Raw genomic sequence first — 57,671 nt, forward strand, 5'->3', positions numbered from 1 at the left:
ACGCGGACCTTGAGCTCGTGCCGTACGGCGGCGCGAAGCTGCGCATCGCGGAGTTCCCGACGATCGGCCATCCGCTCGAAGCGAGACGGCATATGTAGAACCAATCCCTCTGGCAGTCGCTGCCGCGCGTGCCAGAGGGATTTCCACGTTTATGTCGCTGTCAGGCCGAGTCGCTTGTACGGTTCCCGCGATCGTTAGCGAATTCCGATGCTATTTGCGAGAATCGATACGGAGCGGGACAGCTTCGTGCTGAAAATATGGAACAAAGACTCCAATCCGGATATTGGGTTTCTATATCGGTTGCTTACGGCTTTGAGCCAGCGGGGAGTCGCAGTGCCGGAGACGCTCGGCTGGGGAATCGACGCCAGCGGACATCAGGCGCTGCTTGCTCGTTATGGCGGAGAGCCCGTCACGAAAGCAAACGCCAAGACGATGTCCGCGCTGGCGACTATTTTGTCGGCGATCCATCGGATTCCCGTTGAGGCGGCGGCCGTTCACTCCATCGTTAATCCGCCGGTGACGGGCGTATACGTACCGGTCAGAAACCGGGCGTCGTCGCTCGCCAGGAAAGCGATGACCGAGGCCACGTCGTCGGGTTCGGCTATGCGACCAAGAGGCGTGAACCGGCCGACGACTTCCCTTTCGTGCTCGGACAGCTCGCCGCCGTCCGCTTCCGCATTCACGTGGCCCGGCGCAACGACGTTGGCGGTAATGCCTTGCACTCCGAGCTCTTGCGCGAGGTGAGCGGCGAAGGAATTGAGGCCGCCCTTGGCCGTGCCTTGCGAGATCATGCAGGGCGAAGGGTCTTTGCCCAACGTGTCGGATACGTAAACGAGCCTGCCGTATCGCCGTTCCATCATATAGGGCATGACGGCTTGGGTCGGCACGAACGCGGCTTTTAACTCGTGCAGCACTTTCGCCGCGAACGAGCTCCAGGTCAGGTCCGCGAATGGTGCGGCTTCGAAGTCGATGGAGGCGTTGCACACCAGAATATCGATGCGGCCGTACGAGGCAAGAACCTCGCCGACCAGGCGCGAAAACTGCTCTTCTCGAAGAACGTCCGCTTGAAGCGCCATTGCTTCCCCGCCGCCGGCCGTTATCTCCTCTACGAGCTGTTCAGCGGCCGAGGAATTCGCCGCCGAATCATTGACGACTACCCGCGCACCCCGCTCGGCCAGCAGTAGGGAGGAGGCGCGGCCGATTCCCCGCGAGCCTCCCGTAACAATCGCCACTTTGCCTTGAAGATCCATAGCCAACTCTTCCTTCCTTCTATTCGTTGATTTGGGAAGCCGAATACATCTGCGCGATTTCCAGCGCCGTTTTCCTTACTTCCTCGGCAATGCGAGGGGGCTCCAGCACAAGGACATCGGTCCCCGAATGAAGCAGAAGTCCGATCAGCCGTTTTCCTTCGGGAAGAGAGGTTCGCACGAGAAGCGAGCCGTCCGGCTGCTTCTCGATCTCGCTCTCGTCGAACCAGTCGATGGCCGCTACCTTTCCTTCGCCCGAAATCCGCAGCACCAGATCGACGCAGGGCGCCGCTCGCTCCACGGGCGCCTCCATCCGTCTGTTTAGCTCGGCCAGATCCGCTCCCCTGCGCCGATAGCTTTCGGCCAGCATCTGCAAATCCCGAATCCGCGAGAGCTTGAAGATCCGATAATCCTCGCGAGTCAGACAATATCCGTGAAGGTACCAGGAGTACCCCTTGAGGGCCAGCCCCATCGGCTCGACGCAGCGTTCCGATTCGCCTCCCTGGCTGTCGGTGTAGGCGAAGCGGACGAGCTTCGTCTCGGCGGTCGCCGTCTGCAGCGTCTCGTATTTGCGGCGCTCGGCCTCGCTGTTGCGCCAAGGGGTAAAGTCGACCACAACCTGCTGGCGCTCCGATAGCCGATCACGTTCCGCCTGCGAGAGCAGCGCGCCGACTTTGCCGAGCAGGGCTTCCATGCCGGAGTCGTTCAACGCACGGGTCGATTGAAGCCCCTTCAGGGCAGTGAACAGCGAAGCAAGCTCGGCGAAGGACAGCAGCTGCCGGTCCAGCCGGAAGCTGTCCATGATCTCGAAGCCGCCTTCGGCTCCGGTGTAGGAGACGATCGGGATTCCCGCCAGGCTTAACGACTCCAGGTCGCGGTAGATCGTGCGCAGAGACACTTCCATCCGCTCGGCCAGCTCATTCGCCTGCACTCGCTTTCTGTTCAAGAGAAGAATCGTAATCGCCATCATTCGTTCGAGCTTCATATCCGTTCCTCCCGATCGTAACTTCCGGCGCCGTCAATGCGCCGTCGCGTAACTGTCGATCTCTGCCGCCGGGTCGAGCTTCTCGTTGCTCATGAACAGGGCGGTCACCAAGGCAAGAATGGCGGGAAGGAGCGCCCATGCGAACGTCGCGCCGATCGATGAAGCGAGCCCCGACCGGACGACGTCCAGCACGCCGGCGTCGAAGGTTTGGCTGAGCTCGGGATTCAACAGGACGTACGGATCGCCGTAGTCTAGGTTCGCTGGCACGGAAGAGGATCCGCCGCTCGCGAATGCCGATGTCAATTTGCCTGTGAGCAAGTGGCTTTGAATGATGCCGAAGATCGTAATTCCGAGCGTCATGCCGAGCGAACGGTTGAAGTTAAGCGTAGAGTTGGCGGCTCCGCGCTGCGTCGCCGGAAAAGATTGAATGGCCGACGTGCTGAGAACGGAGAAGGTCGCGCCTACGCCGAGACCGATCAGAATCATATAGACGGTGACGAGAACGCGCGGCGATTCCGCCGTAATCCCCGTCAGCAGAATGAGCCCGGCGACGAGCAGGAAGAGGGGGGGCGCCAGAATCGTCCGGTAGGACAGCTTCGTCATCAGGAAACCTCCCAGCGTAGCCGTCACTACGGAGCCCATCATCATCGGCAGCAGAACGAGTCCGGCATTGGACGCGGTGCCTCCCAGCACGCCCTGGATGTAGATCGGAATGAACACCGACGCGGACATGAAGGCGGCTCCGCTGAACATGGCGATGACGTTGCTCGTCGTATAGAGCCGGTTCTGGAACATCCGGAAGGAGATGATCGGTTCGGCCGCTCTTTTTTCCACGAAGATCAGGAGCAGCGCCAACACGAGGAAACCCGCAAACAGTCCGAGAATCTGGGGCGAGCCCCAAGCATACTGTTTTCCGCCGAGCTCCAAAGCCATCATGAGACATACGATCGCTCCGACGAGCAGCGTCGCGCCCAAGTAATCGATGCTTTGTCTGGAATGGGCGGCCGACTTCTTGTAGAACAATGCGATCAGTACGAACGCGATCAAGCCGAGCGGCAAGTTGATGTAGAAGATCCATTCCCAACGCAGATGGTCCGTGATGTACCCGCCGACCATCGGCGCGGCTATGCTCGACAGGCCGAACAAAGCTCCGAACATCCCCATCATTTTCCCTCTGTTCTCTGGGGACACGACGTCGAACAGGATCGTGAACGCGATCGATACCATGGCGCCTGCGCCGATCCCTTGCACCGCTCTGTAGATGCTGAGCATCACGATGGAGTCGGCCGTGCCGCACAGGGCCGATCCGATCATGAACACGACGATGCCGAAGATGAAAAACCGCTTGCGCCCGTACATGTCGGACAGCTTGCCGAAGATCGGCATCCCCGCCATCTCCGTGACCATATAAGCGGACGTCACCCAGACGAATTTGTCCAGCCCGCCCATCTCCCCGACGATCGTTCCCATGGCCGTAGCCACGATCGTGTTGTCCATCGACGCCATGAGGATGGAGAGCAGAAGCCCCGCCATAATGAACCCGACTTTATTTTTCTCTTTACTCATGAGATGTTCCATTCCCTTCGCGATTAAGTGAACCGGCGAACCCGCCGTCTGAAATCATCATAACCGCCCTTTGTTGACACCTGTTTGTCAGGATTAAAAAAATTGTTGACGAGTCCGGGCCCGCCGGCGCGCTTAAAGCCCAAGTCCTATGAGGATTGGGCTATTTTTGTCGTTGACAACCCTAGTAAAATGGTTTAGTATTCCATTATATCAACTCGGAATAGTGTGTTTTCTAAAAATTCCGAAAACTTCGCATTACGACCAGGGGGAGAACGACAGAATGAAATTCAACAAGATCAGCTTGCTGGCATTGGTATTATTGTTAACAACGGTGCTGGCCGCATGCAGTAAAGACAATTCGAACAGCGGCGGCCAGAATGCTTCGCAGAGTCCGGCCGGCAGCGCCAGCCCGTCTCAGGAGCAGAACGCCAAGGAATATAAGAACGAACTGAACATCGCCCTCACGGCCCAGCCTCCGACTTTGGATACCGCGATCACGGTATCGGCCGTAGCGTTGGATACGGCGGGCAACATTTTCGAACAGTTGTACACATTGAACGCTAACTACGAGCCGAAGCCGCAGCTGGCGGAATCGGTGGAAATAAGCGAGGACGGCTTGACGTATACGTTTAAGCTGCGCCAAGGCGTGAAGTTCCACAACGGCAAAGAGATGACTTCCGAAGACGTCGTCGCCTCGATGAACCGTTGGCTCACGACGTCGTCCCGCGCCAAGGTGCTGCTGACGAACGCGAAGTTCGAAGCGGTCGACGCTTATTCGGTAAAATTAACGGTCGAGAAGGCGGCTTCGGACGTGCTCATTCTGATCGCTTCCCAAGCGCAATTCCCTTCGATCCTGCCGAAGGAGATCGTGGAATCCGCGCCTCCGGAAGGCATTACGGAGTACATCGGCACAGGTCCTTACAAGTTCAAGGAATGGAAGCAGGATCAGTATATTCATCTGGTTAGAAACGAAGATTACCAAGGCATCGAGGCGGAGCCGAGCGGCTACTACGGACGCAAGGACGCGCCTACGGAAAACCTGTATTTCCACTTCGTCACCGACCATGCGACGCGGATCGCGGGCGTCAAGACCGGCAAATACGACGTGGCCGACAGCATTCCGATCGAGAGCTACGACGAGCTTGCCGCCGATAAGAACGTAGACGTGCAGACGTTCCCGGGCGGGGCGCTGACCGCGTTCCTGAACACCTCCGAAGGCTTGTTCGCGAATCAGACGATCCGCCAAGCGGTTATCGCGGCGCTCAACAACGACGAAATCCTGCTGGCGAGCTTCGCCAAGCCGGAGCTGTACTCGCTCGCTCCGGGTTACCTGAGCAGCAGCCAAGTGCAATGGGCGAACGACGCCGGCAAGGAGTACTACAACCAAGCCGACCAAGAGAAGGCTAAGAAGCTTCTCGCGGAAGCCGGCTATAACGGAGAAGAAGTCACGCTGCTGACGACGAAAGATTACGCCGAGATGTACACGGCTACGCTGGTCATTCAAGAGCAGCTTCGCCAGATCGGCATGAACGTCAAAGTCGACAACTTCGACTTCCCGACGTTCCTGGAGACGAAGAACGACCGCAGCAAATGGGATCTGTTCGTAGCGAGCACGGGCTATCAGCCGACTCCTCCGCAATTGCTCGCCGTCAACCCGGACTGGGCCGGTCTGAACAACGACACCGTGAAGCAGGCGCTGATCGACATTCGCGGCGCGGCCACTCCGGAAGCGGCCAAGGCGGAATGGGAGAAGCTGCAGCAGTTCCTGTACGAATTCGGTTCGTCCACGGTTATCGGGCATTACAACATCCTCGTGGCGACGTCGAAGAACTTGGAAGGCTTCGAGCTGTTCAAAACTCCGCTGGTGTGGAACGCGAAAATCGCGAAATAAGCGCGAAATAAGATAGTCGTCTCCATTAGAGGAGGGTGTGACAAGTTACTTCGTAACTTAGCCGACACCCTCCTTGTATTGATGAATCGGCAATAATGGAATACAATCGTAGACGCCAACTTATTCGACAACGAACGAGGAGATTTCATGCTGGTTTACATTGCGAAAAGGCTTCTGTCTCTGATTCCCGTATTGTTCGTCGTCACCGTCGCAATCTTCCTGATCATTCACCTGACGCCGGGCGACCCCGCGGCCGCGATGCTGGGCATCGAAGCTTCGGAGGCGGATATTCAGGCGCTGAACGAGCAGCTCGGGTTGAATCGCCCTGTGCACGAGCAGTATATCCACTGGGTTTCGGGCGTACTCAGAGGAGATCTGGGCGATTCCATCTTCATGCGCCAGTCCGTCGGACAAGCGATCGCCGAGCATATCGGCCCTACGCTTTCCTTGGCGATTCTCGGACAAGCGATCGCGCTTGTGCTGGCGATTCCGTTCGGCATGATCGCCGCGTACAAGAGGGGCACGGCCGTCGATTATTCGCTGATGGGAGTGTCGCTGCTCGGACTCGCGATTCCGAGCTTCCTGCTCGGCTTGTTCCTGATGCTGATCGTCGGCGTACAGCTTCAATGGCTGCCTGTCGCGGGGTACGAGCCGCTGAGCAAGGGGCTGTGGGAGCATCTGCAATATTTGATTCTTCCGGGTCTTTCCCTGGGCGCCATTCAGGCGGCTCTCATTACGCGAATGACCCGCTCGTCCATGCTGGACATTTTGAACCTGAATTACATTAAGACGGCCCGTTCCAAAGGGCTGCGGGAGCTGACCGTGCTGACGAAGCACGCCTTCCGCAATGCGTTCCTGCCGATTCTGACCGTCATCGGCCAGACGTTCGGCACGCTCGTGACGGGTGCGGTCGTCGTGGAGTCGATTTTTAATATTCCCGGACTGGGCCAGCTCATCCTGAATTCGGTCGTGCGCAGGGATTTCGCCGTCATCCAGGGCGTCGTATTGATCGTCACGCTGATCTACGTGGGCATCAATCTGATCGTCGACCTGCTGTACGGCGCGGTGGATCCGCGCGTACGCCTGGACCGCAAATAGGGAGGAGAGGGCAACATGGCGAAAGAAAACATCATCGCGATGAGCAGGCGGCTGAAAAAAGAGCAGCGAGCCTTGCGCTTCCGCCGGTTCAGAAGCAATTACGGCTTGGTTATCGGCGCCGTCCTGTTCGCGCTGTTCATCTTGATCGCGGCGATCGGGCCTTATCTGATGCCGTTCGACCCGTACGCGATGAAAGTCACCGAGCGTCTTCAGCCGCCCAGCGGCGCCCATCTGCTCGGAACCGACGAATTCGGCCGGGATCTGATGACGAGAATCGTCTACGGCGCGAGAGTATCCGTCAGCGTCGGCTTGATCGTGTCGCTGCTGTCCTCGCTGCTCGGTCTCGTGATCGGAATTTACGCCAGCTACTACAAGACGCTGGATCATATTTTAATGCGCATCTGCGACGGCTTGATCGCCATTCCCGGCGTGCTGCTCGCCATCGCCCTGATGGCCGCGCTGGGCGCGTCCGCGATGAACGTCATTATCGCGCTGACGATCGTATTCACGCCGAACATTGCCAGGGTCGTCCGCTCGTCGGCGCTCGTCGTCCGGGAGCAGACTTATATTGAAGCGATGCATGCCCAAGGGGCGAGCGACTCTCGCATTCTCTGGAAGCATATCGCCGTCAACACGCTGTCCCCTCTGCTTGTTCAAGCGACGTTCGTTTTCGCGGAGGCGATCATTTCCGAAGCGGCGCTGAGCTTCCTCGGGGCGGGCATTCCGGCTCCGGAAGCGAGCTGGGGCAACATTCTCCATGCCGGCAAGCTGGTTATCTACAAGGCTTGGTGGATGGTCGTGTTCCCAGGCGTATTCATCATATTGTCCGTTCTCGGCTTGAATCTGCTGGGGGACGGCTTGCGGGACTTTCTCGACCCTCGCGTGAAGCTGAAGCAGAAGAAATCATGACATCGAACGGGACGGAGGGTGCGATATGAGCCAGGCGCCTCTATTGGAAATCAAAAACTTGAAGACGCATTTTCATACGGAGCGGGGAAAAGTGACGGCCGTCGGCGGGGTCAGCTTCTCTATGGACCGCGGGGAAATTATCGGCATCGTAGGCGAGTCGGGCTGCGGCAAAAGCGTTATGTCCCAGTCCATCTTAAGGCTGCTCGAGCATACCGATTCGGTCGAGTACGAGGGAGAAGTTCGGTTCGAGGGCGAGAATCTGCTGGACATGCCGCTGTCCAAGCTGCGGGCCGTTCGCGGCAACGATATCTCGATGATTTTCCAGGACCCGCTCACTTCGCTTAATCCGGTATATACGATCGGCAATCAGATCGAGGAGGCGCTTCGCCTTCACCGCAAGCTATCGAAGAGAGAGGCCCGCAAGAAGGCGATCGAGATTTTGGGTCTGACGGGCATTCCTTCGCCGGAGACGCGGGTGGACGATTATCCGCACCAATTGTCCGGTGGCATGCAGCAGCGCGCGATGATTGCGATGGCGCTCGCCTGCGAGCCGAAGCTGCTCATCGCCGACGAGCCGACGACCGCGCTCGACGTGACGATCCAGGCGCAAATTCTGGAGCTGATCACGGAGCTCAACCGGACGCTCGGCATGGGCGTGCTGTTCATTACGCACGATCTCGGAGTCGTATCGGAAATTTGCACCGGCGTCAAAGTGATGTACTTGGGACGGATCGTCGAGGAGGCGACGACGGAGCAGTTGTTCCGATCTCCGCTGCATCCGTACACGCGGGGGCTGCTGAAGTCGATTCCGAAGCTGGAGGGCGACCGCCGCGAGAAGCTGCACGTCATCGAAGGGACCGTTCCTTCGCTGTTCGACATTCCGCGCGGCTGCGGATTTTCGACCCGCTGCCCATATGCCGACGAGAAGTGCCGCAACGAAGACCCGGAGATGGTTCTGGCGGACGAGCGGCATCGGGTGAAGTGCTGGCATTACGAGAAGATCAACCGTCTGGAAGAGAGGAGGAGCGGCGATGGCGAAACGGTCGGCGGCTGAACCGATATTGGCAGTAAACGGACTCGTGAAGAAGTTTCCGGTATACGGTTCGTTCGGGAAGCTGTTCGGGGCCAAAGCTTACGTGAATGCGGTCAGGGAAGCGTCCTTTCGCCTGTACGAAGGGGAGACGTACGGCCTCGTCGGCGAATCGGGCTCGGGCAAGAGCACTACGGGGCGCGCCATTCTCGGCCTGACGCCCGCCAGCTCGGGAGAGGTGCTCTACCGGGGGCAGGATCTCGTCAAGCTGTCGAAGCAGGAGCTGCGCAAGTTCCGCAACGAGATCCAGTTCGTGTTCCAGGACCCGCTCTCTTCCTTGAATCCGCGCAAGCGGATCGGCGACATTCTCGAAGAGCCGCTCATTATTCATAAGATAGGCGACCGGCAGCAGCGTCAGGAGCAAGTGTTTCGCATCCTCGAAGTCGTCGGCTTGCAGCCGGAGCACTATTTCCGCTATCCGCACGAATTTTCCGGAGGGCAGCGGCAGCGGATCGGACTGGCCCGCGCTCTGATCGTCAATCCGAAAATCATGATCTGCGACGAGCCGGTGTCGGCGTTGGACGTGTCCATTCAGTCGCAAATTCTGAACATGCTGCGCGAACTGCAGACGGAGCTGGGCTTGACGATGCTGTTCATCACGCACGACATCAGCGTCGTCCGCTACATTTCCGACCGCATCGGCATCATGTACCTGGGGACGATCGTCGAGGAGGCGCTGACGGACGATCTGTTCCAGGCCCCCCAGCATCCGTATACGAAAGCGCTGCTGTCGGCCGTGCCCGACTATACCCGCAGCCGGCTGAAGGAGCGGATCATCTTGAAGGGCGAGATTCCGTCTCCGCTGTCCCCGCCGCATGGCTGCGTGTTCCACACGCGCTGCCCGCTGGCGACGGACAAGTGCAAGGTCGAGCCGCCTGTCGTCAGGGAAGTACGGGCGGACCATCGGGTCGCCTGCCACTACGTTTAATATGACATCCAAGGAGAGATACAGCGATGACAACGGTGAAAATCACGCAAGGCCAGAACGTCATTTACAACGGAGCGGGATTGCAGGTCATCGGAAGCACCGGACCGAACCTGAGCGGGCTTAACCCGAAGGAGCTGCTGGAAGCGGCGCTCGGTCTGTGCGTCTCGATCTCGATGCAGAAAAAGCTGGCCCACGACGAAATCGACTACGACGCCTCGGAGATCCAGATCGATGTGACGGTGCGCAAGGGGAAAGGCGTGACGGACCGGTTCACGGATTTTAAGGTGACGCTTAAGCTGCCCTCCTCGCTGGACGAGGCCTACAAGCGGGAGCTGATCGAAGCCGCCGAAGAAGTATGCACGATCGGCAATACGCTCAGAAACGGGGCGACGATCGAGACGGTGGAGGTTTAATCCCGAGCGCGCTCCATTGCCGCAGGCTGGGACCGAAAGCCCGTGCCTGCGGCGATTAGTCCCGACAAGCTCGCTTTCCTTCCGCACCAACCTCCTCCCCGCCCCCTTTTAACCGAAACCGCCGCCAAGCTCATCTCGCAAAAGCACATCCTTTCGAGTCGTTCCGCGATTCCGCGTCTCTTGTTGTGACGATCGGCCGAGTTATAGTAAGATTAAATCCCAAATAAACGATCGAGGATACCGCCATGCAGTTGCCGCAACTTTTTCTGGATAAAATGAAAGAACTTCTGCGCGAACAATACGAGGCTTTCATCGCCAGCTACGAGGAAGATAAAGCCCAGGGGCTGAGGGTGAATCCGTTAAAGGTTTCCGCGGAGGAACTGGCCCGGATCGCTCCATTCGCTTTGAGCGGAGTGCCTTGGGCGGCTGAGGGATTCTACTACGGCAAGGAGGATCGGCCGGGCAAGCACCCTTACCATGAGGCCGGGCTGATCTATATTCAGGAGCCCAGCGCGATGGCGGTCGGTGCGCTTGTCGATCCTCGGCCGGGAGAAACGGTGCTCGACTTGTGCGCCGCGCCGGGAGGGAAGACGACGCATTTGGCCGGCCGGATGAACGGGGAGGGGCTGCTCGTCGCCAATGAGCCTCATCCGGCCCGGGCCAAGATCTTGTCCCAGAACGTAGAGCGGCTGGGCGTCCGCAACGCGGTCGTGACGAACGAGATGCCGGACAAGCTCGCCGACAGGTTTCCGGTGTTCTTCGACCGGATTCTGGTCGATGCCCCGTGCTCGGGAGAGGGCATGTTCCGCAAAGATCCCGACGCCTGCGCGCAGTGGAGTATCGATCACGTTGCGATGTGCGCGACTCGGCAGCTCGACATTCTGGCGAGCGCCGCGAAGATGCTGAAGCCCGGCGGCCGGCTCGTCTATTCGACCTGTACGTTCTCGCCGGAGGAGAACGAAGGAGCGATCAGCCGATTCGTGGAGCTTCACCCGGAATTTACGATCGAGGACGCGCATGCTTACGAAGGGTTCGACCATGGCCGGGCGGATTGGACGGCGGACGCCGCTCCCGGCATCGGCGAGACGCTGCGGCTGTGGCCGCACCGCATTCGCGGCGAGGGTCACTATGCTGCCGTGCTGAGGAAGGCGGACGGGGAAGAGGAGACTGTGAGACGCAAATATGCGAAGGGCTTGACCGACCGCAAAGCGTTAAAAGACTACTTCACATTCGCCGAAGAGACGCTGACGGTGACGCCCGCGGGAGAATTCACCCTGTTCGGGGATCAGCTGTACATTATGCCGGCGGGGATGCTCTCGCTTGATCAATTGAAGGTCGTCCGTCCGGGCTGGCATCTGGGCACGCTCAAGAAAAACCGCTTCGAGCCCTCGCATGCGCTCGCATTGTCGCTTAGAGGAGACGAGGTCCGCAACCGCTTGAGCTTGTCATCCGATTCCACGCGGATGCTCGCTTACTTGAAGGGAGAAGCGCTGGAGGCCGAAGGGTCGAAGGGCTGGCATCTCGTCGAGGTCGACGGCTATTCGATCGGCTGGGGCAAGCTGGCGGACGGCACGCTCAAAAACCATTTTCCGAAGGGGCTTCGCTGGACCGGGGGGTAAGCGGATGCCCTTTCCTTTTAGGAGTCAGTCAGGCCGTCGTTCCCTGACTTCTCGATCGGAAACAGATTTTAAGATCCGATTTTCCGGTTAGTTTTCTTATAGCCTCGGCAATGCTGGAGGAATAGCGTATGCTCAACCATTCGTTGGCAAACGCCGTCGCTCAGGATCAGAAAACTTTCGATTCCTGGAAGCGCTTGCCCTCGTTCCCACTTGGATACGGCTTGATGGGATACGTTCAACAGTTTGGCCAACTCCATTTGAGTTTTGCCCGATTTATTGCGCAGCTCCCCCAAATTCCGTCCGATTGCAGAGTAATCCAGCATTCGTTATTCTCCTCTCCGAAAGATGAGACCGATAAATACACTATAGCATGTACGAGAACGAAGGTAATCCGATTAGAAGTTGCATGTAAAACGGGCGATTGCAACCAGCGGTTGAGTAAACCTGCCAGATCGTGAGGAATTCGGCAATTCGTGTCGAATTTACTGGGCTTTGGAATACTGATATAAGTTGATAGCAGGGGGGGAGGAGCGAAATGAGACGCTGGTTCGCGAATTCGTTGAAACGCAAATTAACGCTGCTGCTCGTGTTCGCGATCCTGCTTCCGATGCTGATTACCGGCATCGTGTCCTACCGGATCGCCGCTTCCGTGACGGAGGAGAAGGCGAAGCAGTCGGGGATGAACACGCTGAAGCAGATCAAGGACAAGCTCGAATTCGTCATTCAGGACGTGGAGAACATGTCCATTTTCCTGATTGGGGAGAAGGACATACAGCTTTACCTGGACAACAAGACGGAGGACGTTACGCGCTATTCCTTGATTATCGGGACGCTCACCAACCTGGCATTTTCCAAAAAATACATCTCGAACATTACGATCAAGCCGCTCGACGGCAAGCCGGAGCTGTCCAACTCGACCATTCTCGAATCCGGGCTCGCTCCGCTGCTGGAGCAGTTCAAGATGGATTATCGGAAAACATCGAAATGGTGGACGTCCCTCTATACGAACCAGACGAACGAGGGCGTGAAGCAGGTCATCTCGATCGTGCGGCCGATTCGCAATTTCTACAACTTCCGGGAGATCGGATGGATCGCGGTCAGCCTCGACCAGAAGGAGATCGAACGGTTCATTAACGAGGCTGCTTGGGAGAAGAGCGGTTACGTGCTGCTGCTGGACAAGGAAGACAGAATCATCTCCGTCTCCGGAGGCGATCCGTCGTGGCTGTCCAAGCCGATGGCCGAGGTTATGCCGGATATGGAGCCGTTGAACGAAGCCGGCGGGGTGCTGAAGTACGGCACGGGAAAAGAACAAAAGACGATTCTGTACAATACGATTCCGAATCTGGGCTGGAAGCTGGTCGGCTTCATTCCGACGCAGGTGTACGGGGCGCAGAATGCTTACGTGCTTAACGTCACCGCTTTCGCGACCGGAATCGCGCTCGTGCTCGCCGTCGGGCTTATGCTGCTGTTCGTCCAATGGGTGACCAAGCCGTTGACCGGCCTGACGAAGTATTTGAAGGACGTGAATCCCGACGATCCGATTCCGCTCTATCCGATCCGCAGCACCGACGAGATCGGGCTGCTCGTTCGCAGCTACAACAAGCTCGGCGACAAGATCGACCTGCTTAAAACCCAGGTTCAGAAAAACGAGGCCAAGAAGAAAGAAGCGGACATGCAGGCGCTGCAGGCGCAGATCAATCCGCATTTTCTGTACAATACGCTCTCGTCGATTCAGTGGATCGCGCTCATGAACAAGGACAAGCAGATCGCCGAGATGGTCGGGGCGCTCAGCGATTTTATGAGATTCAGCCTGAACAAGGGCGAGGAATATTGCCACGTTCGCCAGGAGATCGCGCATGCGCAAAATTACGCGTACATTCAGTCGATTCGTTTTCCCGACCAATTCGAGATCGAATTTTTCGTCGACCCGGAGATGATGGACTTGCCGATCCTCAAGCTGCTGTTCCAGCCGCTCATCGAGAACAGTCTGATCCATGGCATTCAGAAAAAGAAAGAGAAGGGGCAAGTATTCGTGCACGGCGAATGGAACGGAGACGTCATGAAGTTCGTCGTGGAGGATACGGGAATCGGTATCGACGAAGCGACGCTGCGCGGCATCCGGGCCCGGATGATGGCGGACTCGGACACGAGTTCTCCTGCAGGAGAGCCGGCTAGGCCGAATACCGGCAGCTACGGCCTGCTGAACGTTCATCGGCGCCTCAGGCTGCATTACGGAAGCGGTTCCGGGCTGACGATCGACAGCCAGCCGAACCGCGGCACGCGAATCTCGTTTCTGATTCCGTTTAAGGAGGGGCAACCGTGAAAATCATGATCGTGGACGACGAAGTGATTATCCGCAACGGCCTGTGTACGGTAATCGACTGGAAGGAGCTCGGTCTGGAGCTTATCCCTCCCGCGGCTTCCGCCGAAGAGGCGCTGGAACGGATTCCGACCGAGGAGCCGAACATTCTGCTGACCGACATTCGCATGACGGGCATGGACGGTATCGAGCTCGCGAAGGAAGTCAAGGCGATGCTGCCGGACACCGAGGTGATCATTCTCACCGGATTCGACGACTTCTCGTACGCCCAGCAGGCGCTTCGCGGAGGTGTGACCGATTATTTGCTGAAGACGAGCCGTCCGGAGGAAATCATCAAGGCGGCGATGAAGGCCAAGCAGAACATCGTGGAGAAAAGAGAGCTGTTGAAGCAGGAGAGACGGCAGCGCAACGAGCTGAACAAGCAGACGTTGATGAAGCTGCTGAGCGGAGGCATGCCGGGCGCCGGAGCGGCCGAGTTCGAACGCATCCGGGACTGGCTGCGCAAGGAGGAGGGCGGCCGGACCGAGGAAGCGGAAGCGGCGCGCGTCGTTATCGTGTCCGCTTCCGGCTGGGGAGACAAGCGGTTCGAAGGTTTGCTGATCGGCGCCGTGGACAACATGATGAATGAATTGCTGACCTGCATCACGCTGCCGGACAGGGAGCGCCTCGTTGTCGTGCTGCGCGAAGAAGCGGAGGCGGGCGGCGAAGCCGCTGTGACGAGGGCGATGAGGCATGTGGAGAGAATTCTGAAGTGCGAGACGTTCGCTGCGGTCGGCCGCTCGACGGATCGGTACGAACAGTTGCCGGAATCATATGCGGAGGCGGAGCGGATCTATTCGTTCAAAGGACTGATCGGCAGCAGCGGACGGTTTACCTGCGAGGATCTTAAAGGGAGAGCGGGAGGGAGAACGCTCTGCTCCGAGCAGGAAGAGGCCGAGCTGTCGGCGCTGCTGATGAGCAACGACGCGACCGGGCTAAGGCATTGGACGAACCAGACGGTAAGGGCGCAGGTGGAGGACTCCGCCGCAACCCCGACGACGCTGCAAGCTTATCTCCATTCCGTTGTCCTCGCGGGCTACCGCTGGCTGGAGAGAACGCGTACCGGAGAGGCGGCTGCCGGCCAGGGGCAGGCGCTGTTCGTGCCCGAGCCCCCCGTCTACGACTGGGGAGGGCGTCCGGAGGACGAAGTGTTCAAAAGCTTGTCCGGGGTCATGGCGGCCTACCATCAATCGATGGACCGGACCCGGTTTTCGTATATCCGCAAGGCGATCGACTACATTCGCGAGCATCTCGATCAACCGCTGTCGCTGCAGCAGGTGGCGGGATTCGTGCATTCGAATCCGAACCACTTCAGCGAAGTATTCAAGCGGGAGACAGGGATGACCTATCTGGAATTCGTCACCCAGGAGCGAATGCGCAAAGCCGCCGAAATGCTGCACGGAACGCCGATCAAGGTGGCCGATATCGCCAATCGGGTAGGCTATATGGATATCAAGTATTTTACGCAGCAGTTCAAGAAGCACACGGGCAAAACTCCGTCCGAATACCGGCAATCTCCGAGAGAACCTGAATAATGACCCCCATCGCCCCGAAGTTTATCCCGTTATCCCGACTGCCTTCGCCCTTTATACTGAACGTGTAGCGAGAGACAAACAAGGAGGGCATAACACATGAGAAAAATAGGGTTAACGGCGTTGCTGACCGCAAGCTTGGCAGTATCCCTGGTCGGATGCGGAGCAGGCGAGAAGAGCAATTCTCCGAAAGAGAGCGGGGCTTCGGCGACGAATGCTTCCGGCGAGAAGGTCAAGCTGTCCATCTGGCATAACTACACGGGCGACGACTTGCGCGCGCAGACGATGCGCGCCACTCTGGAGCAGTTCCAGAAGGACAACCCTAACATTCAATTGGAAATTCAGGGCATCCCGCCTGACGGTTACCGCGCTCGTCTTAAGACGGTAGCGGCAGCGAACGAAATGCCGGACCTGTTCGTCATGTGGCCGGGCGTCATGACCAAAGAATTCCACGGCGGAGATCTGCTCCAGCCGATCAACGAATTGATCGACAGCAAGCCGGAATGGAAGGAAGGCTTCCTGCCGAACTCCTTTAACGACTTCACGATCGACGGCAACACGTACGCTGTTCCGATGGCGCTGTCACCGACGTCGATTCTGTATTACAACAAGAAGCTGTTCGCCGATCAGAGCGTGCAGCCTCCGAAAACTTGGGACGACTTGATGAACGTCGTCGATACGTTCAACAAAGCGAAGATCACCCCGATCGCGCTTGGCAACAAAGCGGCATGGCTGGCGCAATCCAGCATTCTCAGCTCCCTGGGCGACCGGGTGACGGGCACGGAATGGTTCCTAAAAGCGGTAGCGGGCGACGGAGCGAAGTTCACCGATCCGGAATTCGTTCAAGCGCTGGCCTATTTGAAGCAGCTGGCCGAAGCCAAAGCGTTCCAAGACGGCTTCAACAGCATAGACAATACACAGATGGAGCAGATGTTCGCGCAAGGCAAAGCGGCGATGATGATCGACGGAGGCTGGGCGCTGACCAACCTGGCGGCCAACGCCTCCCCGGAAGCACTGGCGGACATGGGCGCGACGGTGCTTCCTTCGGTACCGGACGGCAAGGGCAGCCCGAACTCTCTATCCGGCGTCGTCGGAACGGGACTCGGTCTGAGCAAAAACGTGGAAGGCGCCCGCAAGGAAGCCGCGTTTAAGCTGATCTATACGATGGCGAGCCCGGAAGTTCAGAAGAAGACGCTGGAAGGCAACCAACTGGTCAGCTACAAGGTCGATCTGGATAAGTCCAAAGTTTCCCCGATTTTCGCGGAAGTCTACAGCTTGCTGGGTACGGTAACGACGACGCCGGTATACGACGGACGTCTGAGCTCCGCGGTGGCTGACGTCATGAATAACGGCTTGCAAGAGCTGCTCATGGGCGGTTCTCCGGAAGCGATCGCGAAGAAGATTCAGGACGCGCACGACAAAGAACTGGCCATGACTAAGTAAAGAAACGGAACCGCGATTCCAGCTGCCGGGACTTCCCGGCTCTGGAATCGGTTTGTTTAACCGCTCGCGAGCCCGCTGTCCCAAGGCAAGGATGGCGAAGCCGTGCGACTTGCAAGGAGGGAACCATGACAACTTCGGCGCGAATCAAAGGATTTATCCTCATCGGAATTTTACCGGCTCTGCTGATCTATCTGTTTTTCGTCGTCGTTCCGATTTTCTGGTCCGCTTATTACGGATTTTTCGATTGGAAGGGAATCGGGGCTGCCAAATTCATCGGATTCGACAACTATGCGGAAGTCGTTCGGGATCCGATCTTCTGGAAAGGCTTCAAGAACAATATGTTGATCGTCGCTGCGTCCGTGTTCGGCCAAGTGCCGATCGCGATGATTTTGGCGCTGCTGCTGACGCGGTCGAATCTTTTCCAGAAGATGATACGGGCTTCGGTGTTTATGCCGATGGTGCTGTCATCCGTCGTAGTCGGCATTATCTGGAGTTACATTTACCACCCTCAGATCGGGATTCTGAATTTCTTGCTCGATTCGGTCGGACTGGAGAATCTCAAGAAAGCCTGGCTGTCGGAGCCGAGCGTCTCCATGTACATGATCATGATTCCGATTATCTGGAACTATATCGGCCCGTATATGATCATCTTCATCGCGGCTTTGCAGAACATTCCTTCCGAGATCAACGACGCCGCGCAGATCGACGGCGTAGGCTCGACCCGCAAGCTGTTTCAGATCACGCTTCCGATGATCTGGGATACGATCAAGGTCGTCGTCGTTCTCTGTATCTCGGGAAGCTTGAAGGCGTTCGACCTGATCTACGTCATGACCGGCGGCGGGCCGGCGCATACGACGGAGGTACTCGCTTCTTACATGTACAACAGTACCTTTAACGTGTACCGCTTCGGGTACGGCAGCGCGATATCGACGTCGATCATCATTTTGAGCCTGATCTTGATCCTCGGCAGCCAATATCTCATGAAACGGGATTATCGATAGGAGGCGTTACACATGCAGATGGAGCAGAAGCTTCCCTTTAGTCCGGGACGGGGCTGGGCGAAAATAAACCGCGGGTTGATTAATATCGGATTGTCGCTGTACGCGATCGTGACGTTGTATCCGTTGTTCTGGCTGTTCACCAGCGCTTTCAAGACGAACGAGGAATTCGACTCGCGGCCGTTTTACCTGCCCGAGGTATGGCATTGGGACAACTTGTCGCGAGCATGGAAAGTATCCGCGATGGGCACTTCGCTGATCAACTCGACGATCGTGACGATCGCCTCGCTCGTGCTGACGCTGCTGCTCGGCGCTCTGGCGGCGTACGTGCTGGCGCGTTTTCAGTTCCGGTTGAAGGCTTTCCTTATGGGCTTGTTCTTGCTCGGCATGCTCATTCCGATTCATAGCACGCTCGTTCCGCTGTTTATCATGCTGAAGAAGGTATCGCTGCTCGATACGTACTGGGCGCTGATCTTGCCGTACACGGCGTTCGAGCTGCCGCTCGCGATCTTCGTAACGGCGGCGTTCCTGACGGTCATTCCGAAGGAGATCGAAGAGGCCGCGCTCATCGACGGCACCGGCTACTGGGGCATCTTCTTCCGGATGATGCTGCCGCTTAGCCTTCCCGCGCTGTCGACGGTAGCGATTCTCGGCTTCCTGCGGTTCTGGAACGACTTCGCGTTCGCGCTGATCTTCATCAGCAAACCGGCGCTCAAGACGGTTCCGCTCAGCTTGTCGGTGTTCGCCACCGGCTATTCCACCGATTACAAACTGACGATGGCCGCGATGACGATCGCCGTCATTCCGACGATCGTCGCGTTCCTGATGTTCCAGGAGCAGATCATGAAGGGCATGACCGCCGGAGCGGTCAAAGGGTAAACGAAAAAGGCATGCACGTCCGAAGCGATTGCTCCGGGGATGCATGCCTTTTATATGGTTCCAACGGCTACAAGCCGACGTCGCGGCTGCGTCTTCGCAGCAGCTTCCATCCGGTCCATGCCCAGAGAAAGCCGACGAGCAGCAAGGCGACAGAGGAAGCCAGGAACACGTATTTGCGCGCGGCCGGGGACAGGAACGGGGAGTAATTGGCTTTAAGCCGCTGCTCCGCTTTTTTCATCAGCTCGATCTGCAGGACCGGATCGTTATCCATTCCTCCCGCGTTCAGGCGGTACCCGTTCGTCTGGCCCGCGGCGTTAAGCCCCAACCTTACGGTGAAGGTGATGTCGATGCCGAGCCGCTTGCAGATGTCGAGCACTGCTTGGGAATGCGCGCCGTACGGGAACGCGAGCGCGTAATTCGGCGTGCCCAGCTCCCGCTGCAAAATCTCGTTGGCCTGCCGCAAATCCTCGGTCACTCGTTCCTCGTACTCTGCCTCGGTTTCCATCCGCTTTTCTTTTTTCAAGTACATATTCCATGCGAGCTTCGGCTTTAGCGCATTGCTGCCCGGCGCGGTCGGCACGTAGCTGTGGGAGTCGAACGTATGGCTGAAAAATTCGATTCCGCCCTGCCGCATTTCCTTGACCTGCTCCCAAGTCGCTTTCGGAAAAGCGCCTTTCCTCTCTCCGACCTTGCCGACGATCAGGAAGGCGGAGGCCGGAGCTCCGTATTTCTTCAGTAGCGGATAGGCTTGGCTGTACAGCGATTCGTAGCCGTCGTCGAAGGTCAGAAGCACGGCGTTGTCCGGCACCGGAGCGGAATGCAAAATGAAATCCCGGTATTGGCTCATCGTAATCCACTTAAAGTTGTTGGCTTTCATCCATTCGAGCTGCTTCTCGAAATTCGCGGCGCTTAGCGACGTAATATCCGTCGGCTCCTGGCTGACGTCGTGATACATGAGCACCAGTACGCGGTCCCGATAATAGATTCCGGACGGATCGGCCGCGGCGGGCTTTAGTCCGTAGTAGAGGGAAGGTGACTTGTCCAGCGCGATCGCCTGCACGAGGGCGGGCGCCGCCCGATGCAGAGACGGGAAATAGCCGTTGTACCAGCGGATCGTCAGCAGGCCGAGCGCCGCCGTTCCGAGCGCCAGCACAAGCGTTAAAATCAGAAATTTGGTTTTGAGCGTCATCGTTGTACCTCTCATTTGCTAGTAGGGTGTCTCTAAAACATAGGTCTCCTAATGATACCAGATTCTGTACGGAGATTCGACAACTCTCTTGCTCGCTTCGTGCCGCATTCCATTTGTTTATTATTTGTTGATAGGCGATATGTAGAATAAAGTCGAGAGCTATCCGCCTTAAGGCATAGGAAAATAGTTGGTTCAGTCGAACGAATGGAGGAAGCGCATTGATAAGAAAACAATGGAGTTCGGGATTGGCCAAGCTGTTGGTTATCGCTTTGCTTCTGCAGAGCATCCCTGCGATGCAATGGGGGGGAAGCGCGGCTTATGCGGAGGAACCGGGCGACGGGCCGGTTTATTCCATTGAGCCGGTCAGCGTTACGCAAAGCACATACGGACCTAGCGTGACGGACGTCACTTACGGAACCGATCATTTGATCGATTATACCTGGGAGAGGATGACCGAGGGCACGTTCAAGCCGCCTGCTCGAGAAGCGGCGATGATGACTTACGACGAATCTGAAGGAAATGTCATACTGTTCGGGGGCGAGGGGAACAGCGGCTTGCTGAACGATACTTGGGTATGGACCGGGGGCAGCGACAACACCTGGCAGGAAAAGCTGAGTGTCGGAACTCCGCCGTCCAAACGCAAGCACGCGGCAATGGCGTACGATCCGGTGAGCGATAGCGTGATCCTATTCGGAGGAGAGGGGCAATCCGGCGCTCTGCTGGGGGATACGTGGCGATGGGACGGCGCCTCTTGGACGCAAGCGGGCGGTTCAGCGCCTTCGCCGCGTTCCGGAGCGCAGATGGCTTCAGACGGCCAGAATCTAATTCTGTTCGGAGGGAAAGGAGCCGGGGGGATTCTCGCAGACACCTGGCTGTGGAACGGATCGACCTGGGAAAATGTGACGCCTGCCGATCCAAGCGATTCTCCGCCCGGCGCTTATCACGGCCAGATGAGCTTCGACGGCCAGACGGCGGTTCTGTATGGCGGGATTACGGGGGTGGTGACGAGAGATTATACGGCGTCTTCGAACCAGCAAGTGACCTCCGTCACCCACCGGGAGGGCTCGACCGAGCTGTGGCAATGGAATCGCGCTGAAAGGAAATGGAGTTCGACCGAAGGACCCGAAGGCTACGAACGCTGGGCGCAAGCGATGGCATATGATGGTCGGCGCGTCGTCTTCTTCGGGGGCAAGCGGGATTACGTTCATTCGTACAATTCGGTATTGGTTTCCGATCTGATTCTGCCTTCGAGTACATATTCTCTCATGAGAGGCAGCTCCGCCTACGGTTGGAGAAACGGCGCATGGGAGAAATACCCTCTCACGTTTTCCACGGGCGTCGTCTATAACGACATAACCGGATTCGAAGGTTTCGTGCAGGAAAATCCAAACAAGCTCCCGTTCCCGCTGAGCAACGCGAGCATGGCGTTTGACGGCTCCAAGTTCATCGTGTTCGGCGGTTATCGGGACCAAATCGACATCATGGACAAGCCGCTGCAAAATGTGGTCGGCAGTTGGCCGGCGGGCCGAATGAACGAAACGTGGGCGTTCGGCTACACGCCGCCGTCCGCTCCGGTCATCGAGATGGCCGAGGATCCGATTCCTAATTTCGATCCGGCGCATCTCGACGACACCGTCAGCATTATTACGGAGATCCACTCTCTCGGCGGCAGAAAGATTACGTCGCGCGGAGTGGAGTACCGGCCGTACACGGAGGACGGAACCGAGGATTGGATATCCGTCCCCTACACGGCCACGAATCCGCAAGGGGTCGGTTCGTTCACCGTGACGCTTACCGGTCTCGATTGGCACCGCCAATACGAGGTCCGGGGCTTTGCCGTTAATGAAATAGGCAAGAGCTACACCGAAGTCAAGCCGTTCGAGCTGAAGGACGATCCGAACATGAAGCCGCCGGAAGTTCGTTTTGACCGCGTCGGCGCGACTTACGTCCATGTGAAGGATAGGAAACGGATCGTTGCCGTCGGCGAAGGCATGACCAATCTGCTGCGCAAGCCGCTGAATGAAATTCATTTTCATCTGAAGAACGGCGCTTCCGAGCATCCGCTAAAATATAATATTTTGAACGGCCGTCAACTGGAGTTGACCTGGGACGAGGATTTGCCCCCGGGAAAATATGACGTCGTGCTTGAACATGATTTCTATAATAAAGAAATTAATAAAGATACGTCCGAAAAATATACGTTCCCGGAAGGACTGCAGTTGATTGCGCTGGATTTCTACAAGCCGCGCGATTTCGCGTGGGTGGAGGTGCCGAGCACCTCTTCGGCCAACGAGCTCAGCTCTCTGAGACTGCAGGGGCCGTTCACGGAAACTCCGGAGGCGCCGAACGTATACGCGCTCAACGACGTTTCCGAGGTCGTTGCGATTAACAATACCGTTATGTTCAAAGGCAGCAGCCTTGTTGTGGACAAGAGCAATTCGGCGCAATCCGTTATTACCGGAGAAGGACGCCTGTACGTCAATACGGGAGGCCAAGGGGTGAACGCGTCGTATACGTTGTACGACGGAAGCTTCGAGCTGACTTCAAACGATTTCTCCATCGTCATGAACGACGGCAAGGCCGCCGATTATTTGGGCATCGATATGCCTCTTAAACCGACCAAGATTACGTTCAACAAGGGCGGCGTGAATTTGGCCGGTTCTCTGGAGCTCGGTTTTATGGTCGGCAACCAGAAAGTATCCAAAGCGATCGCCGTCGACGATCTGCTATATCGCTACGGCCGGTTTGAACTGGTCGGCGATTACTCGCTGGACAAGAGCTTTAAGGTTGGTCCAATCGACGTAAGCGACACTTCCTTCGTCATCGACAGCCGTTATCCGATGGTTAACGTGAAGGGCAAGGGCAAGCTGCCGGGAACGGACATCGGCTTCGACCTGCGCATGAAGCTGAAGCAAGGGCGACTCGACGAGATCGGCTTCAGCATGTTCAACAAGTCGAATCTGGGCTCCACGGGCCTGCAGGTCGATTACTTGTACGGTATCGTGGACAAGCTGGCCGGCAAGACGCAAATTCCGCAGCGCCTCCCGGTATCCGGTTCGGTGACGGACGTTCTCGTTCCGCAGCAGAAGCATCCGGCGGTGAGCAGCAAGTTTAACTTGCTCGGCACCGACGAGATCGCCGTTAATTTGACTCCATACGGCTTCGACGCGACGGGAATCGAGTACTACTACTGGCTGCCGGTCAAAAATATGACCCTGCAAGCGGTCGTTAATCCTTCGATTGCGGGGATCAACGGCTTCTCGAAGCCGGGCTTCCTGGCGTCAGGCGATATTAACGCCTTCGATACGATCAAAGGCAAAATCGCAGCGTATTCCTTCAATAAAAAAGGATACGACGGCATTCTGAAAGCGACCGTATACGTGCCGAAGGGCATTCCGCGCATCGGCGGCGCGACGATTCGCGATGTGGTCATAAGCGTAAACGACAAGCAAATGATCGGGATGATGAAGCACAACGGAATTCATGCAAGAGTGTCGTATACGTTCAGCAACAATACGATTTTGTTCGAGGTCGAGGCCGAACCGCCGAAGAAATCCTGGTGGGAGAAGGGGCTGGATTTCGTCGGCAACCTGTATAACAAAATCGACGATTTCTTCGAGAAAACCGCGCCGCTGGGCGACATTCTGGAGGAACTGATCGGCGCCGCCGAACCGGGCGAGCTGTCGGACTTCAGGCTTGCGGCCGGAGACGATTGGGCGAAGAGCTTCGACTTTGCCCGGTTCAACGCGGTTGCCGCCCTGCCAACGGCATCCGGCAAGATGGAGAAGGTGTACGAGATGACGCCGGTGAACGGAATCGTGCAGCCGCAGGACGCCGCGGAGCGGAATGTGAAGGCGCGTATTGCGGACGGTCAGCTGACCTCCGTAGAGCAGACGCTGCCGATGACCGTGCAGAACGCGGCCGCCGGCCAGACGTCTTCCGCGTTCCGGTCGGACCGCGACTACGAGGCGTTGATTGTGTTGACGGGAGATCAGCGTTCCGCGTCGTTGAAGGTTGCCGCCGTCAACAATCCGCAAGCGGAAAGCGCAGTGAAGACGGAGACGGTCTACGATGCCGAATCGGATCTTACTTTCATGCGGGTATCCTTGCGTAAAGGCATTTGGAAGCTTACGGCCGGCGCCGACAGCCAGATTCGCGTTCATGAGCTGCTGTTTGCGAACCGCTCGCTGACGCTGGAGCAGTTGGCCCAAGTATGGATGCAGACCGCCGAGCGGCTGGTTACATCCTTATTGGTAGAGGAGCGCGGCCTTCATGCGCTGCGGGTGAATGAGGCCCCTGCCGAAATGATTCTCTACAAACCGGACGGCAGACCTTATCATCTGGAAACGTCGACTGGTCAGCCGAGCTGGAACTCCTTTACGGACGTCGACGGCCATCAGCACATTTTGCTGGACGCGGCTGAAACGGGAACATGGCTGATTGTCGCCCATACAAGCCCTCAGGCGCATTTGAGCCGCGTGCCGGCGCAGACGACCGCCGATCAGCTCCGGCAATGGGTGCAGGACGCCGCTTATCCGACAGTGTTTGAGTTGAACAACTGGAGCAGCGGCCAGGCGATCGTGGAAATTTACGGAGCGGACGAGCATACGAAGCTGTATACGCCGGCAGGCGACCTGTACGCGCTTCAGCCAAATTCGAATTTGAGCGGCATGAATATGATCTACGACGATGCGCAGCGGAAAATGACCGTGTGGATCGACGGGGGCGAGTTGAAAGGCCAGTGGAAGGCGGTCGGCAGCAGCTTTACGAGCATTCTGGCTTACCAACTGAACCGGAAGTTCAAGTCGATCAAGCCGCTGATTAACGAAGGCCGATATTCGAAATATTTCAGCGTGGTAGAAAAAGGAAACTACATGTTGTCCATCAGCGGCGGCAATGCCGACACGGTCATTCTGAAGCCGGACGGCTCCCGCTATACGCTGGACTTTACAACGCCGAGCGGCAACGCGTACGTGCAGCCGGCGGCGGACCGGGTGCCGGGCGGTTCCTCCGGCGGCGATCCGACGGAGCAGTCGCAGGTGGCAACTCCTTATCCTGCCGAGGACGGCCGGGATCTGCTGTACGTTTCGCTGCTGGACGCGCCTGCCGGAAGATGGCTGGTGCAGAACGGTACGCGAACGGAACTGGAAATTCAGAAATTGATTTCTCTGCCCGAGGTGAAAGCATCCGTAGCCAGGGTGGCCGACAATCGCATTCGCGTGACCTGGTCGACGGCAAATGCCGCTCCCGATACGGAAGTCGCGTTAATGCTGACCGGCGGCAAGGAAGATTATATCGGAGACGCGCTCGCGGAAGCTTTGCCGGCATCCGGCATGATCTTGGTCGATATTCCGGATTCGGTGCTGCCCGGAACCTATTATTTGTCGGCCGCGGCGACAAGCGAAGGCGAAGCGCCCGCTTACGGCGTTGCGGAAGAGACGGTGGAGGTCAAATCCTCCTATGCGTTAGCCGCGCCGACGCAGCTTGAGCTGCTGTCGACGGGCAATGGCGAAATATCGCTAGGCTTCAAGTCCGTATCCGGCCAGGTGGAGAAATATCGGGTATGGATCGGCGAAGGCGCAGGCAGCCAGCCGGTTAATCCGACGATGGAGATCGAGCCGCTGGCAGGCGCAACCCAGCAAGTGGTCATTTCCGGACTGCCGACGAACGCCGACTATACGGTGGCGGTATCGGCAATCGGCCAGTCGGTCGGCCGGATCGCGCTTAGCCCGCTATCCGCAAGCATCGCCGTGACGCTGCCGAATCCGCAGCCGGCCGCGCTTGCCGTGTCGTTGGATGCCGGGGGCAGCCTGGATGCGGTCAAAACCCAAACCGTCCAAGCCTATGACGGCAGCGACCGGGTGATATTCTTTACAGCCGCAGAGTATGCCCTGCTGAACGTCGAAGCTAATCAGGCGACGGCGGTGACCCTGACGATTGACGGGCAGCAGCTGAGCAGCAGCGCTCAGATTGCGGCGGGCGGCGTCCATTCTTTTGATCTGAATGTGCTGCTGAATGTCGGCGCGCTGGAAGAGCGGGAATACAAACTGCTGGTCGAAGCGGTGAACGAGCGCGGCGACCGCAGCTTCGAAACTCGCAGCCTGTTCGTCGATCGCACGGGGCCGCTGCTGATCGTTTCCGGCAAGGACGATACCGGCGCGCAGATCCCGCTCAACGGCTCGGTGGACAGCGCCGGCAAGCTGCTGCTTGTCGGACAGACGGACATCGGGGCCAAGCTGGTCATCAGCGGCACGACCGTGCCTTTGGATGACGAAGGCTGCTTTGTTTACTATGCTCCGCTCGATTGGAGCGTCAGCCCGGATCGGATTCCGATGACGATTGTCGCTTCCGATGCGGCCGGCAACACAACGGAGTACGGATTTGAGGTACTGAAGAACAGCGATGGAACGTGGGAAGATTTCCCTGGCGATCTCGCTGCGCTGACGGTGGGGGGCGCAACGTTGGACGCCGCCTATCAGTTTGGGAAGCTTTCCTATGAAGCGAAAGCCGATTCGAACCGGGTACGCGTCTTCGCGGTTCCGATGGTCGCAACGTCAACGGCAACGATCGACGGGCAGCCCCTTTCGGCTGACGGTTATGTTGAGATAGATGTGCCTGACGCGGGAAAAACGGTGCAAATCCAGGTTCAACCGGCGGGCAACGAGCCGCAGAAGCTCTATTCGCTGCAGATTAGCGGCGGTTCGAGCGTATCCCTGCTCGGCGATCTGACGATAAAATCGCAGACCGGCGAAACGATTGCCGCAGCTCCTTTTGCAGGAACGGAAGAAACCTACGAAGTCTATGTCGATCATACGGTGGAAGGCGTGACATTGACGCCAAGCGCATTGAAGACCGGATCGACGGTTAAAGTCGACGGCAACACGGTGTCAGGCGGGCAAGCTTCTTCGCTGATCGACCTGCAAACGGGCGAAAACCGCATTGCGGTTACCGTCGTGTCGCCTGACGGCGTGCAATCGCGTGTCTACCAGATTAGCGTCTGGCGAGAAAACAGCGGCGACGCCGAATTGCGTCAGCTTGGCATTCAGACGAACGGTGCAGTGCTGACACCGGGCTTTGCTCCGGAGATTACGGATTACCAAGTGTATGTACCTGGGGCTGCGACGGTCTTTACGCTGCTGCCGGTCGCCCACGAGGACGCCGCCGTTCGCGTTAACGGTCAACTTCTGACCGGCAGCGCGGCGACGCTTCCATACGACGGCGACAGCCTGACCGTACGGATTGAGGTCAGCGCGCAGGATGGAAGCACGCGCGACTATACGCTTCACGTTCTGCGTCAGAAGGGCGAGCCCGAAGCGCCGCCGCTGCTGTCCGCTTTGGAGGCGAGCGCGCGGATTGACGACAGCTTTACGCCGTACAAGCTAAGCTACGGCACGAAGCAGAAGGTGAGCGAGAGCAGCGTGTCGATTACGGCAACCGCCGACGACCCGCAGGCGACGGTCACCGTGATGGGCAAAACCTTGCAGGGAGGCGGCAGCTTCACGGCAAGCTTGGCGACCGGAAAGAATACGATCAACATTCGGGTTGAATCGCCGGATCAGAAAGTTTCGCAGACGTATTCGATCGACGTGACCCGCGTAAGCTCAGGCTCCGGACCGACGGAGATCGTGCGTCAATCGAAGGTTACCGGCGGAGCGGGCGACTGGATCGTGGAAATTCCGATCGTTCGGTCGACCGCGCCGGACGGCAGCGTCATCGATACGGTGAGGTTGGACGTGGATAAAGCGAAAGACGTCGTAGCCAAGGCGAAGCAGGGCAAGACAAGCGTCGCGAGGATTCTAGTGACCGATCTGCCGGACGACCCGGCCGATGAACGACTGGTCAACTTGAGCGCCGCGGCTTTGTCGCTGCTCTCAGATAGCGGCTTGTCGCTGCAGATCGAGCTTCCCGAGGGCGTCATCGAGCTGCGGGCCGATTCGCTGAAGCGGCTTGGCGATCAGTCCAAGGACGCCTACTTCCGGATCGTTCCGATTGTGAAGGCAAGCGAGCGAAGCGCAGTGGACGATCGCGTGTTGAAAGCGGAACTGGTTCAGCAGGCGGCGGACGGCCAACCGGTCTCGATCGTAGGTCGACCGGTCAAGATCGAGACCAACTTCTCCGGCTACAAGACGGAACTGCTGCTGAGGCTAGACGGCGTGAAGCTGCCGATCGACGAAGCGGCGGCAAGGCGGATGCTGTCGGGGATGGCGGTATACATCGAACATAGCGACGGAGAGAAGAAGCTGGTTCGAGGCGAAATCCGCTTTGAGCGCGGCAAAGCCGGCATTGCCTTCGAGGTCGACAAGTTCAGCACGTTCACTATCGTGCGGATAGGCGATAGCGGCGCAAGGGAAGAGGAATCGCTGAAGCCGTACCTGTCCGGCTACCCGGACGGCACCTTCCGTCCGTCGCAATCGATCAAGCGTGCGGAATTCGCAACGATTCTGCATCGTCTTGGCCTGAAGAGCATAGATTCTTCAGCGGTCGGACAAGTTGCGGATTACAAAGACGTGGCGGCCAGGCATTGGGCTTCGGAGGCGATTGCCGCAATGCAGCTTGCGGGTCTAATGCGCGGCGACACTCAGGGCCGCTTCCGTCCGGAAGCCGCCGTTACCCGTGCGGAGATGGCTAGCATCGTAGCCAGACTGCTTCCGTCGGGAACGACGGGCCAAGCTCGAACCGATGTTCCGGAAGACGTACGGGGACACTGGGCGGCAGACGCGATCGGTCAAGCGCTGCAAGCCGGCATTCTGAAAGGCTATCCCGATGGAACGTTCCGTCCGGATCGTACCCTGACTCGCGCGGAAGCGGTACGGGTGCTGAATCAACTGCTCGCGAGACCGACGCCTGACGTCTCGAAGTCCTCTTGGCCGGACGTTCCGGCGAAGCATTGGGCGATCCGAGATATCGAGTCGGCGTCCGGCACCGTAACGGTGTCGTCCGACGGCAGCGTTCAAATCGTTAAATAAAGACAGTTTGAAAATCCGTGGACTCCTAGGGGTCTGCGGATTTTTTTGTCGGAATCGGGAGAGATAACGGTCTGGGAGACCGTAATTCAAGGGAAAACGGGGGAATCGGGAGAGATAACGGTCTGGGAGACCGTAATTCAAGGGAAAACGGGGGAATCGGGAGAGATAACGGTCTGGGAGACCGTTATCGGCACAATGGCGGAGGAAGGAGGCCTCATTCTTTTCATTTCATGTAGACACTAAAAGTATATTAAAGTATTATTAAGTATACTAAATGATAAATATCAGCTACAGAGAATACCGGAGGTTGGGGAGCGATGGAGAAGTGGGAAGCAAGCTGGATCTGGGTGAACGAGGAACTGAGACGAAACAATCAATATATGGAAGCCCGAGGTTCGTTCGAGCTTCGGACGTCTCCCGAGAGGGCTGTGCTTCGTGTAACGGCGAATCAGGAATACGAGCTGTACGTGAACGGCGAGGAGATCGGAAGAGGGCCGTCGCCGTGCGATAACGGCTCGCAATATTACGACGTATACGAGATCGCCGATAAGCTGCGTCCCGGACGCAACGTCGTCGCCGTTCTGGCTTACAACTTCGGAACGGACAGCATCGTCACCGGGCAGCGGCAAGGGCCTGGAGGATTGCTATGCCAGGTCGATTTAGAGCCGGACACGGGCGTTGCCGGGAGCGTCTGCTTGGCGGCCACGGGAGAGGGATGGAAATGCCGCGTTTCTCCGAGGTGGAGGCCGGACTCGATCCGCATGCATATGTGGGGCGGGTACCGAGAAATTTACTTGGCCGAGCGGGAGGACGGATGGGAGCTGCCGGAGTACGACGATTCGGGTTGGTCGGCCGCGACGGTCGTCGCCGGGGAGAATGTCGAAGAGTCGCCTTGGCCCAAGCTGCTGGAGCGGGAAATTCCCCATCTGAAGCAAGCTTGGCTGCGGCCGGTCCGCGTCGTCGGCGAGCAGGCCTATCTCGGAGAGATTGTTAACTCCGATTCCGTCCTGGAGGGCGCAGATCGCTCCGAGTCAATGTCCGTCGATGCTTCTGTGCCGGGCTCCTATCCTAACGCGACTTACGATTTCGGAACGGAAGTCGTCGGTTACCCCGAGCTGGAGCTTGAGGCTCCCGAGGGCGGGGTCGCCCATCTTTTTTACGGAGAAGGGCTTGAGCTGGAGCTTACCGATACGTTCGTTCTGAAGAAGGGAAGCAATCGCGTGCGCTCCTTCGGCAGACGGGCTTTCCGGTTCATGAAGCTTGCGCTGCAAGGAACACCGTCGCCCGTCGAAGTCCGCTCGGTGCGAATGAAGTCCGTGCATTACCCGTATCTGGAGCATGGCAGCTTTGCGTGCAGCGACGAGAGGCTGAACCGGATCTGGGAGGTGGGCAAATATACGGCAATCGTCAACAGCCAGGAGCATTTCGAGGATTGCCCCTATCGCGAGGCCGCATTGTGGGTGGCGGATGCCGTCGTGATGGCCAGAGTCGTCTATCAAACTTTCGGAGATTTGTCCCTGGTTCGCAAATGTTTGCTGCAGATCGCCCGCGTTCAGAACGAAGACGGCTCGATTCCCGGAACGGGACCCGAGAGGAACGACTTTATGCTCCCGGATTTTTGCGCGCATTGGCTGTTCGGCGTGAAAGAGTATGTCGATTACAGCGGGGACGACAGGTTCCTGGCCGAGCTGTGGCCTTCCATAAGCAGGTTGGAGGCATGGTTCAGGGCGCAGGAGGACGAAGAGGGCTTGTTCGCGAATGCCGACCGCGATGGCTGGTGGTGCTTTATCGATTGGTCGGACGACATTGAGCGCAAGGACAAGGTAACGGCGATCTCCTGCTACTATTACAAGTTTCTTCTTACCGTTTCGCAGCTTGCCGAGCGTATGGGAGAGGCGCCGAGATCGCTGGCGCTGGAGGCGAAAGCGGCCGAATTGCGCAAGACGGTCAGGGAGCGCATGCGTTTGCCGGAAGGGCCGCTGTTCGCGGATTGCTTGTCAGCCGGCGGGCTGTCCGACAGCGTAACGGCGCAGACGAACTTCGTCGCCGCCTGGTGCGGAATCATGGAAGAGGAAGAGGCCAGAAGCTTTATCGAAGACTTCTACTTGGCCGGCAAGCTTCCGCCGATCAAGGGGGCATTTTTCTACCATATCGTTCTGGAAACGTTGTTCGCTTACTCCTATCGCGAAGAAGCGTTGAAGGAAATCCGTTACTTCTGGGGAGCCATGCTCGACCGGGGAGCGACGACGTGGTGGGAGACGTTCGACCCGTCGCTGCCCGCATGCACGGTGCCGAGTCCCTATCTGGGCCATACGCCGACGTATATGCAGGCTTCCATCCCCGTCAGCTTCTCCCACGGCTGGGGCGCTTCTCCGACTTATTTGCTGTCGCGCGAAGTGCTGGGCGTCGATACCTCCCGGCTGGGGGAAGGGCTGATCGCGCTTCGTCCTGCCGCCGCAGGAGGGCTCGTTTGGGCCAAAGGTACGATTCCGACGCCGCGAGGAGATATCGAAGCCTCCTGGTCCGAGACAGACGGCGGAGCTGTCGCCTTCGAAGCCCGGCTTCCCGCAGGGCTTGTCTGGTCCGCGTGCGAATCGCTCGATAACGTCGAAACGGCAGAGGACGGAGGGCTCACCGTCGTTACCGGCACCTTCATCGTAACCCGATCCGACTTCAGCTGCGTGTAATGCGTGTTTAACGCGCGTCCAATACACAGCTAATACGCGTCCTACAGAGACGGCCGATTCCGGTCGTCTCTTCTCGTATTCCCACCCTTGAGCCCGCACCATCCCCATCGTACCATCGCCCGGTCGGAGAGAGCCAAGGCACTTTCGTGGCCTCGACCACGCGCCCCATCGCCCCGACGCAGCCCCTTAAGCACCCGACATTCACTCTAAAAATAGTTCCTCAGCAACAATTATGTATACTTAGACAAATAATTGTTGTATAAAGAATACTTATTTGTTATGTTATTTGCGAAAACATTCTTAATTCTATGGAGGAGGCTATTTATGTCTCGAATGCGAAACGTATCTGCCGTACTGGCAATGCTGATGCTTTTGCAGTTGCTTCTTGCCGCTGCCGTCTCGGCGGGCAAATACGATCCGGCGCTGCAGCAGTCCGACCGGGTATCGACGGGCAAGGACGTGTACCCTGCGATCGTGCTGGACGATTTTAATGCGCCGGAGTCGGTGCAGGCGTGGCAGGCCGGACAAAATACGGACGTCGTCCAGTACGTGACGAGTCTGCTGAACGGTCCCAACCAGCCGTTCGAAGGCGTTGGCGCCTTGGAGCAGGTGCCGGAGCTGGTCAAAGTATACGAGTGGAGATCGATCTACCGCGAGTATGGGCAGCCTCTGGATTTGAGCGGCTACCGCTATTTGGCGCTGGCGGCCAATAGCTGGGGATGGCAGGCGACGGCGGACTATGCGCTCAAGGTCGCGCTGTACAGCGGAGACGACCGTTTCGAGAGTGTCGCTATGATCCGTCCGGACTCCTGGAGGCCGATCTTCGTCAACCTGGAGGAGTGGGCTGGAAGAAGCAACATCACGAAGATGGAAATTTCCTTCATGCAGAACTTCGACCTGGAAGGAATCGCCCCGGGAGCGCCCGGCTACGATTACTGGAACGGCCGTTTCCAGATCGACTACATTACAGCGACGAACGCGCGCGACCTCAGCTTCGACATCGAAGGCGAAACCGAAGGCTTCACCGCTACGGGAGGAAGCTTGCAGGCGACGGGCGGACAACTGCTCTACTCGCTCGGAGGCTCGGCCGGAACGCTCGAATCCCCGCAGCTGGCAATCGACGCGGCGAAGCGTAACGGATTGTCCGTGACGATGACGAACGGAACGGGGGCGGAGCAACTGACCGTACAGTGGAAAACGGCGGGAACGGATTGGGACGCCGCCCGCGCGAAGTCGTTCGACATTCCGGCTTCGGGCACGTTCACCCGCGATTTCAACTTCTCGGACCGCGAGGACTGGAGCGGGACTGTGACGGCATTCCGCTTCAGCATTCCTGCCGCTTCGGGCACGCTGGCGATCGATCAGATTACGCCTAAATCGATGCCCGTTCTGGAGAAGCCGTTCGACGGAACGGCGCAGGCTCGCATTGATCAAGGCGGAGTGATCGCCATTGAAGGAACCGTTAAGCCCGAGTTCGTCGCCAATCATCCCGAGGCGAGGCTGTATTTGTTCGAATTGGCCACCTATGAGGATGCACAGACGGAGTTGGCGTCGCATACGCCGCTGGCCGATGCGGACCTCGCAGAGTCGTTCCGGTTCGAGACCGGCCTGAACGACGGAACGAGGAGCCGGCTGTATTCCAAGTTCGCGGTGGCGGCACGCGAGGACGGAGGCGAGTACACGCTCGTCGCCGCGCCGCAATACGTCACGAATGCGGAGACGCTCGCCGCCAACAACGAGCCGTTCCCTCAAGCCGAGAGCATCAAGGGGCTGCAGGTGCAGATGACGGGCGACGCGCAGGAGCTCGGCATCAGCCACGCGGCGCTGAACGTAGCTTACAACGAGCTGATGTACAAGAACGGCAATCACCCGAACAATTCGATTCCGTTCGAAGTCGAAGGGCAGACTTACTTTTTCCGCAAGGACCGGATCGAGCAGATGGACCGTCAGGTCAAGAGCCTGTCCGACAACGGCATTATCGTCTCCCTCATTCTGATCATGTACGATACGAAAGACCCGGAATCCGCGAATGAATATTTGCTTCATCCGGACTCGGAACCCGGCGGCATCGTTTACGCGCTGAATACGTCCAACGCGGTCGGCGTTCAGTACGTGAAAGCGGCGACTAAATTTCTGGCCGAGCGCTACTCCAAGTCCGACCAGCCATTCGGGCGCGCGGTCAACTACATCGTAGGCAACGAGGTCGGCCAGAACAAAGTATGGAACAACATGGGGCCGAAAAAGCTGGACGCCTACGTCCGCGAATACGCCCAGACGCTTCGCCTCGTCGATACGATCGTCAAGTCGGCTTACGCGAATGCCAGAACGTATATCTCTCTCGACCATTTCTGGAACGAGAACTTGAGCGCAGATTCCTTATGGAAATACGACAATAAGGCGATCGTCGACCGCTTGGCGCAGCTGACGCGCGCGGAAGGCGACTTCAGCTGGAACATGGCGTTCCACCCGTACCCGGAAAACTTGTTCAATCCTCGCTTCTGGAACGACGCGACGGCGACGGATTCCTTCGACACGGAGCGGATTACGTTCAAAAATCTGGATGTGCTCGTCGACTACATGAAGCAGCCGGACTATACGTACGACGGGGAGATGCGCCGCATTATCCTGTCGGAGCAGGGCTTCCACAGCCTGACGAACTCCGAGAACGATCAGAAGGTTCAAGCCGCGGCTTACGCTTATGCGTACTACAAGATCCGGTTCCTGGACGGCATCGACGCCTTTATTCTGCACCGCCACGTCGATCACGGCGAAGAGGGCGGACTGAATCTCGGGCTGTGGACGCATACGCCGACTTCCGTCGTCACTCCGGATCAGCACAAAGCGATCTACGACGTGTTCAAGTATATCGATACGGAGCGGTCGTTGGAGGTGACGGATTTCGCGAAGGCCATCATCGGCATTCCGAGCTGGCAGCAGGCGATTCCGGGCTTTAATCCCGCCCTTCTGGCCGATCGGAGCCTGCCGCAAGCCAACGGCCTCGAGTTTATCGCTAGCGCCGACCAAGCAGGGCCGGACGGGGGCTTCGAAGCGGGAACGGACGGATTCGCGGCATCGGATGAAGTCAGCTCGATCCGCGCTGAGCAAGGGGGCGCTTTCCGCGGCAACGGCTACTTGGCGGCGACCGTGAACAGCGCCTACCGGCTCAATTGGGCGGGCGTGCAGAAGAAGCTCGCGCAACCGCTCGACGCGAAGAAAACGCCCTATTTCACGGCCGCCATTCAACTGCCCGGCGCGGATCCGAGCCATGCGTACTATGCGAAGTTCATCGTCTATAGCGGCTCCGAGCGCGTGGAAGGTACGGCGAAGCTGGATCTGTCGAAGGGCTGGAACCATCTGGCGCTGCCGCTTAAGGGCTGGGACGGTCTGCGGTCGATCGACGGCGTCAAAATCTGGGTCCGCTCCGTCGGTGGGGCGCCTTGGCAAGGTGAAATCCGTATCGACGAGGCGAAATTCGTCAAGAAGATCAAGGAAGAGAAGAAGTATCCGAACGTCGAAGTGGAAGCGAAGCTTGTCTCTCCGGCACTCGAAGCGGGCGCTGAAATATCCGTAACCGTAACGAATTTCGGCCCCGACAAGCTGAACAAGAAGCTGAAGCTGGAACCGACGCCCGGCTTGAAGCTGTCCAAGAAGGACATTCAACCCGGCGGCATTCGAACCGACGAAAGCCGATCTTTCACCGTGAAGGTCACGCAATATACGCCGGCCAACGAAACAGAACCCGAGCTGAAAATCAAGCTGGAGGATCGCACGTATACATTCCCGTTAAAAGGAAAAGCCCCGGTAACCCCGGAGGACGGCGTTCTGTACAACTTCGAGGACGGCGTTCAGGGCTGGAGCGCAGGCTTGAACGTAGCCAGCGTCGCCGCCGTGCAGTCGTTCCCGAACGGTCCGGGCACGCCGAGCGAAGGACAGCAAGCTTTGTCGGCGCGTTCCGCGATCGCGGCGGCTTCCGCCTGGAAGACGGTGAGGACGACGCCCGAGCAGCCGTTCGATCTAAGCGGAGCCTCCGTATTCTCGTACGACATCAACAGCTACGGCGGCGTTCCGGGAGCCGCTTATGAGACACGGGTAACGCTGCGGAGCGGGGAAGACAGCTTCAGCTACACGAGCGCCATGAGTGCGGATCGGTGGAACCGCATCTCTGCCGACCTATCGGCATGGACGGGTCGCTCTTCGGTTACCGACATTGAAATTTCCTTCCGTGCGGTCGGCAGCGACATCGCTTGGAATCCGGAATTTCAGCTGGACCGGATCGGCGTGGAATAACGGCAGCGCGGGGCAGTGCGAGGTAGAGGAGCGGCGGGTTCGCCCTCTCTCCGAGCGGCGGGAACCGCTGGATATCGGCGGGATGCCGCGACAGATAAAAGGAGAGAAAACGGATGGAGAACAAAGGGTTTGAGAGCTGCGCGGGCATCGACGCCTTGGGAAGGAAGCTGCCGACCCGGGAGGAGGCCGGGCCGTATCGGACGGATCGGTTCGTCGGACTGTTTTATTTCCTGTGGCTCGGGCAGCATGGAACGGAAGGGCCTAACGACAATACGCGCATCCTCGCCCGGTGGCCGGAAGCGGTGCATGACCCGGAGCATCCCGCCTGGGGCCCGCCCGAGTCGTTTCACTTCTGGGGAGAACCGTTGTATGGCTACTACTTGAACGACGATGAATGGGTGCTGCGCAAGCATGCTCAGCTTCTGACGGCGGCAGGCGTCGACTTTCTCGTCTTCGATACGACGAACGCAGTCACGTACAAGAATGTGTACGACCGGCTGTTCCGCATTCTCGACGAGCTTGCCGGGCAGGGCTTCAAAGTTCCGCAATTCGTTTTCTATACGAATACGGAGTCGGGGCGGACCGTCGCGGACATTTACGAAGACGTGTACAAGCCGAACCGGTACCCGCATCTGTGGTTCCGCTGGAAGGGCAAGCCGCTGATCATCGGCGATCCTTCCCAATGCGAGGAGGAGCACCGCGCTTTCTTCACGTTCCGGCTGAACCAATGGCCGAATGAAGCGGAGAAGACGAACGGCTTTCCGTGGATCGAGTTTCAGCGTCCGCAGCGGGTGTTCTACAGCGACGAGGGAGCCAAGGAGACGATCAGCGTATCCGTCGCGCAGCACCCCAGCGTGGCGATGAGCGACACTCCCTTCTACGGCTACGGCGACAATTGGGGCAGAGGGTATCACGAAGGCGCGGGTCCGGGAGAGACGGATTCGGAGGAGGCGATCGTTCGGGGCGCCAACGTGGCGGAGCAGTGGGCGTTCGCGCTGGCCGAAGATCCGGAAATCGTGTTCGTGACAGGCTGGAACGAATGGATCGCGATGCGCCTGCCGGGCCGGCCGGAGAGGCCGGTGCTGTTCGTCGATCAGGCGACGCTGAACTTCAGCCGCGACATCGAACCGATGAAGGGCGGTTACGGGGACAGCTACTATATGCAGTTGATCGGTTACATCCGGCGTTTCAAAGGCATGCCGGACGAAGCGGAGCCGAGCTGCCGCCTCGAGAGGCCGATTCCGATCGCTCCCGACTTCGGGGCGTGGCGGGGAGTCGGCGCGGAGTATCGCGATTTTCGCGGCAAGACGCGGCCGAGAAGCCATCCTGGCTACGGCGAGCTTCATTACGCGAACGCGACGGGGCGCAACGAGCTCGTTGCGTTCAAGGCGGCGCATACGGACGATACGCTGTTTTTCTACGCGGCGTCGGCGTCCGATCTGACACCTTACACGGATCGCAACTGGATGATGCTGTTTCTTCGCATTGAAGGAAACGAAGACAGAGACTGGGAGGGCTATCACTTTGCCGTTAACCGGCGGACGCCGGGTGAATCCGCGGCCTGTCTGGAGAAGAGTCAGGGCGGTTGGAATTGGGAAGCGGTCGGAGAGCTCGGCTATGCGGTACGGGGAAACGAGCTGCATCTGGCGATTCCGAGAACGCTGCTCGGCCTGGAGAAGTCGGACAGGGAGCGCATGCTGTCGTTCAAATGGGCCGACAACCTGCAGAACGAGGGCGATCCAATGGACTTCTACCAATACGGCGACGTCGCGCCGGCGGGCAGACTGAATTACCGCTATTCAATCCCGGCGGGCGAATAGGACTGCGCGATTTCCCAAGTTCGTCGGCATTAACGGAGAACAGCGGTGAAGATCCGCGACGATAAGCGCTAGGCGAAATAGAGCGGGAGCGAGCGAGGGACATAACCCTCCGGCCCTCCCGCTCTGTTCCGTCTTGCGAAAAAGGCGACGCTAAAGTATACTAATCCCAATTCGGGAGGAGTGTAGTCGCATGGACATGGATAGGTCGGACAAGACTCCGATGTATCGGCATATCATGAACGATATTAAGCGCAAGATCGAGACGGGAGAGCTGAAGGCGCACGACCCGCTCCCGACGCAGATCGATCTGGCCAAAGAATACAACACGAGCGAGATCACGTCTCGCAGAGCGCTGTCGGATCTCGTCCAGGAAGGATACGTATACCGTATACGCGGCAAAGGAACCTTTATTCAGGAGTCTGTCGCTTCAGCCGGACCGAAGCCGATTCGGACGATTTTTTTCGCTCATAAAAATCATGAAGTGTCGGATTTCACCCATCCGTTCTTCACCGATATGTTCGAAGGGATCAAGGCGGCGTGCGACGAGAGCGGAATCGCCTTCCACATGTGGAACATCGGAGAAGACTACGAGCTTCCGCAGGACCCGGGAGCGGGCATCATCCTGCTGACGACGATGGATTCGTTCGATCAGTCCCGCCTGTCCGCCTGGCAGCAAGAGAAGCGGCGCATCGTCACCGTGCATTTCTACTACCCGCATTTGGGCATCCCGTACGTCATCGTGGACAACTTGACCGGGGGCTATCTCGCGACGCAGCACTTGCTGTCCCTCGGCCATCGGCGCATCGGGGTCATTCTGACGGGCAATTCGATTCTGGAAATCAACCAGGAATTTTCCCTCCGGCTGCAGGGCTATCGGCTTGCGCTGTCGCAGCGGCAAATTTCGTTCGATCCCGAGCTGGTCGCCATTATGAGCGGAGATCACGAGAGAGTGAGCATGGGCAACGACGGATTCCGGAGGCTGATGTCGCTCGACGATCCTCCGACGGCCATCTTCGCGACGAGCGATTACAAGGCGATGGGGGCCGTGTATGCGGCTAAGGAGCTCGGCATGAAGGTTCCGGAGGAAGTCAGCATCATGGGGTACGATGACGTTAAAGTGAGCAAGTATACTTATCCCACGCTTTCCACGGTTAATCAGAATACGTATAAACTCGGACAGAGAGCCGCGGAAATTTTGCTGTACGAAATGAAAGACGGAGAGAACCGGCTTGTGAAGGACGAGATCGTACCAACGTTAGTCCAGAGAGACAGCACGGGACCGGCTCCCGCAAAGCGCTAAGGCCAAGCAATTGAATAGTTGGGGCTCCCGTTGGGAGCGCGGGGCTGTCGGGAAATTGGCGACAGCCTTTCTTATTCCGATTACGGCAAATCGGAGCCGCGGAGAGCGAAAAAGATGTTGCACTGCAGCTCCTTATATAGTATTCTTTTAAAAGTAAAGTATACGAAATAAATAACATTATACTTTACTGATGACAAAGATAGGGTTTGATCGACAGCATGGCCGACAAGCCGGGTTCGTTCGGGACGCTTATCGGTCAAGGGAAGAAAGCGCTTCACCAAAAATGACGAAAACGAGGGTGAGATCGACATGTTCAAAAAGAAGGGGCTGGCTTTGCTACTTGGTATACTTATGGTGTCCTCGTTACTCGCGGCATGCAGCAAAAACAACGCCGCCGAGTCGAGTCCTTCCGGCACGACCCCGAGCTCCAGCGCGCCGTCGGAAACCGCTTCCGAAAGCCCTGCCGAAGCTGCGCGAGAGTTAAAGGGAACGATCAACATTTCCTTGCCCAATGCTTCCTCTTCCGTATGGAACGCGGTGGCCAGCGGTTACATGGCCAAAAATCCGGGCGTCAAGGTCACGGTCGACAACAAGCCGATGGAAGGCTACAAGGAATGGCTGACGGCCCAGTTCGCAGCCGGCACGCCGGAAGTGGACATGGTCGTGAACAACGAGGTCGCGGCCCTGGTCAACGAACGCAAGTTCATGGACTATTACGCTTATTTCGACAAAATGAATCCTTACACCGGCAAGATTTGGGTGGAATCGCTCGATCTCGGAGCGATGGGCATCAACCTCGAGGGCGTCAGCTCCGAGGACTTCCTGGCCAACCTCAATTTCGAGTCGGTGCAGATCGTATGGGTATACAATAAGGAGATTTTCGAGAAAGTCGGCATTACGCAAGCGCCGAAGACGTTTAACGAGCTGATCGACGCATTCGAGAAAATCAAAGCCGAGGGCTACACGCCGCTCGCGCTGGCCGGAGATTCCACTTCGATGTGGAGCGGCGAGGCAGGATGGCTCGTGCGGATTTACGCCGATCAGTATTTGCGCGACTTCATTAACGTCATCCGTTCCCAGGAGCAGGACTATTCGTACGTGCCGGATATCGACAGCGTATGGGAGTATGATTTGACCGATCCGTACAACGATTCGAACAGCAACGTCACGAAGAACGAAATGCGCCATTTGAAGGCGATTCGCGATAAAGAAGGACCTTATCAGGTGGAGGGTAATCCGAAGTGGGTCGCCTACGCCGACAACCTGAAGCGCTTGTTCCAATACGTTCCTGAAGGCTTCTTCGGAGTGAAGGCCGAGCAAGCGTACAACCTGTTCCTGACGGGCAAAGCCGCTACGCTGATGGGAACGCCAGGCCACTATTTCCAACTGCCGAAGGATTTCGCGGATGAAGAGAAAACCGGCGCGCAGGGCGGCGTGAAGCCGTTCCAATACGGATTCTTCAACATGCCGTCGATGGAAGGCCCGGAAGTGATGGCTCCGGCCAGAACGATTCAAATTCCGATCGGCTTCTACGGCTTCGTGAACAAATCGGCCGAGCAGAACGAGCTGAACGCGGACTTCATGATGTATTTGACGAGTCCCGAGGGCTACGGCGTATACGTTAAAGCCATCCAAGAGAGCGACGACGCATCGCTGGCAGGCTCTCCAGCGCTGAAGGACATTACGCTTCCGCCGGAAATGGCTTCCGCTTTCGCGGACTTCGCGCCGATCGGCAATACCGAAGGCTACTGGAGCCCGGGCAACCAATTGGCTCGCGGATTGATGGACTACCAGCCGTCCGTGCAGGACTGGGTAGGCAGCGTACAGCGCTTCTTCGACGGCAAGCTGACGACGGAGCAGTATTTGAAGGAACTGCAAACGAACATCGACAAATATCTCGAGCCGGCGCTGAAGCAAGCGAAGAAGGAATTGTCCGATCTGGACACTCCGGAAAGACGACCGCCTGAACGTCAATAAGCGGACGCCAACGGCACGGGCCGGCATTCGGCCTGTGCCGTTGGACCTTAAAGAGGATCATGCGCGGAAGGGGAGGAAAGGCAGCATGAGAAAAATCGCATGGCTTGCGATGGCATTGTTGTTCCTGCCGGGAATCTTCCCGGGCGTCGCGTCGGCGCAGGAGGGCTGGTCCATCGAGAGCGGCGCGGATATGACGTCCATCTCCGCGGCTCCGGACGGGAGCCGTATTGCCGTCGGCAGCCGGGACGCCAAAGCGCTCGTCTACGAGGCGGACGGTGGCTTGGCGTTCGAAGCGCCGGCCGGCAACGTCGTGAACGCGGTCGAGCTATTGTCGGACGGCAGCCTGCTGCTGGCCTCGGACGACCGGCGGCTGTACGCTTACGATCGCGACGGAAACCCGCTGTGGGCAACGGATTTGAAGCGTCAAGTCAAAAGCATGTCCGCATCGGACGACGGGACCTGGATTGCCGCGGTCGTGCAGCGCAACGACGAGCTTCTCTTCATCGACGGCAAGACCGGCGAGCAGGTCGGTTCCGTGCCGATCAGCGCGACGATGCGAACGGTCAAAGTATCGGAGAACGGGCAGTGGGCCGCCGTAGGCTCCTCCGACCAATACGCGCATTTGTTGAACCGGGACGGCATAGTCGGCAAGATCGGGGCCAAGGGACAGATTCAGGCGATCGACGTGTCCGCCGAAGGCTATACGGCGATCGGAACGAAGCTGAACGAAGTGGAGCTGTTTAATCCCAAAGGCCAGCCGGTTCATATCGCCAAGACGCGGGATCACGTGACGGACGTCGCTTTCTCCGCGGACGGAAGAACGATCGGGGTCTCGGATTTGTCGGGTTATTTCTATATTTTCGACGCGGACGGGAAGAAGCTGTGGGAATCCAAAGCCGGCGGCAACGGCCGAGCCGTCGTGTTCGATCCGGAAGGCAAGACGCTGTACGGGGGCACGAACGATGGCCGCATCCTCTCGTTTGACGTCGGAAGCGTTGTCGCCAAGTCGAAGAGCGAAGCCAAAATGAGGACCATCTTATGGGGAGCAGCCGTTCTCGCGGCATTGGCGTTGATCGCCTTCCTGCTCGGATGGATGAAAAGGCGCAACAAGCTGGGCATTTTCCGGGAAATATGGCGCTCGAAATGGATCTACGTCGGACTGGCTCCAAGCTTTATTCTCATATTCACGTTTTTGTATTTTCCGGCTTTCTCCGGTCTGTTCCACTCGCTGTACGAATGGCAGCCGGGCGGCAGGACGACCTTCATCGGGCTGGACAATTTCAAGCGCATGCTGAACGACCCGTTCGTCACCAAAGGCCTCGGCAATCTGGTCATTCTGGTCGTGACGGGACTTATCAAAACGCTCATTCCCCCGCTGATCGTCGCGGAGCTGATCTACCACCTGCGCAGCAAGAGGCTGCAGTACGGCTTCCGCACCGCGTTCACGGCTTCGATGGTCATTCCGGGCGTCGCGGGGTTGCTCATATGGCAAAATTTTTACGACCCCAACCTGGGGCTGTTCAACCATTTCCTGAAGCTGATCGGGCTCGGTTCGTGGGCGCACGGCTGGCTCGGCGATCCGGATACGGCGCTGTGGGCGCTGATTTTCATCGGCTTCCCGTTCGTCGGCATTCTGCAATTGCTCGTGTTCTATGCGGGACTTCTCTCCATCTCGGAGGAGATGATCGAATCCGCGAAGATCGACGGGGCCACGCTGCCCCGCATTATCCGGTCGATTCACCTGCCGCTGCTCGCCGGTCAATTCAAGTTCCTTATCATTCTCGGGCTGATCGGGATCATTCAGGATTTCAACGGCATTCTGATCGTCACCGGGGGCGGGCCGATGGATTCGACGTACGTTCCGGCCTTGCAGATGTACTACGCGGCGACCAAGTTCAACGAGCTGGGCTACGCGTCGGCGCTCGGGGTCAGCATGTTCGCGATCATTCTGATCATTACGGTCATCAACCTGAAGTTTATCAAAACGGAAGATCATTAAGGAGGACGAGACCATGCGATCGTTTAAAATCAGCCATGTCCGCCAGTTGATCATCATCGCGCTGCTGGCCGTGCTCGTCTTTCTGACGCTTGTGCCGATCTTGTTCATGCTCGTCAGCTCTCTGAAGAGCAACGCGCAAATTCTGGGCAACTTCTGGGGATTGCCTGCGCCGGCCAGATGGGGCAACTACGGCGAAGCCTTCCATAGCATTTGGCGCTACATCGTCAACACGATCGTCTATGCCGTCGTCGGCAGTGTGCTTGTGATGGCGCTGTCGTCCGTGTCGGGCTATCTGTTCGCGAAGAAGACGTTTCCGGGCAAAGATTTCCTGTTCATGCTGATGCTGGCCATGATGATGGTTCCCGGCATTCTGACGCTCATTCCCTCCTATGTTCTCTATGAAAATATGGGGCTGACGAATACGCCTTGGGCGATCATTATCGCCTGCGCGGCCGGAGGCCAGATTTTCGGAACGTTTCTGTGCCGGACGTTCATGGCCGGACTGCCGAGCGAACTGTTCGAAGCGGCGCGCATCGACGGAGCGACGGAACGGCGCGTATTCCTGCAGGTTGTGATTCCGCTGTCTGTGCCGATTCTGGCGACGCTGTTCATCATGCAGTCCGTCGGCGTATACAACGATTACATCTGGCCGCTGCTCACGATCCGGGACAGCAATCTTCAAGTGATCGCGGTCGGGCTGACGATTTTCACCAAGCAGTTCGGCATTACCGATCTTGGAACGCGTTTCGCGGCGTATACGATCGCGTCGCTGCCGCTGCTGGCTATTTTCTCCTTCGGGATGAAGTACTATATTCAAGGCATGACGCAGGGCGCGTTAAAGCTGTAGAGCGGAGGGGATTCGAGGTGATCCGCATATCGGACAGAAGCGCGCCGATGTATCAGGTCATGATCGACGATCTGAAGACGAAAATCCGCAGCGGACAATATCCGAAAGGGTGGCCGCTGCCGAATCAACAGGAATTGGCCAAGCTGTACAACGCGAGCGAGATTACTTCCCGCAGGGCGCTGACCGAGCTGGTGAACGAAGGGTACGTCTACAGAGTGCGCGGCAAGGGGACGTTCGTCCGCGGCTCGGAGGGCGAAGAAGAGGAGGCGAGTCCGCTTCCCGTTCGGCATATTTTCTTCGTCTATCACAACTTGTCCGTGGATTCGCTTAATCATCGTTACTGGGGCGATATGCTGGAAGCGATGAGGGAGGTCTGCGAAGAGAACGGGATCGAGTTCTACCTGTGGGCGGTCGATGAACGGTATCGGTTGCCCGAGAAGCCGGGCGCGGCCTACGTGTTGGTGACTCCTCCGTACAGCTTCGACCAGAAGTCGCTCGAAGCGTGGAGGGATGAAGGCAAACGGCTCGTGACCGTGCAGTTTTATTACCCGCATCTGTCCGTTCCTTACGTCGTCGCGGACAATTTGACCGGCGGCTACCTGGCTACGCAGCATCTGCTGTCGCTCGGACATAGGAGGACGGGCATCATTCTGACCGGGAAGTCCGTCGTCGATCTGAACCAGGAGTTCTCGCTCCGCTTGCAGGGCTACCGCTTGGCGCTTCAGCAGCATCAAATTCCGTTCGATCCGGAGCTGGTATGCGTCATGGACGGTCCGTCCGAGAACGCGGAGATGGGGTACGAGGGCTTCAAGGAGCTGCTCGGACGCAGCGGCGGGGAGCCTCCGACGGCGATCTTCGTCACGAGCGACCTGAAGGCGCTCGGCGCGCTGAAAGCGGCTCAGGACATGGGACTCGATGTCCCGGGAGACGTCAGCCTGATCGGATACGACGATCTGAGGATTAGCGCGTACACGTATCCGCATCTGACGACGATCAATCAGAATACGGCTCAGATCGGCCGCCGGGCGATCGAGATTTTGCTGCACGAGCTGCCGAGAAGCCCGGGAGAACTCGTCAAGGACGAGATCGTGCCGAAGCTGGTAGCTCGCGGAACGACCAGTGCGCTGCGGTAGGCTGAGTAAACGGCGATTGGTTACTTCAATTGATCGGGGTGCACGGGCAGGCTTTGTATGATCTCGTTCATGCTGAATGAAGCGCACGGCATCGTCTGGGAGCTGATCGGATCGTCTTCCGCATACACCTCGATCAACTCGTAGTAGTCTCCAGCCAATACGTATTGCTCCAAGGTGAGATTGGAGAGATCTACGATCCAGTATTCCGGCACGCCGTACTTGGCGTACACGATGCGCTTGCGCACCTTGTCCTGTCTGCGCGAATGCTCGGACGTCACTTCCACGACGAGATCCGGAGCGCCGTTAATGCCTCTGTTGCTGATGATCGACATCCTGCTGCGCCGGATCAGGACGATATCCGGCTGCCGTACCTCCGTATCGGACAAGATGACGTCGATGGGCGAAGAAACGATAATGAATTCGTTCCGGCAGCTGGAATTGAGCCTGTACTGCAATTCATAGATGATGGATTGATGCGTAAAGGTCGGCGAAGGGCTCATCAGTTCCAGCACGCCGTCGGAAATCTCGTAGCGATTGCCGTCGTCGATCATATTGGCGTATAACTCATAAGTAACGGGCGACTCCTTGATGACCTCTTCGTACGTTTTCTTTTTCATGCTTGTCCCTTCCCTTCGCCTCGCTCAAGGCGCAAAACGGATGATATCCGTCGCCCTGGGCGTTTTTGGTTTGAACAAAAAGAGCACCTCAGCAAAGAAACACGACCTGTGTTTATCTTTGTGAGGTGCTTCCCCGACTTTTATTGCTTTTATTATGCTGGAATGGATAAGAACTGTCAATTCCCGTCGGCCGATCTGCGATTTCCCGTTCTAGCCGCAAGCCATCTTGACATGAATTCGGGTTAATGTGAAAATATAGCTGTGTTGGCACTCGGTCCAATCGAGTGCTAAACCTAAGACGATTGCGCCTATGAAAGTCTCATTTACATACCCCGAAAGGAGAACCAATCATGGCCAAGAAACAATTCAAAGCGGAATCCAAACGTCTGCTCGAAATGATGATCAACTCCATCTACACGCAGCGGGAGATTTTCCTGAGGGAACTCGTCTCCAACGCCAGCGATGCCGTGGACAAAATCTACTACAAAGCGCTGACCGACGAAAACCTTACGTTTAATAAAGAGGATTACTACATTAAGATTACCGCCGACAAAGCGTCCCGCACGTTGACGGTGACCGATACCGGCATCGGCATGACGAAGGAAGAGCTGGAAAACAACCTCGGCATCATCGCCAAGAGCGGCTCGCTCGCGTTCAAGAAGGAGAACGAGGCGCAAGACGGCCACAACATCATCGGTCAATTCGGCGTCGGATTCTATTCGGCGTTCATGGTCGCGGACAAAGTGACCGTCACGAGTAAGGCGCTGGGCAGCGACGAAGCGTACCGCTGGGAGTCGACCGGAGCGGACGGCTATACGATCGAGTCGGCGGAGAAGGAGACAGTCGGCACGGAAATCGTGCTGAAAATCAAGGAGAATACCGAGGAGGACCAGTACGACGAGTTTCTGGAGCAGTATCGGCTCAAGGCGATCGTCAAGAAATACTCGGACTTCATCCGCTATCCGATCAAGATGGACATTACGGGCAGCCGCCCGAAGGAAGGCGACGACAAGGAGTTCGAGGAGTATACCGAGGAGCAGGTCGTCAACAGCATGGTGCCGATCTGGCGCAAAAACAAAAGCGAGCTGACCGACGCCGACTACGAGAACTTCTACAACGAGAAGCACTACGGCTGGGATAAGCCGCTCAAGCATATTCACCTGAGCGTCGACGGCGCGGTTCGTTATCAGGCGATCCTCTACATTCCGGAAAACACGCCGTTCGATTATTACACGAAGGAATTCGAAAAAGGCTTGGAGCTGTATTCCAACGGCGTCCTGATCATGGAGAAGTGTGCCGATCTGCTGCCGGATTACTTCAGCTTCGTCAAAGGGATGGTCGACTCCGAGGATCTGTCGCTGAACATTTCCCGGGAGATGCTGCAGCACGACCGTCAACTGAAGCAGATCGCGAAGAACATCCAGAGCAAGATCAAGAGCCAATTGCAAAGCTTGCTCAAGGACGAGCGCGAGAAGTACGAGAAGTTCTATGAAGGCTTCGGCCGTCAGCTCAAGTTCGGCGCTTACAACGATTACGGCGTGAATAAGGACGTGCTGCAGGACCTGCTGCTGTTCTACTCCTCCAAGGAACAGAAGCTGGTGACGCTGGACGAATACGTATCTCGCATGCCGGAGGAGCAGAAGTTCATCTACTATGCGACCGGCGAATCGAAGGAGCGGATCGAGAAGCTGCCGCAGACGGAGCTTGTATCCGACAAGGGCTACGAGATTCTGTACCTGACCGACGATATCGACGAATTCGCGGTCAAAGTGATCGCCAAGTACAAAGAGAAGGAATTCAAGTCGGTCTCCAGCAGCGATCTGGGTATCGAAGCGGACGAGAAGGACAAGGAGAACGAGACCGAAGAGAGTAAGGAACTGTTCGAAGCGATGAAGGAATTCCTCGGCGACAAGGTGAAGAGCGTCCGGGCGTCCAAACGTCTGAAAAGCCATCCTGTCTGCCTGAGCACCGAGGGCGACTTGACGATCGAGATGGAGAAGGTGCTGAACTCCATGCCGAGCAGCCCGGGCGTGAAAGCCGAGAAGGTGCTGGAAATCAACGTCAACCACGCGGTATTCCAGTCGCTCAAGGACGCGCACGGCAAGGATAAGGAGAAGCTGAACCTGTACACGAGCCTGCTGTACAATCAGGCGCTGCTTATTGAGGGCTTGCCGATCGGCGATCCGGTCGAGTTTACGAACGATATTTGTAAGGTGATGGTGTAAAAGGAAGGGCCGCCAGTCGATTCGAGGTTTTGGTCGAATCGATTGGCGGCCTTTTGGCGGCGTCAGGCGGCGCTAAAGGCGATCCGAGGGGCGGGGCCGTGCCAATAAGCGCGCCAGGCGGCACCATGGGCGAGCCAAGAGGCGGGCCCGGACGAATAAAGCGCGCCAGGCGAGCTAACCAGCCTGCCCGCCTACAGACCGCCGTCAGGCCGGTAGACGCAGTAGGTGTTTTTGCCCAGCTCTTTCGACTTGTAGAGGGCGGTGTCGGCGTTGCGGCACAGCGTGCGGGGATCGGCGCCGTGCTCGGGAGAGAGAGCGATGCCGATGCTCACCGTGATGGCCTGTCCGAACGACTCGACTTCCGCGGAGATCGTCCGGCGGACCGAACTCAGCACGCGGGAGGCGACGCCCTCCGCTTCCAGAAGCGTAGCCGACGGCAGGAGAGCGACGAATTCGTCGCCGCCCAGCCGATAGGCGTAAGCTTCGCTGCCGACGGCCGCGCGGATTTCCCGGGCGACGCCGCGGAGCAGCCGATCGCCGGCTTCGTGGCCGAGCCTGTCGTTAACGACTTTGAAATTGTCCAGATCGATCATGAGCAGTCCCGGCGTACCGGCCGGTTTCGCCAGCGCGACGCGAATGTCGTCTTCGAAGGAAGCCCGGTTTTTCAAGCCGGTCAGACTGTCGTGGAACGCCAAATACATGGGTTTGGCTACCCAACCGGCGATCAGCAGCGATAAACCCGCGGCTACGACGAGAATGCCGAGCAGTTGGGAGAGAAAGGTTCTCGTATTGACGTCGAGCACCCGGTCCAGTTCTTTTTCGTTGTAGACGATTTCCAGCACCTTGACCTTGGTCACGCCCTTATCGTATTGCGATTCATGCCGAACGTACCGGTAGACCGCCGGCTCGTCGTTCCACATCCCCCTGTATTCGGTTGTCGATCCGGTGGCAAAGGCTGCATCGAAAGCCAGTTTTCGATCCCCCCGAAGGATCTCGCCTCTTTCCGAGTTGTCCAGACGCCGGCTGGCAAGATTCAGCACTTGAATTTCGTTAATGGACGGATTGCCTTGAATAAGCCCGTCGACCGTCCGGGAGAAATCGAATTCTTTGAAAATCAGGCTGTCCTGCAGAGAATAGCCGAGCTGCACGATATATTTCTTGTCCTTGGTCGCGAGGTAGCTGTATTTCTTCAGTTGTCCGGAATGCTGTTCGATATCGATGCCGTCGTGGAAAAAGCCGCCGTCGGTCCGTCTCTCGTCCAGCACTTTGGCGAGCTTCCCGCAGCAGTTGTCGAAATCCAGTCCGATGTCTGGCAAAAAGCTGCTGAAGACGATTGTATTTTCCTCGTTGATCATGTACACGTCGAATCGGTGAGCTTCCTTTAAGCGCGGATAATCCCACTCGTCCAGACGCGGATTGGTCTCGTACTTTTCGACCAGCTCGTAAGAGATTTCTTTCATTCTTCTCGCCAAGTTTTCCCCGAACAGGTAGTAGGCTTTGTCCAGCGTATCGAGCGCGTTTCTGACCGATTTTTCGTAAAGCTCGATTTGCTTTTCCATATTCGCGATTGCCTGATCTCTCATTCGGAGATGGTCCGAAGTAGCCACCAGCGTCGAGACCAGCATGGCAAACAAGATAAGTGCGACGGCGAGCTTGAATTGAAATCGCGATTTTACGTTGGACAAGGGGATCACTCCTGTCTGAACAAAGGTGTAATAGCCGTGCAGGCAAGACGCTTTATTGCGGGCGTCGAGCTCTGTCGAAATTGCATAATATTGGCTGGAAAATAAACAATAAATTTTATATAATTACTTCCATTGTTTTCCTCCGCAGAGGAATATACCTATCTAGAGGAGATGTCGTCGTTCATGAAAAAAATCGTATCCGCCATGCTTGTCCTGCTGCTGTTGACCGTCAGCGGCACCGCGGCGCTCGCCGCGCCGTCCACGGCGCCTTCGAAAACCCAATCCGCAGTGCTTTCGAAGTATTTGACCGCAGTGGAGACCGGGAATCAGAAGCTGCTGAAGAGTATTCTGCATCCCTCGATCAAAATCCAGAGCACCACGTTCGACGCAATGAACAATATCAAGTCTTTTATCGACGAATACGACGGATTTATCAAGCATGTAGACCTGAAAATCGTCAAATCCGGCTCTCCGGACAAGAAGCTCGGACAAGCCTTTAAGCTGAGCGGCTATTTGCTCTCCGCCTCGCCGGAGATTTTCACCCTGTCGAACTACAGCGTCACCGTCTATTTGCTTAACGACAAGGGCAATCCGAAATTCGTTACCGAGAAATCCCCGAAGAACGTTCCGATCGAAGATCTGGACGCCGTGCCGGACAAAACGTGGGCCAAGGTGGAAAAGCTGCTGACGGATAAATACGGCGAGGACTATTTCGAGCGGCTTGCCGGCGAGACAGAAGCCGAGGAAGGAGAGAGCGGCCTGTATTATACGGCGAAGGAGCTGATCGGCGATGCGCTGCTCGAATATGAAGATCTGAAATTCGCCAACGGCGTCTTCGCGAACAGCGGCAGCCATTTCTCCCAAATCGTGCTATCGGATACCGGCGCCACTTCCGTGACGTTCAAGTTCGAGAACACGGGAACGGCAGATCTGATCGTCGTCGCGAGCGGCTCCGGAGAAGACGAAGTGAAGGTGAAAGCCAAGTCGACGAAGACGATTACGTTCGAAGCCGATCCGGCGGATTCGCACTTGTTTATTATCCGGTTCGACAAAGATTACGACACGAAGAACAGCAGCGGCAAAATCGCATTTAAGCTGTCGGAGCTGAAAGTATATACCGAATAGCGGATCGTCTGTCCGCATTGCAAAGGGGCCGTATCCCGAGTCGCCCGACTTGGGATGCGGCCCCTTGCTGCAGCAGCGTTACAGCATCAGCTCGAGCCACTGTTCCTTCGTGACCGGGCCTACGTAGAAGGGGAGGTCGATACCGTCCAGCAGAGCGCCGACGGCTTCCGCCTCGTAGCGGATGCCGACGAACTTGGCGGCCAGCTCGGCGCTGTCGCCGCGGCCGAAGAAGTCGCCGTAGAGCGCGGCTCCGGCGATGACGCCGTTCTCGACCTGCAGCCGCACGTCGAACGTGCCTGCGCCCTCGATTCGTTTCGTCTGACGCACGTTAAACGCCGGGGAGCGGCCGTAATTCCACTCCCAGCTCCGGTAGCGCTCGTCCGCCAGCTTGCGCACGTTGGCCCAATCCTGCTCGCTCAGCTCGTAGCGCGGAATGTCCGCTTCCCCTTCGAACAGGGAGACGAGCAGCTTCTCGCGGAATTGCTCGACCGTCATCGGCTCCCGAAGAAACTCCGATAGGTTGGCGACCCGGCTGCGAATCGACTTGGTCGCCTTGGAGACGTATTTCTCGGCGTTCGCCTTCAGCGCGGACACGACGTTCTCGATCTCCGAGTCGAACAGCAGCGTGCCGTGGCTGAACATTTTCCCCCTCGTCGAAAACTGCGCGTTGCCGGAAATCTTCCGTTCACCGACCTGCAGATCGTTTCTTCCCGTCAGCTCCGCCTCGATGCCCAGCTTGTGCAAGGCGCGCACGACCGGCTCGGTAAACTTCTTGAAATTATGAAACGACTGGCCGTCGTCCTTCATGATGAAGCTGAAATTCAGATTGCCCAGGTCGTGATAGACGGCTCCCCCGCCGGACAGCCTGCGCACGACGTGAATGCCGTTTTGCTCCACGTACTCCGCGTTGATCTCTTCCACCGTGTTCTGGTTTTTGCCGATAATGATCGACGGCTCGTTGATGTAGAAAAGCAGGTAGTCGTCCGTATCCGGCAGCGAGCGCAAAATATATTCTTCCAGCGCCAGGTTCAGCGTCGGATCGGTGATGTCGTTGTTGCTGATAAATTTCATCGCGTGTCCCTCCGTTAGGCGGATAATGAGCTTGTCCTTCCATTGTACCTCCGCGACTCGCGGCTGTCACATCAAGCCGTATTTGGCAGATAGCTCGGACAGCAGCTTGCGGATGAGCGCGACCAGCTCCTCCGGCCCTTCCACGGTCGCTTCGCCGCCCAAGCCGAGAAAAAACTTGGCGAAATACGGAAGCTCGCTCTCCGGAACGCGCTGATCCAGCCGTCCGCTTCCGTCCTCGCGCACCGCGATGAACGGAACGTGCGACAGCTCCCCTTGGCATCGCTGCACGCCTTCGCGGCTCAACTCGGCAACGATGCGAACGTCGATCCGCTCCTCGCGCCCGAATTCTTCCCAGTTGCCGAGGTGAACATGGCGGTGATCAAGCGGCTCGATCCCGGTCTCGTCGAAGGCGGCCGACCGAATCCGGTCGCAGCGGAACAGACGGAATCCCCGGCGCAGGAAGCAGTAAGCCGGGCAGTACCAGAACCCGTTGCTCGCATAGATGCCGACCGGCTGGATGCTCCGCTCCGAATCCTCCTGCTTGCTCCCGTAACGGATCGTCACCACCCGCTGCCGCACGGCCGCCTCCAGCAGGAGACCGAGACAGTCGACCTTCTGCCGCCGGTCGTGAGCGTGGAAGTCGACCCGGTTTTTCATCTCGTCGATGCGGTCCCTGACGTCTCCCGGCATGTAGAAGTAGAACTTTTGAAGCGCCGAAGACGATTCGGCCTCGAAAGGAAGCGACAGGTAGTGGCGCAGCGCATGGCTGGCGAAGAACATGGCGACCGCTTCGTCCACGCCGAACGCGATCGGAGGGAGAATCCGCTCCTTCAGCACCTGATAGCCGCCGTGCGGGCCGACCTCGGAATAGAGCGGAACGCCCAGCTCGCTCAGCTCCTGCAAATCTCTCAGAATCGTCCTGGACGACACGTTAAACTCGGCGGCCAGCTCCTTGACCGTAAATTTGCGCATCCGGTTCACGGTCATCATCAGTTCCATCAGACGCTTCGATTTCGACATCGGTTGTCCTCCATTTTCTGCGGCTGTAATAATGACAGAGGTTGTCACTATTATAAGCTATAGTAGGAAGCGGGACCAACTTGGCCCCCGCAGCCCACTTACGAAACGGAGAGATCGAAGATGAACGAGCTTAAAGAAATGAAGCATTTGCTGTTCGAGGAACTGGAGTTGATCGTCAGGACGTCTTCCAATCTGTTCGCCAAAATCAAGGCCGAGCATTGGTCGTACAGACCGGCGGCCAATATGAGAAGTTTGCTGGAGCTTGCGCAGCATCTGGCGGGAGTGCCTTCCGTGGACTTGCTGATTTTGCAGGAGAGTTCCCAGGAGGAAGCCAGGCAGCTGGAAAGCCGCATCGAAGCGGACGGCGAAGATTCGGACAAGCTTGCGGCCTGGATGGCGTCGGGGACGGCGGATTTGAAGCGGTATATGGAGAATCTGTCGGACGAGGATTTTCTGCGGAAAAAAACGAAGCCGTTCTATCTGGAGCACGGATCGGCGCAGGCCAAGTGGCTGATCGAGATCGTCACGCACGCCCAGCACCATCGCGGGCAGATGTTCAACTACTTGAAGGTGCTGGGCTACGAGATCAGCATGTTTGATCTGTACTAGGGCGTGTAAGCATACACGCCCTAGACGGAGTAGGCGATTCTCATTTTGTCCAGGCCGTGGCGGGCCAGCTCGAGCGCCGAGCGTCCGCCGACGTCCTTCAGGAACAGCTCCAGCGACAGGAAGCCCCGATAGCCGAGCTGATGAAGCCGCTGCGCGAAATCCCCGGAGGGAGCGATTCCGTCGCCGGGAAACAGACGGTCGTCGTCGCCGATCGTCTCCCGCGGAGGCTGCTCGGGATAATCGTTCGCGTGCACGATGCCGATCCGTCCTCCCGACAGGAAGTCGAGATCGGCGAGCGAGCTGCCGCCCGTATACATGTGGAACGGATCGAGCAGAAGCGTCGCGTCCGCAACCCGGCTCTGCATCGCGACGTAAGCCGCTTCGCTCAGCCGGGACAGCTTGGGCGCGCGGCCCCAGAATTCCAGCACCGGGGCGACGCCGTGGTTCCGGCACAGCTCGGCCAAGGCGGCGAAGCGGACGGCGATATCGTCCAGCGAAGCGCCGGCGACGTCGCCGAACGGAGGCGCGGCGAACGACGGGCAGCCCAGCTCGGCCAGCAGCGACAGCTCCTCGTCGGTCTGCTCGTTGGCGCGTTGGCGAACGCCTTCGTCCTCGTCGGCCCACGGAATGAACGAGATCGCGTTGACGATCTCGATGCCGGCGTCGGCCGCTTCGCGGCGCAGTTCGGCCGTCGAACCTCCGCCTGCGACATATTGCTGCAAGTCCTTCATCCAGATTTCGATTCCGTCGTAGCCCGCCTGGGCTGCGACGGTGATTTGCTCCCGGATTCCGAGCTGATACGGGAACAGGGTGGACGCATTAAGCGCCGCGCGAAAAGGAAACATCGGCTGCACGCTCCTTCTGATTTAGAAATCTCCGAAAAACACGCGATTGGACGGGTACGAGACTTCCTCGCTCGCCGGCGCAAGGTCCTCGTACCGAGGCTTGTAATACTTGGCCCGGTAGTCGGTGGCGGTGATCGCTTTCGTCGCTTTGAACACCCGGCAGAAATAATTTTCGTCCGCGAATCCGACCTCGAAGGCGATCTCCTTAACGCTCTTCCGTCCGTAGAGCAGCAGCCGGCAGGCGCGGTCGATCTTCTTGCGCACGATCGTTTCCTTCGGCGTCATGCCCAGATGGCGGGAGAACGACCGGGACAGATGCTCGGGCGTCCAGCCGACGCGTCTGGCCAATTGCTCCACGGACAGCGGGGAGGACAGATGGCCGTCGATCACGTTCAGCGCCTTCGAGAGCTGGGGAGGCAGCCGATTCGTGTCGGGCGGTTCTTCCGCGGCCAAGGCGTCGATCTCCGACAGCAGGGAGAGCAGGAGCAGACTTCCCCGATCCTGAAGTTTCTCCGGCTTCGAATAGGCGATGACGTTAATTTGCTTCATCAGCGAGAAGAGCAGTTCGCCCTGATACGGAATGACCGACGGAGCTTCCGGCTGAAGCACGGTAAGCAGGTTGTCGGGGAGCGCCTTCAGCCAGAAATGGATGAACAGATGTCTCGTCGGCTTGTGCGGATCGTAGCGGTAGCTGTGTACTTCCCCGGGCCGAGTCAGAACGAAGCAGGGCTTGTTCAGGGGAATTTCCCGATCCCCGACCCGGTAGACCGTCGAAGTTCCCTCCGGAAAATAAAGCACCTCGTAATCGGGAATATCCCGCTCTTCCAGTCCCGTCCCCTGCTTCTTCACGAAGTCGCCCAGCACGCGAATGGACGGAAGGTTCAGCGCGGCGCGAAGTCCGCTCGTCGCCTTGCCTATGTCGGGCGCCGCGGGTTCGATTGCGGCTGTCTCTGTCATGTGCGGACACCTCCCCTCCGGCCTTATGGCTTCGTCTCCCCGGCGTTCTTGCGGTTCAAGTCCAGCTTGGACAGGTTGCTGTAGCTGATCGCCAGACTGTCCAACGGATCGCGGCGGGACGCGTCCTGCTCGACGATCAGCCATTCCGTTCCGACCTCAGCCGCCGCGTCCGCGATGGCGCGGAAGTCGAGAACGCCTTCTCCGATCTCCGCGAAGAAGCGCTCCTCTCCGGCTTCCATGTCCTTGATGTGCAGCAGCGGGCAGCGCCCCCTCAGCTTGCGCAGGAAGGCGGCCGGATCTTCTCCGCCCTTGGCGACCCAATAAGTGTCCAGTTCCAGCTTGACGAGCTCGGGATCGGTTTCCCTCAGGATGAGATCGAGTACGTACTCTCCGTCGTAATGTTCGAATTCCCAGTCGTGATTATGGTAGAGGAAGGTCGTTCCCGCGTCCCGGCACAGCTTGCCGATCCGGTTGAATCGTTCGGCTTTGCGCAGCGCATCTTCTCTGGATTCGAACCTCATCGAGACGGCGACGTATCGTCCTCCCACTTCATGAAGATAATCGATAAGCTTGCCGAAGTCGACGTCAAGGTTGTCGAACGAGGCGTGGGCTCCGACGACTTGCAGGTTCAAGCGTGCGAGCAGCTCCTTCTGTTCGGAGACGGTGATCCCCTCGGGCGGCGGGCCGAGCTCGATTCCTTCGAAGCCGATCGCGGAGAGCTTCTCCAACGTTCCGGCGTAATCCCGGCTTAACGCATCCCGTACGGTGTAGGGTTGGACGGCAATCGGAAATCTGTTCACGGACAGCAGCTCCTCTATGGAAAAATGGCAGGCTCTTGCGGTCGGTCAGGCGGTTAGACGTCGAGACGGTTGTACTTCAGCCCGAGCGGCAGCGGTTCGGGGCGTTCGACGGTCGAAGCGACGGCGATGTGGCGCTCTTCCCGCGACGATTCGAAAATACCGAGGGAGACGTCGAGCACATGGCGGGCGAGCGCGCCGCTCGCGCGGTGGCTTCGGCCGCCGCGAATGGCATACGCCATGTCGGCCAGTCCGATGCCGCGGGTGTCTTCCGTGAAGCCGTGGGCGATCGGGAATTCCTTCGTCTCGCCGCTCGGGAATTGCACGGCGACGCGTCCGCCGAAGAAGTTCGGATCGTTCGCGATCAGGTTGCCCTCCGTGCCGAAAATCTCCAGCCGCGGCAGATAGCCGAAGCTCTCCTTGGCGGCCTGCAGGCTGCCGACCGCTCCGCCGGCGAAGTCCAGCACGGCGGAGACGTTCGTCGGCGCTTCGATGGGCACCGTCTCTCCGTACGCCGCCGACTTCGGGTTCCGCACCGTCATCTCGCGGTGCAGCTGCTGCGCCGTTCCGGACACTCTGCGCACCGGACCGAGCAGGAACACCATGGCGGTCAAATAGTAGGGCGCCATGTCCATGATCGGGTCTCCGCCCAGCTTGAGGAAGTTGCGGAAGTTGGGATGCAGTCCGTTCCAGGCGTTGCCCATCACGATCGTGCCGTTCGCGGAATAGGGCGTGCCGATCCAACCGTCGTCGATTAGCTTGCGACAGGTTTGCAGCCCGCCGCCGAGGAACGTATCGGGCGCGCAGCCGACGAGCAGACCTTGCTTCTCGGCCAGCTCCAGCACTTCGTTCGCGTCCTCGCGGGTCAACGCGAACGGCTTCTCCGTATAGACGTGCTTTCCTGCCCGCAAGGCGGCCAGATTGATCGGAGCGTGCGCGACCGGAGCGGTCAGGTTCAGCACGAGCTCGATGTCGGGATCGGCCAGCAGCCGCTCCACGGTCCAGGCGTTCGGAACGCCGAACTGCTCCGCACGCTTCGCCGCAAGCTCGGGCACTTGGTCCGCAACCGCTTTCACTTCGATGATGTCGTCGAACGTTTCCGTTAAATTTTTCAGGTAGATACCGCTGATCTGTCCCGTTCCTATGACTCCTACGACCACTTTACGCAAGGGAATCCTCCTCTACGGAATAGCTTATCTCGCTCTCATTATTGCTCAGCGCGCCCAAACTCTCAATAGAGAAAGCAGGCGTCGAACTGGACAAATCTGATATTTTTTCGCGAAGCGACGGCGCGCTTAAGGGCTCGGGTTGCAGAAATGGTTGAGCGGGGCGGCTTGGCGCGGGACTTGCAGATGATGCTCCTGAGGAAATCTGTTACACTGGTCTCAACGACTTTCGTCATGAAGGAGAACGGATGAAAAATCTGCTGATTACCGGATACCGCGCCCACGAGCTGGGCATTTTCGACCAGAAGCACAAAGGCATTCCCTATATTCGCCGGGCGATCGAGGCGAGATTAATCCCGCTGCTCGAGGACGGGCTGGAATGGATTATTACC

Annotated in this window: 38 protein-coding genes and 1 pseudogene (1 of these 39 running past the window's edge); 26 read left to right on the forward strand and 13 right to left on the reverse strand. The window is 57.9% G+C overall.

The genetic code is table 11. The features are described from left to right. Nucleotides 1-207: 207 nt before the first annotated feature. Nucleotides 208-477, forward strand: a pseudogene (locus ACESLM_RS02995) (aminoglycoside phosphotransferase family protein); the annotation flags it as partial. A gap of 17 nt (nt 478-494) precedes the next feature. Here the strand turns inward: ACESLM_RS02995 and ACESLM_RS03000 are convergent. Genes ACESLM_RS03000 through ACESLM_RS03010 form a run of 3 tightly spaced genes read right to left on the reverse strand, consistent with a single transcriptional unit; the run spans nt 495 to nt 3,798 of the window. After that, nucleotides 495-1,250, reverse strand: a complete 756-nt coding sequence (locus ACESLM_RS03000) for an SDR family NAD(P)-dependent oxidoreductase (protein WP_372629965.1) — start codon at nt 1,248-1,250, stop codon at nt 495-497. A 19-nt stretch (nt 1,251-1,269) separates the two neighbouring features. Beyond that, nucleotides 1,270-2,232 carry a helix-turn-helix transcriptional regulator gene (locus tag ACESLM_RS03005; protein WP_372629874.1) on the reverse strand — a complete coding sequence of 321 codons (963 nt, stop codon included), beginning with the start codon at nt 2,230-2,232 and terminating at the stop codon, nt 1,270-1,272. Between the two features lie 33 nt (nt 2,233-2,265). Then, nucleotides 2,266-3,798, reverse strand: a complete 1,533-nt coding sequence (locus ACESLM_RS03010; protein ID WP_372629876.1) for an MFS transporter — start codon at nt 3,796-3,798, stop codon at nt 2,266-2,268. A gap of 280 nt (nt 3,799-4,078) precedes the next feature. Here ACESLM_RS03010 and ACESLM_RS03015 point away from each other — a divergent pair, with 280 nt between their 5' ends. The 7 genes from ACESLM_RS03015 to ACESLM_RS03045 all read left to right on the forward strand — a co-directional run bounded on the left by ACESLM_RS03015 (nt 4,079) and on the right by ACESLM_RS03045 (nt 11,746). Next, nucleotides 4,079-5,689 carry an ABC transporter substrate-binding protein gene (locus tag ACESLM_RS03015; RefSeq protein ID WP_372629878.1) on the forward strand — a complete coding sequence of 537 codons (1,611 nt, stop codon included), beginning with the start codon at nt 4,079-4,081 and terminating at the stop codon, nt 5,687-5,689. 147 nt (nt 5,690-5,836) lie between these two features. After that, nucleotides 5,837-6,787 (forward strand): ABC transporter permease, encoded by a 951-nt coding sequence (locus ACESLM_RS03020; protein WP_372629879.1) that lies wholly within the window; start codon nt 5,837-5,839, stop codon nt 6,785-6,787. 15 nt (nt 6,788-6,802) lie between these two features. Then, nucleotides 6,803-7,696 (forward strand): ABC transporter permease, encoded by an 894-nt coding sequence (locus ACESLM_RS03025; protein ID WP_372629881.1) that lies wholly within the window; start codon nt 6,803-6,805, stop codon nt 7,694-7,696. A 25-nt stretch (nt 7,697-7,721) separates the two neighbouring features. After that, nucleotides 7,722-8,750 carry an ABC transporter ATP-binding protein gene (locus ACESLM_RS03030; RefSeq protein WP_372629883.1) on the forward strand — a complete coding sequence of 343 codons (1,029 nt, stop codon included), beginning with the start codon at nt 7,722-7,724 and terminating at the stop codon, nt 8,748-8,750. Then, nucleotides 8,728-9,714: an ABC transporter ATP-binding protein gene (locus tag ACESLM_RS03035; protein WP_372629885.1), complete on the forward strand. Its 987-nt coding sequence runs from the start codon at nt 8,728-8,730 to the stop codon at nt 9,712-9,714. Before ACESLM_RS03030 ends, ACESLM_RS03035 begins: the two co-directional genes overlap by 23 nt. Before the next feature lie 26 nt (nt 9,715-9,740). After that, nucleotides 9,741-10,127 (forward strand): OsmC family protein, encoded by a 387-nt coding sequence (locus ACESLM_RS03040; RefSeq protein WP_372629887.1) that lies wholly within the window; start codon nt 9,741-9,743, stop codon nt 10,125-10,127. A 245-nt stretch (nt 10,128-10,372) separates the two neighbouring features. Further along, nucleotides 10,373-11,746, forward strand: coding sequence for an RsmF rRNA methyltransferase first C-terminal domain-containing protein (locus tag ACESLM_RS03045; protein WP_372629889.1), 1,374 nt, complete (start codon nt 10,373-10,375; stop codon nt 11,744-11,746). A gap of 68 nt (nt 11,747-11,814) precedes the next feature. Here ACESLM_RS03045 and ACESLM_RS03050 read toward each other — a convergent pair whose 3' ends face one another. After that, the gene (locus tag ACESLM_RS03050; RefSeq protein WP_372629891.1) at nt 11,815-12,069 is read right to left on the reverse strand and encodes a helix-turn-helix domain-containing protein; all 255 of its coding nucleotides are present in this window, start codon (nt 12,067-12,069) and stop codon (nt 11,815-11,817) included. A 212-nt stretch (nt 12,070-12,281) separates the two neighbouring features. Here ACESLM_RS03050 and ACESLM_RS03055 point away from each other — a divergent pair, with 212 nt between their 5' ends. From ACESLM_RS03055 to ACESLM_RS03075, 5 genes are all read left to right on the forward strand, one after another. Beyond that, nucleotides 12,282-14,069: a cache domain-containing sensor histidine kinase gene (locus ACESLM_RS03055; protein ID WP_372629893.1), complete on the forward strand. Its 1,788-nt coding sequence runs from the start codon at nt 12,282-12,284 to the stop codon at nt 14,067-14,069. A 5-nt stretch (nt 14,070-14,074) separates the two neighbouring features. After that, a complete protein-coding gene (locus ACESLM_RS03060; protein WP_372629966.1) occupies nt 14,075-15,640 on the forward strand; it encodes an AraC family transcriptional regulator in 1,566 nt (521 codons plus the stop codon). Nucleotides 15,641-15,736: 96 nt separating this feature from the next. Next, entirely contained in the window at nt 15,737-17,080 is a 1,344-nt protein-coding gene (locus ACESLM_RS03065; RefSeq protein ID WP_372629895.1) for an extracellular solute-binding protein, read from the forward strand. 125 nt (nt 17,081-17,205) lie between these two features. After that, nucleotides 17,206-18,081 (forward strand): carbohydrate ABC transporter permease, encoded by an 876-nt coding sequence (locus ACESLM_RS03070; RefSeq protein WP_372629896.1) that lies wholly within the window; start codon nt 17,206-17,208, stop codon nt 18,079-18,081. Between the two features lie 18 nt (nt 18,082-18,099). Further along, nucleotides 18,100-18,957 (forward strand): carbohydrate ABC transporter permease, encoded by an 858-nt coding sequence (locus ACESLM_RS03075; protein ID WP_372629967.1) that lies wholly within the window; start codon nt 18,100-18,102, stop codon nt 18,955-18,957. A gap of 67 nt (nt 18,958-19,024) precedes the next feature. On the opposite strand, the gene ACESLM_RS03080 is transcribed toward ACESLM_RS03075, so the two are convergent. Continuing rightward, nucleotides 19,025-20,146, reverse strand: coding sequence for a polysaccharide deacetylase family protein (locus ACESLM_RS03080; protein ID WP_372629897.1), 1,122 nt, complete (start codon nt 20,144-20,146; stop codon nt 19,025-19,027). 218 nt (nt 20,147-20,364) lie between these two features. On the opposite strand from ACESLM_RS03080, the gene ACESLM_RS03085 reads away from it, so the two are divergent. The 9 genes from ACESLM_RS03085 (at nt 20,365) to ACESLM_RS03125 (ending at nt 45,162) form a co-directional block, all read left to right on the forward strand. Next, nucleotides 20,365-29,112 carry a cadherin-like beta sandwich domain-containing protein gene (locus tag ACESLM_RS03085; protein ID WP_372629898.1) on the forward strand — a complete coding sequence of 2,916 codons (8,748 nt, stop codon included), beginning with the start codon at nt 20,365-20,367 and terminating at the stop codon, nt 29,110-29,112. 317 nt (nt 29,113-29,429) lie between these two features. Further along, entirely contained in the window at nt 29,430-31,799 is a 2,370-nt protein-coding gene (locus ACESLM_RS03090) for an alpha-L-rhamnosidase-related protein (protein WP_372629899.1), read from the forward strand. Between the two features lie 324 nt (nt 31,800-32,123). Beyond that, nucleotides 32,124-36,086: a DUF5722 domain-containing protein gene (locus ACESLM_RS03095; protein WP_372629900.1), complete on the forward strand. Its 3,963-nt coding sequence runs from the start codon at nt 32,124-32,126 to the stop codon at nt 36,084-36,086. Between the two features lie 113 nt (nt 36,087-36,199). Further along, nucleotides 36,200-37,906, forward strand: coding sequence for a glycoside hydrolase family 71/99 protein (locus ACESLM_RS03100; protein WP_372629901.1), 1,707 nt, complete (start codon nt 36,200-36,202; stop codon nt 37,904-37,906). Between the two features lie 190 nt (nt 37,907-38,096). Continuing rightward, a complete protein-coding gene (locus ACESLM_RS03105) occupies nt 38,097-39,206 on the forward strand; it encodes a GntR family transcriptional regulator (protein ID WP_372629902.1) in 1,110 nt (369 codons plus the stop codon). Between the two features lie 309 nt (nt 39,207-39,515). Further along, nucleotides 39,516-41,183 (forward strand): ABC transporter substrate-binding protein, encoded by a 1,668-nt coding sequence (locus tag ACESLM_RS03110; protein ID WP_372629903.1) that lies wholly within the window; start codon nt 39,516-39,518, stop codon nt 41,181-41,183. Between the two features lie 85 nt (nt 41,184-41,268). Further along, on the forward strand, nt 41,269-43,182 hold the full coding sequence (locus ACESLM_RS03115; protein WP_372629904.1) for a DUF5711 family protein: 1,914 nt from the start codon (nt 41,269-41,271) through the stop codon (nt 43,180-43,182). A 13-nt stretch (nt 43,183-43,195) separates the two neighbouring features. After that, nucleotides 43,196-44,029 carry a carbohydrate ABC transporter permease gene (locus ACESLM_RS03120; protein WP_372629905.1) on the forward strand — a complete coding sequence of 278 codons (834 nt, stop codon included), beginning with the start codon at nt 43,196-43,198 and terminating at the stop codon, nt 44,027-44,029. Between the two features lie 17 nt (nt 44,030-44,046). Next, a complete protein-coding gene (locus tag ACESLM_RS03125) occupies nt 44,047-45,162 on the forward strand; it encodes a GntR family transcriptional regulator (protein WP_372629906.1) in 1,116 nt (371 codons plus the stop codon). A gap of 20 nt (nt 45,163-45,182) precedes the next feature. Here the strand turns inward: ACESLM_RS03125 and ACESLM_RS03130 are convergent, their stop codons facing one another. Beyond that, nucleotides 45,183-45,779 (reverse strand): Uma2 family endonuclease, encoded by a 597-nt coding sequence (locus ACESLM_RS03130; RefSeq protein ID WP_372629907.1) that lies wholly within the window; start codon nt 45,777-45,779, stop codon nt 45,183-45,185. Between the two features lie 350 nt (nt 45,780-46,129). On the opposite strand from ACESLM_RS03130, the gene htpG reads away from it, so the two are divergent. After that, complete coding sequence (gene htpG, locus ACESLM_RS03135) at nt 46,130-48,004, forward strand: molecular chaperone HtpG (protein WP_372629908.1); 1,875 nt, start codon at nt 46,130-46,132, stop codon at nt 48,002-48,004. Nucleotides 48,005-48,195: 191 nt separating this feature from the next. On the opposite strand, the gene ACESLM_RS03140 is transcribed toward htpG, so the two are convergent. Then, nucleotides 48,196-49,689, reverse strand: a complete 1,494-nt coding sequence (locus ACESLM_RS03140) for a diguanylate cyclase domain-containing protein (protein WP_372629909.1) — start codon at nt 49,687-49,689, stop codon at nt 48,196-48,198. Between the two features lie 183 nt (nt 49,690-49,872). Between ACESLM_RS03140 and ACESLM_RS03145 the strand changes: the two genes are divergently transcribed. Further along, on the forward strand, nt 49,873-50,814 hold the full coding sequence (locus ACESLM_RS03145) for a hypothetical protein (protein ID WP_372629910.1): 942 nt from the start codon (nt 49,873-49,875) through the stop codon (nt 50,812-50,814). 78 nt (nt 50,815-50,892) lie between these two features. On the opposite strand, the gene lplA is transcribed toward ACESLM_RS03145, so the two are convergent. Next, the gene (gene lplA, locus ACESLM_RS03150) at nt 50,893-51,885 is read right to left on the reverse strand and encodes a lipoate--protein ligase (protein ID WP_372629911.1); all 993 of its coding nucleotides are present in this window, start codon (nt 51,883-51,885) and stop codon (nt 50,893-50,895) included. Between the two features lie 66 nt (nt 51,886-51,951). Then, nucleotides 51,952-52,905 carry a helix-turn-helix transcriptional regulator gene (locus ACESLM_RS03155; RefSeq protein ID WP_372629912.1) on the reverse strand — a complete coding sequence of 318 codons (954 nt, stop codon included), beginning with the start codon at nt 52,903-52,905 and terminating at the stop codon, nt 51,952-51,954. A 120-nt stretch (nt 52,906-53,025) separates the two neighbouring features. Here ACESLM_RS03155 and ACESLM_RS03160 point away from each other — a divergent pair, with 120 nt between their 5' ends. After that, complete coding sequence (locus ACESLM_RS03160; RefSeq protein ID WP_372629913.1) at nt 53,026-53,514, forward strand: DinB family protein; 489 nt, start codon at nt 53,026-53,028, stop codon at nt 53,512-53,514. A 20-nt stretch (nt 53,515-53,534) separates the two neighbouring features. Here ACESLM_RS03160 and ACESLM_RS03165 read toward each other — a convergent pair whose 3' ends face one another. Genes ACESLM_RS03165 through ACESLM_RS03180 form a run of 4 tightly spaced genes read right to left on the reverse strand, consistent with a single transcriptional unit; the run spans nt 53,535 to nt 57,273 of the window. Beyond that, nucleotides 53,535-54,359, reverse strand: coding sequence for a sugar phosphate isomerase/epimerase family protein (locus ACESLM_RS03165; protein ID WP_372629914.1), 825 nt, complete (start codon nt 54,357-54,359; stop codon nt 53,535-53,537). A 21-nt stretch (nt 54,360-54,380) separates the two neighbouring features. After that, nucleotides 54,381-55,316: an AraC family transcriptional regulator gene (locus tag ACESLM_RS03170; RefSeq protein WP_372629915.1), complete on the reverse strand. Its 936-nt coding sequence runs from the start codon at nt 55,314-55,316 to the stop codon at nt 54,381-54,383. A gap of 23 nt (nt 55,317-55,339) precedes the next feature. After that, nucleotides 55,340-56,116 carry a sugar phosphate isomerase/epimerase family protein gene (locus ACESLM_RS03175; protein ID WP_372629916.1) on the reverse strand — a complete coding sequence of 259 codons (777 nt, stop codon included), beginning with the start codon at nt 56,114-56,116 and terminating at the stop codon, nt 55,340-55,342. Nucleotides 56,117-56,169: 53 nt separating this feature from the next. Next, nucleotides 56,170-57,273 (reverse strand): Gfo/Idh/MocA family protein, encoded by a 1,104-nt coding sequence (locus ACESLM_RS03180; RefSeq protein WP_372629968.1) that lies wholly within the window; start codon nt 57,271-57,273, stop codon nt 56,170-56,172. Nucleotides 57,274-57,527: 254 nt separating this feature from the next. Here ACESLM_RS03180 and ACESLM_RS03185 point away from each other — a divergent pair, with 254 nt between their 5' ends. After that, a protein-coding gene (locus tag ACESLM_RS03185; protein ID WP_372629917.1) for an SLOG family protein crosses the window boundary here: on the forward strand, nt 57,528-57,671 show its beginning. Its footprint extends 438 nt past the window's final position; the window shows 144 of its 582 coding nt (coding positions 1-144); its start codon is at nt 57,528-57,530; its stop codon lies beyond the right edge, outside the window.

The sequence above is a fragment of the Cohnella sp. genome, assembly GCF_041641335.1.
Classification (GTDB): domain Bacteria; phylum Bacillota; class Bacilli; order Paenibacillales; family Paenibacillaceae; genus Cohnella.

Excerpts from the sequence above, each read along its gene's own strand:
- ACESLM_RS03165 (WP_372629914.1), bottom strand. The coding sequence starts at position 54,359 with ATGTTTCCTTTTCGCGCGGCGCTTAATGCGTCCACCCTGTTCCCGTAT.
- ACESLM_RS03025 (WP_372629881.1), top strand. The coding sequence starts at position 6,803 with ATGGCGAAAGAAAACATCATCGCGATGAGCAGGCGGCTGAAAAAAGAG.
- ACESLM_RS03040 (WP_372629887.1), top strand. The coding sequence starts at position 9,741 with ATGACAACGGTGAAAATCACGCAAGGCCAGAACGTCATTTACAACGGA.
- ACESLM_RS03100 (WP_372629901.1), top strand. The coding sequence starts at position 36,200 with ATGGAGAACAAAGGGTTTGAGAGCTGCGCGGGCATCGACGCCTTGGGA.
- lplA (WP_372629911.1), bottom strand. The coding sequence starts at position 51,885 with ATGAAATTTATCAGCAACAACGACATCACCGATCCGACGCTGAACCTG.
- ACESLM_RS03055 (WP_372629893.1), top strand. The coding sequence starts at position 12,282 with ATGAGACGCTGGTTCGCGAATTCGTTGAAACGCAAATTAACGCTGCTG.
- ACESLM_RS03045 (WP_372629889.1), top strand. The coding sequence starts at position 10,373 with ATGCAGTTGCCGCAACTTTTTCTGGATAAAATGAAAGAACTTCTGCGC.
- ACESLM_RS03145 (WP_372629910.1), top strand. The coding sequence starts at position 49,873 with ATGAAAAAAATCGTATCCGCCATGCTTGTCCTGCTGCTGTTGACCGTC.
- ACESLM_RS03110 (WP_372629903.1), top strand. The coding sequence starts at position 39,516 with ATGTTCAAAAAGAAGGGGCTGGCTTTGCTACTTGGTATACTTATGGTG.
- ACESLM_RS03020 (WP_372629879.1), top strand. The coding sequence starts at position 5,837 with ATGCTGGTTTACATTGCGAAAAGGCTTCTGTCTCTGATTCCCGTATTG.
- ACESLM_RS03130 (WP_372629907.1), bottom strand. The coding sequence starts at position 45,779 with ATGAAAAAGAAAACGTACGAAGAGGTCATCAAGGAGTCGCCCGTTACT.
- ACESLM_RS03065 (WP_372629895.1), top strand. The coding sequence starts at position 15,737 with ATGAGAAAAATAGGGTTAACGGCGTTGCTGACCGCAAGCTTGGCAGTA.
- ACESLM_RS03035 (WP_372629885.1), top strand. The coding sequence starts at position 8,728 with ATGGCGAAACGGTCGGCGGCTGAACCGATATTGGCAGTAAACGGACTC.
- ACESLM_RS03115 (WP_372629904.1), top strand. The coding sequence starts at position 41,269 with ATGAGAAAAATCGCATGGCTTGCGATGGCATTGTTGTTCCTGCCGGGA.
- ACESLM_RS03010 (WP_372629876.1), bottom strand. The coding sequence starts at position 3,798 with ATGAGTAAAGAGAAAAATAAAGTCGGGTTCATTATGGCGGGGCTTCTG.
- ACESLM_RS03050 (WP_372629891.1), bottom strand. The coding sequence starts at position 12,069 with ATGCTGGATTACTCTGCAATCGGACGGAATTTGGGGGAGCTGCGCAAT.
- ACESLM_RS03075 (WP_372629967.1), top strand. The coding sequence starts at position 18,100 with ATGGAGCAGAAGCTTCCCTTTAGTCCGGGACGGGGCTGGGCGAAAATA.
- ACESLM_RS03030 (WP_372629883.1), top strand. The coding sequence starts at position 7,722 with ATGAGCCAGGCGCCTCTATTGGAAATCAAAAACTTGAAGACGCATTTT.
- ACESLM_RS03000 (WP_372629965.1), bottom strand. The coding sequence starts at position 1,250 with ATGGATCTTCAAGGCAAAGTGGCGATTGTTACGGGAGGCTCGCGGGGA.
- ACESLM_RS03080 (WP_372629897.1), bottom strand. The coding sequence starts at position 20,146 with ATGACGCTCAAAACCAAATTTCTGATTTTAACGCTTGTGCTGGCGCTC.
- ACESLM_RS03155 (WP_372629912.1), bottom strand. The coding sequence starts at position 52,905 with ATGTCGAAATCGAAGCGTCTGATGGAACTGATGATGACCGTGAACCGG.
- ACESLM_RS03170 (WP_372629915.1), bottom strand. The coding sequence starts at position 55,316 with ATGACAGAGACAGCCGCAATCGAACCCGCGGCGCCCGACATAGGCAAG.
- ACESLM_RS03095 (WP_372629900.1), top strand. The coding sequence starts at position 32,124 with ATGTCTCGAATGCGAAACGTATCTGCCGTACTGGCAATGCTGATGCTT.
- htpG (WP_372629908.1), top strand. The coding sequence starts at position 46,130 with ATGGCCAAGAAACAATTCAAAGCGGAATCCAAACGTCTGCTCGAAATG.
- ACESLM_RS03070 (WP_372629896.1), top strand. The coding sequence starts at position 17,206 with ATGACAACTTCGGCGCGAATCAAAGGATTTATCCTCATCGGAATTTTA.
- ACESLM_RS03005 (WP_372629874.1), bottom strand. The coding sequence starts at position 2,232 with ATGAAGCTCGAACGAATGATGGCGATTACGATTCTTCTCTTGAACAGA.
- ACESLM_RS03160 (WP_372629913.1), top strand. The coding sequence starts at position 53,026 with ATGAACGAGCTTAAAGAAATGAAGCATTTGCTGTTCGAGGAACTGGAG.
- ACESLM_RS03120 (WP_372629905.1), top strand. The coding sequence starts at position 43,196 with ATGCGATCGTTTAAAATCAGCCATGTCCGCCAGTTGATCATCATCGCG.
- ACESLM_RS03060 (WP_372629966.1), top strand. The coding sequence starts at position 14,075 with ATGATCGTGGACGACGAAGTGATTATCCGCAACGGCCTGTGTACGGTA.
- ACESLM_RS03015 (WP_372629878.1), top strand. The coding sequence starts at position 4,079 with ATGAAATTCAACAAGATCAGCTTGCTGGCATTGGTATTATTGTTAACA.
- ACESLM_RS03105 (WP_372629902.1), top strand. The coding sequence starts at position 38,097 with ATGGACATGGATAGGTCGGACAAGACTCCGATGTATCGGCATATCATG.
- ACESLM_RS03090 (WP_372629899.1), top strand. The coding sequence starts at position 29,430 with ATGGAGAAGTGGGAAGCAAGCTGGATCTGGGTGAACGAGGAACTGAGA.